Origin of the sequence: Streptomyces sp. NPDC047525, from assembly GCF_040643025.1 — a bacterium.
GTDB classification, from domain to species: Bacteria; Actinomycetota; Actinomycetes; order Streptomycetales; family Streptomycetaceae; genus Streptomyces; species Streptomyces durmitorensis.
This window is the reverse complement of the sequence record NZ_JBEYTL010000009.1, coordinates 1-56,362: the sequence shown is the minus strand read 5'-3', so window position 1 is coordinate 56,362 and position 56,362 is coordinate 1. Positions and strand designations below refer to the sequence as shown.

The window sequence follows — 56,362 nt, the reverse complement described above, 5'->3', positions numbered from 1 at the left end:
GCCCTGTCGCCGCCCTCCGTGACGCGTACGACCTGGCGCAGGGTCTGGCCGGAGAAGCCGTCCTCCGACCAGTTGGCCTTGAAGCCCGTACTGGCGCGCTGCGGCGACGCGGCCCAGGCGGCGGTCCAGGCGGGCCCGGACGGCCGTGAGCCCGCCCCCGAGCCGGAGGCGTGAGCCCCCGTGACGGCCAGACCGGCGGTGAGGGCGAGCGCGGCAGCGGCGGCGACGAGAGAGGTACGGGTGCGAGCACGCGAAAGCATGGGAATCTCCGAGGTGTTGAGGAGTTGAGGAGGATGGTGATGCCCGGCGAAGAACCGGACTCCTCTAAGATCCGCCCCCGCCACCCCCCGATCAACGACGATCCATGAAACGATCGGTGCGCTCAGACTTATCGATGCAGGTCAGGGACGGGGTGGCAGCGAAATGGAACGCCAGGAGCTGGAGACTTTCCTGACCCTCGCCGAAGAACTCCACTTCGGCCGCACCGCCGAACGCCTCCTCCTCTCCCAGGCCCGCGTCAGCCAGACCGTGAAGAAGCTGGAGCGCAAGATCGGCGCCCCCCTCTTCGAGCGGACCAGCCGACGCGTCGAAATGTCCCCGCTCGGGCGCCAGTTGTACGACGACCTCGCCCCCCTCCACGTCCGCATGGAAGCCGCCGTCGCCCGCGCCCAGGACGTGGCCCGCGGTGTCGAGGGCGAGCTGACCGTGGCCTTCCTCGGGTCGGGCGCGGGCACGCTGACCTCCGCGATTCTCGCGACGTTCCGCGAGCGCTGCCCGGGGTGCGACGTGCGGATGCGGGAGACCCAGTTCGGGGACCCGCTGGGCGCGCTCCGCAGCGGCGACGCCGACGCGCTGTTCACCTGCCTGCCCGTCGAGGAGCCGGACCTCACCGTCGGGCCCGTCGTCATCAACGAACCCCGCATGCTCGCCGTGCCGCTCGGCCACCGCCTTGCCGGGCGCGACAGCGTGTCCCTCGAAGAGCTCGCGGGCGAGACCTTCTTCGGTGTCGTCAATGGAGCGCCCGCCTACTGGTGGGACTTCCACGTCCCGCCCCGCACGCCCAGCGGCCTTCCCATCCGCCGTGGTCAGTCCGTCGCCGGGTTCCAGGAGCTGATGACGCTGGTCGCCACGGGGCAGGGTCTTTCGCCGGTCATCGCGTCCGTGGAGAAGTACTACGCACGGCCCGACATCACCTTCGTACCCCTGACGGACGTGCCGTCGGCCGATGTCGCGCTGATCTGGCGCACGGCCGCCGAGGGGACCCCGCGCCTGGAGGCCTTCGTCCGCGCGGTCCGCGACACGGTCGCGGCGAACGGCGGTCCCGCCCCGTTCTAGGCGCGCCCGCACCGCGTTCCAGGCGCGCCCGCAGCGTTCAAGGTGCCGCGCGGTACAGGATGCCGTGCGTGACCGCTGCTCTCACGTACTCCGCCGCCTTCATCACCTTCTTCTCCGTCGTCGGCCCGCCCAAGGTGCTGCTCGCCTTCGGCGGCCTCGCGCAGAACCATCCGGTCCGCGAGCTGCGGATGATCGCCCTCGTCTCGTCCGGGGCCGCCGTCGTGGTGGGCCTGCTCGCGGGGTTCACCGCGCCTTGGCTGCTTGAGCTCTTCCACATCTCCACGCCCGCGCTCCAGCTCGCGGGCGGCGTCATCTTCTTCATCTACGCCGTGGGGCTCGTCCTCGGCGTCCACCTCGGCTCGGACCGCGCGGACCTGGACGCGCCCGATCTCGTCAGCGGCGTACGCGAGTTGCTGATGCCCTACATCGTCAGTCCGCTCGCCATGACCGCAGTCCTGATCGAGGCGGCGGCCCGCGACACCTGGTCCTGGCGGTCCACGGTCGTCGGCGCGTACGTCGCCGTGATCGCCCTGGACCTGGTCTGCGTGGTCCTGCTCGCGCGCGTCCTGCGCGGCACACACCACGCGACGATCGAGCTCTTCGGCAGGCTGCTGGGCCTGCTGCTCGCCGCGGTCGGAGTGGACCTCGTCCTGGACGGACTCTCGGCGCTCGGCGTGCCGGGCCTGGAGCGCGAGTGAGCCTCGAACGCCGATGACGGTCAGGGCGTGACGATCGCGAACGACGGGTCCGGCTTCGTCACCACCGCGAAAAGACGCTTGAGCAGCTCCGGGTCGCCCTCCACCGCGATCCCGTCCAGGCCCTTCCCGGCCAGGACGCCCAGGAGCTGCGGCTTGGTGAGGGTCAGCGTGAGACCCGCGCCGGAGACGGCCTGGGACTCGCGGTGCGTGAGCGCGCCGTTGTGCAGGTTCAGGCGGTGGCGGCTCTGCTCGTCGGTGAGGACGAGGTCGATGACGAAGCTCTCGTCCCAGGCGCGGGGGCCGTCGACGTTGACCGCGATCGAGTCGATCAGCTGCTCGGTGGTGAGCGCCATCGCCATCTCGGGGTTGGACATGTCCAGTTGGACCTTGCCCGTGCCCTGGCGGAGTTCGAGGGCCGCGGTCAGATAGAAGTTGCGCCAGGTGCCGTTCTCGGCGCCGCGCCCGAGCCGGTCGTAGACCCCGGCCAGGGTCTCCTTCGCGTCCGCGTTGCCGGGGTCGGCGAACACGATGTGGTTGAGGAGCGTGGCAGCGAAGCGCAGGTCGCCGTCGGCCGCGTACGCCCGTGCCTTGGCCAGCGCCTCGTCCGCGCCGCCCGCCAACTCCACGTAACGCTGGGCGAGTTCGACCGGCGGGTGCTCCCACAGGTGTGCCGCGTTGCCGTCGAACCAGCCCAGGTAGCGCTGGTAGATCGCCTTGACGTTGTGGCTGACCGAGCCGTAGTAGCCGCGCGCGTGCCAGGCCTTCTCCAGGGCCGGGGGCAGCCGGAACTCCTCGGCGATCTCCGGGCCCGTCAGGCCCTGGTTGAGCATGCGCAGGGTCTGGTCGTGCAGGTAGGCGTACAGGTCGCGCTGCTCGGAGAGCATCTTCACGACGTCGTCGCGGCCCCAGGTCGGCCAGTGGTGCGAGGCGAACGCGACGTCGTACGTGTCGCCGAAGAAGTCGATGGCCTCGTCCAGGTAGCGCGACCAGATGCGGGCGTCGCGCACGACCGCGCCGCGCAGGGTCAGGATGTTGTGCATGTTGTGCGTGGCGTTCTCGGCCAGGCACAGCGCGCGGCGGTCGGGGAAGGAGAAGTTCATCTCGGCCGGTGCCTCGGTGCCCGGCGTGAGCTGGAAGATGATGCGTACGCCGTCGATGACCTCCTCCTGGCCGGTGCGCGTGATGTCCACCGTGGGCGGGATGAGCGTCAGGGTGCCGGTCGACGTCGTCATGCCCAGGCCCGCGCTGATCTGGCCGTCGGGGGCCTTCGGGAGGCTGTCGCCGTACATGAACACCGCTCGGCGCGACATGGCCGGGCCCGCGTAGACGTTCTCGCTGACCGCGTGCTCCAGGAAGCCCTCGGGCGCGACGATCGGGATGTCCTTGCCGCTGCCGTGCGGCAGGACGCCGCGCGCGCCGCCGAAGTGGTCGCCGTGCGAGTGCGTGTAGATGAGGCCGGTGACGCGGCGCTCCCCGCGGTGCTCGCGGTACAGGGCGAGGGCCGCCGCCGCGCACTCGGCGGAGATCAGCGGGTCGATGACGATGACGCCGCTCTCGCCCTCGACGAGCGTCATGTTGGACAGGTCGAGGCCGCGGACCTGGTAGATGCCCTCGGTGACCTCGTACAGGCCCTGGCGCGCGCAGAGCTGGGCCTGGCGCCACAGGCTCGGGTTGGCGGTGTCGGGGCACTCGCCCTTGAGGAAGCCGTAGGCGTCGTTGTCCCAGATGACCCTGCCGTCGTCCGTCCTCACGACGGCGGGTACGAGGGCGCCGATGAACCCGCGGTCCGCATTGGCGAAGTCGGTGGTGTCGTCAAAGGGCAGGTCGCTGGCGGGGGCGGCGCTCATGAGGCGGGTCCGTTCGAGGGAGCGGCAGGTGCAGCGGGGCCGGAGGGGTCAGCGGGGCCGGAGGGACCGGATGGACCGGAGGGACCGGCGGACGCGGATGTCTCGGACCTGTCCATCTTCTGCGGTTCCTCCTCGATCAGCATGTCGGGACGTCCCGTCACCAACAGCCAGGCGGGCAGCGCCGCCACGCACAGCAGGGGCAGCAGGTCGAGGTCCGGTACGACGGCGGCGGCCGTGAACAGGCTCAGCCAGCCCTGCCGGGTCGTGGCGAGCAGAACGCCGAGGATGCCGCAGGTGATCGCAAGGGCGGGCGGCACCGCGTCCACGAGCGCGTGCGCGAACATGCCGAGGGCCACGCCCACGAAGACGGCCGGGAAGATCCGCCCGCCTCGGAAGCCGCAGGTGGCGGCCACGCAGAGCGCGAGGAGTTTGACCACGGCGAGCAGCAGCAGATTGCCCGCGTCGTGGTCGGAGGCCTCGGCGGTCAGCTCCTTCATCTCCTCCAGGCCCTTGAAGAGCGTGAGATGGCCGCCGAGCGCGCCGAGGGCGCCGAGCACGAGACCGCCCACGGTCAGCATCAGGACGGGGTGCCCGAGCTGACGGAAGGCGCGGTGGAGATACGGGAAGGCGTACACGGCGGCGAGACCGACGACCGCCGCCGCCGAGCTGACGACCATCGCCGAGAGCACGTCGCCCCAGTGCGGCCCGTCGTACGCGGGGACGTCGATCTCGAACGTGGGGTGCGCGATGAGCACCGTGGTCAGCGACCCCGCGCCGGCCGAGACCAGCGGCGCGAACAGCCGGTCCCACAGCGGGCGCGGGTCGGGCGGACCCGCCACGGTCTCGGAGAGGATCAGGGCCGCCGCGACCGGCGTCCCGAAGAGCGCTCCGATGGTCCCCGCCGCCGCGAGGCCGACCCACTCCGCGGCGGGCGTGCGGGGCATCGCCTTCATGCCGAGCGCGTAGGCGATGGCGATGTTGATGGCGGTGATCGGGTTCTCCGGGCCGAGGCTGACGCCGCCCGCCAGCCCCACGATGACGGCGAGCGCGATGCCCGGCAGCACCCGCACCGGCAGCGGCGGATCGACGAGCCCCAGCGTCGCGGGGTCGGGCCCGGCGTGCCCCGGCATCTTCCAGACGATCAGCCCGACGACAAGACCCGCCGCGGTGAGCGCGGCGATGATCCACCCCGCCGACGTCCCGGAGACCCCGACGGCGTCCGGCAGCGTGTCCCACAGCAGATCCTGGAGCCGCTCGGCGACGAAGCTGAGCAACAGCAGGATGAGGCTCGACCCGACGCCGACGAGCAGCGCGGGAAGCACGAGCGGGAGCAGGGCGCGGGCCTGCGGGGGCACGGTCACGGGGTCTCCCGGTGCGGTGAGGTGGGGGCGGTGCGGGCCGCGGTGATCGCCTTGCCCGGCGGCGCGGACAGCGCTGGCCCGGCGGGGACGATCCCGCTGTCCCCGAGCCGCACCGGCGACGGCTGGTCCCCGACGGCCCACCGCCCGACGGCCCACCGCCCGTCGGCCCCAGGCTCAAGCCGGACGGGCTTCCCCTGCCGCGCGGCCCGCGCGCAGTGCAGCGGCAGCGAGAGCACCGCTCCGATCACCCCGGCCCGGGGCGCCCGACGGACGGCCAGGGGCGGCCGGGCTTCGCGCGCCCGGCCGCCCCTGCCCCGCGTCCGGTCAGGTTCCGGCGGGCGGGGTGCGGTCAGGGCTGCCGATGGGTCCGGGGCCGGACGCGGAGGGCGGATTGCCGCCACCGGAGCCTTCGGCGAACGGGCCGGGGCCGGACGAGGTGTTCCGGGGACCCCAGCCGCCCTCGTCGCCCGACGGCCCGCGATGGCTGCCGTGACCGGCGTGCCGGTCGGAGTGGTCCGTGCACAGCGCCCAGACGACGAAGATGCCGATCGCGATCGAGATCAGCGCCCAGATGGGCTGGTAGGGCAGCCACAGGAAGTGCACGACGATGGCGATCGAGGCGAGGGCGACACCGCACGCCTTGCCCCAGGTCGTGCCCTTGAGGATGCCGTAGCCGGTGACGAGGAGCAGGATGCCCAGGATCAGGTGGATCCAGCCCCACGTGGTGAGGTTGAACTTGTAGACGTAGTCCCCGATGCGCGCGTAGACGTCGTCCTTCGCGATGCCCGCGATGCCTTCGAGGATGCCGAGGATGCCGTAGACCAGCATCAGGACACCCGCGAACATCGTTCCGCCGGAAGCCCAGGGGCTCTCGCCCCGCGGGCTGCTCGTGTTGCTGGCCATGTTGGGGCCACCCCTCTTTCTGTCAAGGAACTCCGAGCCTGTGACGGGCCGCGGCGGTCGGCGAGCGGGCGGGGGCCATTCGGGTGGTGGGGGCTGCGGGTGCGGGTTACGTGATTCACGTCACCCGGGTGGAGTCGCTTGGTTACGCTGGGCTACGAAGTGCCCGTACGCCGTGCGGCGTTGGTAATGGGGGTGGCCCTCGCGTGCCGAACAACATCCGTGACCTCGACCCCAGCGCATCGCCCCTGGACTACTACGGCTCGGAGCTGCGGCGCCTGAGGGAATCGGCGGGGCTCAAGCAGGCGCAGCTGGGGAGCTGCATCTTCTGTACGGCGTCACTGATCGGCCAGATCGAGACGGCGAAGAAGGTGCCGACGAGGGACTTCTCCGAGCGGGTGGATGCGGCGCTCGGGACTGATGGGGTGTTTTCGCGGTTGGTGGGGCTGGTGTTGCGGAGCCAGTTGCCTACGTGGTTTCAGCAGTACGCGGAGCTTGAGGCGCGGGCCACGTGCATCTCCACCTACCAGACCCAGTTGGTGTACGGCCTGTTGCAGACGCAGGAGTATGCACGCGCCGTTCTCCACGCAGGGTGGGCGGACAAGGTAGACGAGGCTGTCGCCGCGAGGTTGGAGCGCCAGCGCATCCTGAGCCGTGAGCGCCCACCGTTGGTTTGGGTGGTGCTCGACGAGGCCGTGCTGTACCGGCCGTTCGGTGGTCGCGAGGTCATGCGAAGCCAACTCCAGCACCTGTTGGGGTATCAGGAGCACCGCGAGGTAAGGATCCAGGTCCTCCCCTTCGATGTCGGCCAACATCCCGCCACGGTTGGTTCGTTCACTGTTCTGCGGATTGATAGAGAGCCCGATATCACCTATGCCGAGAGCTACGGATCCGCCCATGTTCTGGCTAACCCAGAGACCACCAGGGACTGCGCCCACCGTTACGATCACTTGCAGGCCGCGGCCCTCTCCGTGGAGGCATCGGCGGCATTGATCGCCCGCGTACTGGAGGAGCGTTATGGGGACCAGTCAGAGCCCGAGGGGCACACGGTGGCGTAAGTCGTCCTACAGCGGCGGCACCGGCGGCGAATGCATCGAGTGCGCCCCCCTCGACGGCACAACGTGGCGCAAGTCGACGTACAGCGGCAACACCGGAGGCGAATGCATCGAGTTCGCCGCCCCCCGCCAAGGGACCATCGCGGTCCGCGACAGCAAGAACCCCGAAGGCCCCGCCTTCACCACCACGCCCCGCGCCTTCGCCACCTTCGTCCAGGCGGCAGCCACCGGCACCCTGAGGTAATTCGGCCAGCGGCGGAATGCCGCATTCGCGCTTAACCTCCCCTGGGGGGTGGGGAGATGGGCGAGGCACGGCTCTGGCGGGTGTTCCTCCTCGGGATGGCCGTGACGCTCGCCGTCGCCGCCGCGTACCCGTGGTGGTCGGGCCGTACGGGAGATGAGTTCGGCACGGTGGCGTGGTGGCTGCGCGCACTGCCGCTGCTCGCCGCGGCCTTGCTGGTCGCCGCGCAACTCGTGCCCGGCGTGGGGCGGCGACGAGGAACAGCCCTTGCCGCAGGCGCCGCAGGTTCCGCCGCCCTCGCGGGAGCCCTGCTCTTCCTCACCTGGAGCCGGGCGGACGAGATCGCCGCGGGTCGCCGCGAGGACAAGGAGATCGAGGCCGCCAACCAATGGTGGTGGGGCGCGACGGACCGCGAACTGCACGCCGTGCTCACGGCCTGGCCCGAGGCCGCACCCCTCGCGACCGCGCTCGCGGCGGCCGTGGTCGCCGTGGCCGCGCTGTTCCTGGCGTGGCGGGACCGGCCGTGGCTGGACCTGGACGCGTACGCGGAGGCGGCGGACGGCAGCGCCCTGCGGCGAAGGCTGCGCGGTGGCACGGCGTGCGTGCTGGCCGGGGTCCTGGCGGGCGGTCTGCTCTCCGTGGGGTCCGTGGAGGGCGCCGAGCGGATCCGGGACGCGCGGACGGAGGCCCTGGGGCCTTGGTGGGGCGACTACGCCGAGTCGGAGCCCGTGGCCGCTTCCCGGCTGCACAAGGGATCCCACGAGGTGAAGTCGTCGGGATACCGGCCGGGCGCGCCCGCACGGCCGGGCCGGATCGCCTGGCAACGCGGCTTCGACGGGCCCGCCGCGCTCAGCACGTGCGCGTACGAAGGGCGCGAGCGCGGCACGCTGGTGGTTCTTGAGGAGGGCGACCGCACCGCACGGATCACCGGACGTGACGCGCGCGACGGCAGCCGGCGCTGGAGCTTCGGCGTCCGTACCTCCGAGCGGACCGAACTGGTGCAGGTGGCGGTGAGCGAGGGCTGCTCGGTGCTCGTCCTGATCGGGTCGATGCTGGTCAGCCTCGACTCGTACACGGGACGCGAACGGGGTGCGACGGTCCTGCCGATGCCGGGACCGAAGGGATGGAGCTTCATCACGTCCTACCGGCAGCCCGACGCGCTGCCGAGGATGGTGACCCTGCCGGACGCGAGCGTGGTTCATCTGGCCAGTTCAGGTGGGGGAGTTGTCGCCGTGCGGCGGGACGGCGCGGAGCTCCTTGCCCGGAGCGGGAGTACGGGGGAGGGATGCGCGTACCTCGTCGATTACGCGTCGCGGGACGACTCCGGTTCGCTCCTGGTGGAGGGGTGCGGATGGCGGAACGTCCTCCTGACGCTCCCGGGTTCCGGGCCGGATCCGGCCTATCCCCCGGGTGAACCCGACTACCGCACACCGGACTTGCCCCTCCTCTTCGAGGTGGCGGACGTCGAGGTCACGCGGCCGGAGGGCTGCGAAGCGGGCCAGGTGGAGTGGATCCGGGCGCGGGGGTACGGCGCCGACGTGGCGGGAACCTGGCAGTGCGGCAAGGGGAAGTCCCTCAAGCGCACCTACGCCATGCGCCGGTTCGTCCCGTCCGACTCCGTCGCCCGCAGGGAATGGGAGCGTGTGCCCGCCGCGCGGGCGCCGCTCCATCCGGCCGTGGAGCTGCGCAACGGCGTGTTCGCGACGGCCGTCGGCGACGCCGTCCGCGTCGGCTGGGGGCTGCGGGAGAGGGACAGGGTCCACTCGGAGGTTCCCGAACGCGGTGTCCGCGTGGCGGCCCTCGATGGCTCGGGCGGCCCCTGGAAGCAGGACGCGAACCGCAATGCTGTGCTGGCCCTCGGCGCCTCCGGGCTGCTCACCGCCCTGGAGTTCCGGCAGGAGCGGACCGAGCCACCGGCGGAGCCCGACGTCCGCATCGACCTGAGGACCAAGGGTTCCACGACCGTCGCCCGCACCCCCTGCACCGGAACGCGCGACCTGCTGGCCGACCCGGTCTCGGCGACGGCCCTGGTCCTGTGCAGGGACGACGACGGCCGGACACGGGTGTCGGCGGTGGTGGACGGACCGGGCTTCGACGCCCGGCGCTAGGCGCTAGGCGGCCTTGGCCACGGCCCGCGTGATCTCCGCGGCGATGCGCCGGATACCGGGTGAACGGGTCGGGCAGGGGCGGGACTTGGGCGTGGTGGGCGCGAGGCAGAAGTGCAGGTAGTCGTCGCCGCGGTGCAGGGCGGTGCGGCTGCGGCCGGGCTCGGTGCAGTACGCGGGGTTCTCCGTCTCGTACGCCGTGCACGGCAGCTTCTCCACCCACTTGTGCCGGTCCGACGCCGGGCTGACCGCGCGGCCCGCGTCGGCGACGATCCCGCCGGAGGCTCGCGCCTGCGCCTCGTAGATGGCGTCGACGCGGCGCACGCGGTCGGGAGTGATCGGGTCGGGCCCCTGGAGCACCCACACGATGCGCGGCTTGTCGGCCCCGCCCCCGGCGGCCTCGTGGATCTGCGAGGCGAGCGCCTTGGCGTCGGCCGCGTACCGGTCGAAGTACTTCTGCCGCGCCTTGTCGTACGTGATGCCGTCCATGCACGGCGTGTAGCCCCACGCGTTGCCCCAGAACTGGAGCACCACATAGTCGGGCCGCTCGGCCCGCACCAGCGCGGCGGCCTTGTGCTTGTCGGGGACGAGGGAGTCCTTGCCGGTGTCGTCGAGGTAGTCGCAGAGGGTGGTGCCGGAGTAGGGGGCGCTGCGGTAGCGGGCGCCGAGCTCGGAGCGCAGGAGATCGCCGAGGACGTTCTGGTTCTCCATGGCGAGGGAGTCGCCGAGGTAGAGGACCTTGGGGGATGTGCTGGTGCGGTCGCGGGGCTTGTCGGCTGCGCGTTGGCGGGTGGTCGAGGAGGGTGGCGGGGCGGAGGGCTCGGCCTCCTCCTTCGGCGGCTCGGCGGCGCGTGTGACGTCGGGGGTCTGCGGGGCGTCGTCCGACGCACCCCCGGACCCGGGGTCGCCGCACGCCCCGAGGAGCAGTACAGCGGCCAACAGGCCACCCACCCACGGCTTGCGCATACGCCAACTCCCCTTCAGGCGACCGAAATAGTCCCCAAGGCAAGCACAGTCGCACCCGCGTGAGAAGAGACGGGGTGACGCTTCCGGCCGCGCATTACCCCGGACGTAATCGACCCCCGCCCGGCCGCCCGGCAAGCTCAAGTCATCGCACAGAGCACCTGGATGACCATCCGGACGACCGAGCCGCAGGAGGCCGAACGCCATGACCGCACACGACACTTCACACGACGCTTCCGCGTACGAGACCGCTGTCGCTCGCTACTTCGAGGCGTGGAACGCCGAGGGCGCCGATGACGTGACCAAGGCCGTGGCCGCGGCCTGGAGCGAGGACGGCAGCTACACGGACCCGCTGGCCGACGTCTCCGGGCACGCGTCCATCGCCGCCGTGATCGGCGGGGCCCACGAGCAGTTCCCGGGCTTCGAGTTCCGGCGGACCGGTGCGGTCGACGGCCACCACGACATCGCGCGCTTCGGGTGGGAGCTGGTGTCGGTCGCGGACGGCTCCGCGCCGGTCGCCGGTTTCGACGTCATCGCGCTCGCGGAGGACGGCCGTATCCGCACGGTGCACGGGTTCCTGGACCGGGTGCCGCAGGCCTGAGGTCGGCCCGGAGTCCCGCCGTATTCCCGGATCCGCGATTGAAGTTCGCCCTACGAACTAATATGGTTCGTAGGGCGAACTACATTCTTCTTCTTGTTCTTCGGATTGCTGGGAGTGAGAGTCATGACGCGTACCCGTGCTGTCGTCGCGGTCATCGGTGGAGGCTATGCGGGCTCCGCGGTGGCGAAAGCCCTGGACGAAGAGACGGATGTGGTGCTCATCGAGCCCAAGGACGCGTTCGTGCACGCGGCGGGAGCCCTGCGGGCCCTGGTGCGGCCGGACTGGGCGCACAACATGTTCTTCCCGTACGACAAGCTGCTGCGGCACGGCAGGGTGGTGCGCGAGCGGGCGGCATCGGTGGACGCCGGGGGCGTCACGCTGGCCTCGGGCGCGCGGATCGACGCCGACTACGTGGTCCTGGCGTCAGGCTCCGACTATCCCTTCCCCGCGAAGACGGACACGGACGTCACCAGCGAGGCCCTGGAGAAACTCCGTACGACGCACGGCGAACTCGACCGTGCGGAGCGGGTGTTGCTGGTGGGCGCAGGTCCGGTGGGCCTGGAACTTGCCGGTGAGATCAAGGCGGTCTGGCCGCAGAAGCACGTGACGGTGGTCGACCCGGCCCAGCGCCTGATGCCGGGCTTCCTGCCCGAGGTGCGCGATGAACTGCACCGCCAGCTGGACGAGTTGGGCGTGGACGTACGGCTGGGCACGGCACTGGCGGAGGAGCCGCCGACGGAGCCGGGCGAGACGAAGACGTTCACGGTGGGAACCACGAGGGAGGGCGGAGGGGAGGTGACGGCCGACATCTGGTTCCGCTGCTACGGGGTGCGCGTCAGCGGCGACTACCTCGGTGATGACCTGGCCGCGGCCCGCACCCCGCAGGGCATCCGCGTGACCGAGCACCTCAACGTCCAGGGCCACAGCCACATTTACGCGCTCGGCGACCTCGCGGACCTGGCCGAGGCCAAGATGGCGGGGAACGCGATGAAGCACGCGGAGGTGGTCGCGGAGAACATCACCGCCCAGGCGCGAGGCGAGCACCCGGCCGCGGTCTACCGTCCGTCGCCCGTGCCTTCGGTCCTGCTCCCGCTGGGCCCGAAGGGCGGCACAGGCCAGCTGGCGACGCCCGAGGGGGCGACGGTGCTGCCGGCGGAGACGGTCAGCGAGTACAAGGGGACGGACTTGCTGACGGGCCGCTTCGCGGAGCTGTTCGGCACGGCGTGAGCCGTATGACTGAGGGGGGAGCGGGCCTAGTCCCCAAAGACGACAGGCACTTTGTTGTCCCGCACCACGCGGCTGAGCAGCTCCGCGAGCTGCGCGCGATCGGTGTCGCCGAAGCCGGTCGGCAGCTCGTCGACCCGGCGGCAGGTGGCCGCGTAGAACTCGTTCACGAGGGCGTCGCCCTTGGCGGTGAGCGCGACCTGCACGGCCCGTCCGTCGCGCGGGTCGGGCTCGCGCCGCACGAGGCCGTGCTGGGCGCTGCGGTCCACCAGACCGGTGAGGCTGGACTTCGCGAGCCCGAGCACCGCGCCCAGCTCGCTCATGCCGTACGCCTGCCCCATCAGGACGCAGAGCAACTGCCCTTGCTGGGCGGTCAGTCCGAACTCCCTGGCCGACTCGGCGTACACGGCGTTCACCAGGAACGCGGAACGCACGAGCGCGACGGCGACGCCCATCCGCTCTTCCTCGCCGGCATCGGAATTCTGCATTCGTCCAGAATACGGCAGCGAGGAGGAGCGGAATGAGCAAGGCAGGACATTCGTGCCACGAACTACTGACTGGCGCCTCAGGAACTACTCGCTAGCGGGCCACGTACTGCGTGAGGATCGCCTGGACCTCGTAGATGTCGACACCCTTGGTGAAGGTCTTCGCGATCGGCTCGGGGGTGCCGGAGATCCAGATCTTGAGCTCGGCGTCGAGGTCGAAGTGCCCGGCGGTCTCCACCGAGAAGTGGGTGATGCTGCGGTACGGAACGGAGTGGTACTCGACCTTCTTGCCGGTTATCCCCTGCTTGTCGACGAGGACGAGGCGGCGGTCGGTGAAGAGCATGGTGTCGCGGATCAGCAGGAACGCTGCCTGCACCTGCTCACCGTGGCCGAGCAGGCGGGCGTAGTCCTGCTGCGCGGTCATCGGATCGATCGTGTGCGCGTTTCCGAACAGTGCCATGAGAGGCCCCCCATTTTTTTCGAACTGAATAGAACTCACAGGAACTTACGACTGTAACGCCAGGCCAGTCCGGATGACGGTTCGGATGAGAGAGGGCGTCAGGGGGCGTCAGAGGGCGGCCATGGTGTCCACGTCCGCCAGCGCCGTGGCCTGGCGGTGCCCCGCGCGGGCGGCGTCCGCACGGCGGGCATTGGCGGTCATGTCGCGGCCCATGGCGCGACGGGCGGCGGGATCCGGGGTCAGGAGCGTGACGTCGGCTCCCTCCGCGGCGAGTTCGGCCGCCTGCCGCTGCGCACTGGGGTGGGGTCCGACGGCGGACGGAATCGGGGAGACGGCGAGGACGCGCTGATATCCGCGGGCCAGCTGGAGGTTGGTGGTGGAGCGGCTGCCGCCGTCCATCCAGCGGCGGCCTGCGAGCGTGACCGGCGGCCAGACCAGGGGCACCGCGCAGCTGGCGGCCACGGCTTCGAGGAGGGCGAGATCCGATCCCGCGGCGTCGAAGGCCTCCACGCTTCCGGTCGAGGCGTCGACCGCGGTGATCAGCAGCGCCGTCCGCCGGGGCCAGTCCACCGCCCCGCGGAGCAGACCCCGCACGGTGTCGACGACCTCGGCCTCGGGCCCGGTGTGCGCGGCGAGGGCGGCGCGGCCCAGGCGCCGCACGGAGCGCTCGGGGTCCCGGGAGCCGAGCGCGGCCCACAGGAAGCGGAGCGTCTGGGGCAGGGAAACCTTCAGGTCGATCCGGTCCTCGCCGGCGAGCTGGCGCTCGTACAGCTCGCGCGCCGGTTCGCCGCTCGCGAGGCGGGAGCCGAATATCGCGCCCGCGGAGGTGCCGATGACGGTGTCGGCCCGGCCGGGCTCGATGCCGGCGTCCGCGAGCCCGGCCAGCACGCCGGTCATCCATGCCCCGCCGACGGGCCCGCCGCCACCGAGCACCAGTGCTGTCCCGCGCATGCGCCACGCCCTCTCCGGCTAAGTGGGGAATGCTCCCCACTTCGAATGACGACGATAGCATCCCACCGGGGAGTGCTCCCCGCTTGGCCACTAAGCCACTAAGCCACTAAGCCACTAGGCCGCTCGGCTGCTCGGCAGGAAGGCTGACGATGACCGGCGATTCACACCGTGCGACGCCCCCGCGGAGGCGCGACGCGCGACGCAACTGGGATCTCCTGGTGGAGGCGGCCCGCGAGGTGTTCGCGGAGCAGGGCCTTGAGGCGCCGCTGGACGTGATCGCGCGCAGGGCGGGAGTGGGGAACGCGACGCTCTACCGGAACTTCCCCACCCGCGCGGCCCTCATCGACGCTGTCTTCCACGACCTGCTGACGGGCACGATGGCAGTCGGCGAGCAGGCGCGCTCCGCGCCGGACGCATGGGCGGCGCTGAACGACTACCTGCGGGCGGTCTTCGTCACCCTGGCCGCCGACCGCGGCACGAACGACCTCATGACCACCCACCTGGAGGGCATCGAAGCGCTCCAGGCCGTCCACGCCCATAACCGCGAGACGATGGAGATCCTGCTGAGCAGGGGCCGCGAGCAGGGAACGGTGCGAGCCGACGCCACCACGGAAGACGTCCTGTTCGCCCTCGCGGCCCTGGGCCGAGCCATCCCGGCCCTGACAACGGCGACCACCCCCGACGCCTGGCGCCGCCCCCTGACCCTGTTCCTCGACGGCCTACACACCTCACCATCCACACCATCCACACAACCACTGCCGGGCACGCCCCTGACCGCCACCGAACTGGGCGAAGTACTACAGGAATTGGGCCCACACCGCGCCCCGCGCAACACCGGCTGAGCCAGCGCGACCCGCCGGACGGCGTGGCGAGGCAACGGGCGGAGCGGTTGTGCAGCGTCGGCTCGGCCGACTTCGAGCGAGCACCAGGAGCCAGAACCAATGCCCGACCCCGCACCCCGCAAGCCCTGTGCGACGCCTGGCGGCAGGCCGGTGACGAGGGGCGCGAGCCCTCTGGCCGACGATCACCAAGGAGGCGCCAAGCGCAAGGGCATGAGCGAGGCCGAGATCATTCGCCAAGGCATCCGCCTCGCGGCCATGGCGAACCGGGACTGGGACGAGCCGCTGTTCTCGCGCACCTTTGAGGGAACTGGGCGTACGCCGTCCAAGGCCGAGGTCCGCGAAACGGTCGCCGATGCGGTGCGCTGCGAGACCGATTCCGGGTCCGGACCCTGTCGCGAAGCGTGAACTGGACCGGGAAGCCGACACCCGCTCTGACGCTTTCGCCCCCCGGAGGGCTACTGCTTGCCGGTGCCGACAGGGTCCACCATGACCTCGCCGTCGGCGCCGACCGGGAGGCGGAGGTCGGTCGACAGGGCCTTGGAGTGGGTCTCGTTGGGCGGGGTGACCTCGATGGCGCTGACGTACACGCCGCTGCCGCCGCTGTTGTTCGGCGGGGTGTGGAGCGTGAAGCGGGTCGTCTCGCCGGACTTGAGGGCGACGGCCGGGGCGGCGAGCTTGCTGCGCTCGGCGCTGAGGGGCCCGGAGGCGTCCTGAGACCTGAGGTCGACCCCGGGGAAGCCCTTGAGGGAGCAGGCGTCGCCGCCCTTGTTCTTGAGGCTGACTATGAGGTCGCCCTCGGCCATGCCGTGCGCCGTGCTGAAGTCGAGGTTCGCCGTCTTGCAGGGTCCGGTGGTGATCTGCCCGCCACCGCTGCCCTCACCGGCCTCGGCGGCGGTCGAGTCGTCGCCGCCGTCGGCGGCCCCGGCCGTGGAGGAAGAGGAAGAAGAGGAGGAGCCGGAGTCCTTTCCGCTGCCGGTCCCGCTCGCGTTGGAGTCCTCGTCCCCCTGGCAGGCGGTGAGCGAGAGACCTGCGGCGAGGACCAGGGCGGCGAGGGTGATCTTCTTGGCGCGCATTGTTTCTTCCTTGCGGTCGGTGCCGGATCTGCTGGGCACTGCGTGCGTTATTGATCATCAGGACACACCCGCCCCGTGAGCCGTTCCGCCCGACCGCTGCCTAATGCATGCCTGTTACATGGAAGTGGGGGAGAGGGGGGGTGCTATCGCCGGGCGGGCACCGCTGGAGCCCAGCGGGACGCGCTCGATCACCGGTCTCCGCAGCTCTCGCCGCGCCCTTCCCGACAGCCGACCGCTGGGACAGTTCCGTAACCGGGCGGCCCTTGAAGTCAGCCATCCGGCATGGACCTGGCCTGCGGCGCGCGCTCGGCGGGCACACAGTGGAAAGGCCCAGTTCGCTGAGCTGGTTCGGGAGCGTCGGCGATCGCCACTGTCCCGCCGGGCACCATCGCGATGCCCCTCCAGCGGCCCCTTGGCCCCCCGTCCGCGCCAGGTTGGTTGTCAGTGCCAGATTTTAGAGTGGCGGGTATGGCAACGTTTCGGTCTGGCGGCACGCTCCAACACATGGTCAAGTCGGCACAGGAACTCACCGAGCACGCAAGCGTTCGAGGGCGTATCGACGCGGTGCTGCGCATCATGGGCGGCCCTGGCGGGACCTACGGTAAGGGTAAACGCTTGGTAGACGCCTTGGAGGATGTCGCCCAAGACGCCATCCTTTATGGGGACTTCGAACTCGCTCAGCGCTTCCAGCGCTTCGCCGCGTACGCCAGAGGCGACCTGTTCCTGGAGATCGTCGAGAACTACTACGACGAGCGCGCCCGGCAGCGCAGCGAGGAAGGCATGCGGAGGATGATCGCCATGGGTGCCGACCGAGCAGTCGCCGCCCTGGATGTCTTGTGCCGTGACAAGCCCGATGCGACCGCCACCGACGCCCGTGACCTCTTTCGCGGCATTGCCCAGTCCGCCGACTATCTGAGTCTCGGGACTGGTGAGGGCGGGATTCAACTCTCGGTCCGGGAGGCGAGGCGACTCCAACAGTACGGACACATGGAGCTGGCCCTCCGAAACTTGCCCCGTCCTGCCTCCGCCGAGGCCGCGGGGATGATGAGCGATGTCCTCTCCAGCATCGACGCGGGGCTGCTGGCACAGCTGCTCGAACTACGTGCCAGACGAGCAGGGCTGGCTGCTCTACGTGCCGCTGTGGACGACCCGAACAGCTCCGAAAGCGCCCTGCATGCCTGCCTGAAGAGCCAGGAGTGGATATTTGGCGGGGCGTACGTGGCCGAGTTGGCCCGCAGGCAATACACCCCGGACACCATCCTCGACATCCCTCTGCTGCGTGGCGACGGCTCTCTGCATGTGGTGGAACTCAAACGCGCCAACATCAAGAGCCTGGTCATCCGACAGAGCGGCCACCTCATGCTGGGCGCCCAGGCTCATCACGCAGTCTCCCAAGCGCAGAACTACCTCCGGACCATGGACGAGAATCGTCCGAACATCCTGGCCGAGCACGGCGTCGACACCCGCCGGGCCTCGGCGACAGTCGTGATGGGGCACCCGCGTTACGTGACCGGCAATGTCACCCCCCAGGAGATCGCGGAGACGCTGAGGACCTACAACACGCACGCGGCACGCATAGAAGTGATCACATACGAAACCCTGCTCGAGTCGGCTTCCCGGATGTTGGCTCTGTCGTCGGCAAGGCAGGACTCCGACTCGGACGAGGAGCCCGCCGTATGAATGACGCCTCACCCGCGATCGAACCGCTCCTTGCCCGCCTGTGCGGCGGCGAGATCACGGACAAGGACTACGTGGGCTATTTCATGAACGAGTTCGGAGAGGAACTCGTCTTCGCTCAATGCAGGGGCGAGAAGACAGCCCGGCTCTGGCACAGCGATGCGGACTGGGAGATGTTCCGTGTGGGCGATCACTCGATTCGGCTCGACGGCCCGATAGACGGGATGATCAGCGTCGAGGGCCTGATCATCCACCGCGCGGAGGCGACCTGGCTGTCCTCCTGTCTGGCTGCCTCCCGTCACATGCGCCAGGGACGAGCCTGACGGCGGTGCGCCGTGAGGCCTTCAGTCTTCGTGCGGAGTCTCCAGCTCCTGGATTCGTTCACCGATGTCGTCGGCCCACGATTGCGCCCACCGACGCAGCTCAGTGATCGCTGGCTCGTCGAGCCCGTAGGCGCCGAACTCCGTGTCGTCGATCCAGTCGGCCCCGCTCAATCGGGCTTGAAGCTCGCACAGGTCGAAGGAGTCACGGGCGTGGCGACGTCCGAGCTCTTCCAGCTCAAGGCGGCTCCAGCGGTCCGCCGCGGCTTGTACATCGACCAGATCCCTGGCGAGTCCCCGGTCGGCCAGCGCGCGAACCTTCGTGCCGACGACATCTTCGAGAGACAGCACCAACCCGTGCTCGGTGTGCACAGGGGGCCGCCAAAGTGTCTCCTTGAGGACGTCGACCTCGCACTCCTCACGGCTGGCAGGATCGGTGACGATGAGCCGCGCCGACAGCGGATCGGTCTCCAGAGCTCGTACGTGCCACCCACGCTTCTCCAGGCCGGTGCGTACGGCAGCGGCAATATCCTCCATGCGTTCCGGGTTCTCGGTTGCGACATCGAGATCCTGGCTGAGCCGGTTGACCAGTCCATGCGCTTGGACCGCATAGCCACCGGTAAGCGCCAGAGGGTAGACACCGCCCACGTCGAGGACATCAGCAAGCAAGCGACGGTGCAGATCCGTGAGGTTCACGCAGCGGCCTGGGCTTCGTGAGCCAGCTCGTCGAAGGAGCTCTCCCACACCTCCCGGACATCACGACTGACCAGTGTGCGCAGTGTGGGCCACAGGCTGACCAGCAGGTCGCGATGGAGAAAGTGGACCAGATCGTCGCGCAGACCCTCGGCCAGGACGATCCTGTAGTAGCTCATCCGCAGCCGCGGCTGGTCGAGATCGAACGTGGTCAGCCCCGACCAAGCCAGATGCAGCGGCAGGGTCACTGTGCCGTGTTGAGGGCCGACGAGTTCGGAGAGTGCGGCAGGCGCACGCCGAGCGAACTTGGCACGGCGAAGATCAGAGAGACCGGGCTGTGTTGCCATACGTCGATTATCCAGGAAGAGCCTGAGGTGGGCTCCGTGATTCGCCGATGCGCCCGCGGTGCCGCCGTCCCTTCCCTCAGCGCCGCCACACTGGCACTTCTGCCCGTACCGCTGCCGCCCCTTGCCCACCAGCGGCGAATCAGCGCCGCGCGTCTGCTGACCGGCGTCCTGGTCCCGGAGGGAAACCGCACAGCAAAAAGGCCCAGGTCGCTGACCTGGGCCTCAAGTGTGGAGCGGGTGACGAGAATCGAACTCGCACTCTCAGCTTGGGAAGCTGATGTTCTACCACTAAACTACACCCGCGAAAAACACCGTCTGTGGCGGTGTCGTAACGTCGCACACTCTACCTCATCCCAGGCCCCGGGCGCTTTTGCCCCCGGGGTCTGTGTGCTGTCCGGGGCATGGATGCGTCTGCGGGACGCGGGAGTTGGGGCGTACGGTGAGAGACCGGAGTGCCGCCTGGAGGGGCGCCCCATTCGTCCCGTAATGTGGCCGTTCGGCGCCCGCTCGCGTATGAGGTGAGCAGGGGGCGCCAAGGGCTCAACTACGGCTTTGGGGAAGGGACTCGAGGACTTGATGGAGCGCACCGTCGTCCGATGTGCCGAAGGGCACGTGTTCAGCACTGCTTCGTTCCCGATGCAGAAGGCCGACCGGCTCGGACCCGGCCGTCTCATCCGCTGTCCGCGGTGCGCCCGATTGCGGCATGCCGTGCCGGTCGTGTCGCAGAAGCGGTAGCGGAGGAGCAGGAAGCAGGAAGCAGGAAGTAAGAAGCTCAGCGCGTGGGGCCGTCCGATTGGGGCGGGCCCGCGCGCTCTGCGTATCCTCGGTGCGTGCTTCTCTCAGACAAGGACATCCGGGCCGAGATCGACGCCGGACGAGTACGGATCGATCCGTACGACGAATCCATGGTGCAGCCCTCCAGCATCGATGTGCGGCTCGATCGCCTCTTCCGGGTGTTCGAGAATCACCGCTATCCGCACATCGACCCCTCCGTGGAGCAGGCCGACCTGACGCGGCTCGTGGAGCCCGAGGGCGACGAGCCGTTCATCCTGCACCCGGGCGAGTTCGTGCTCGCCTCGACCTACGAGGTCATCAGCCTGCCCGACGACCTCGCGAGCCGGCTCGAAGGCAAGTCGAGCCTCGGGCGGCTCGGGCTCGTGACGCACTCCACCGCCGGGTTCATCGACCCGGGCTTCAGCGGGCACGTGACCCTGGAGCTGTCGAACCTCGCGACCCTGCCGATCAAGCTCTGGCCGGGGATGAAGATCGGGCAGCTCTGCATGTTCCGGCTGACCTCGCCCGCCGAGTCGCCCTACGGGTCGGAGCGGTACGGGTCGCGTTATCAAGGGCAGCGCGGGCCGACCGCCTCCCGTTCCTTCCTCAATTTCCATCGGACCCAGGTGTGACATCCAGCATGAGTGACGTGCGCGAGAACCTTACGTACGAGAAGTTCGGCGGCGCTGTACGCGAGCTCGCGCAGACGATCGCCGACGACGGGTACCAGCCCGACGTCATCATCTCCATCGCCCGCGGTGGCGTCTTCGTCGCGGGCGGGCTCGCGTACGCGCTCGACTGCAAGAACATCCACCTGGTGAACGTGGAGTTCTACACGGGGGTCGGCACGACCCTGGAGATGCCGGTCATGCTGGCGCCCGTGCCCAATGTCATCGACTTCACCGACAAGAAGGTGCTCATCGCCGATGACGTCGCCGACACCGGCAAGACGCTGAAGCTCGTGCACGACTTCTGCCTCGATCATGTCGCCGAGGTGCGGTCCGCCGTGATCTACGAGAAGTCGCAGTCGCTCGTGAAGTGCGAGTACGTCTGGAAGCGCACCGACGACTGGATCAACTTCCCGTGGAGCGTCGAAGCACCCGTCGTGCGGCGCGCCGGGCAGGTTCTCGACGCCTGAGGCGCGAACCAGAACCAGAAGAAGAAGGGCCCCGGCGGAGTGATCCGCCGGGGCCCTTCCTCCGTCTCAAGTACTAGAACCCACCCACGTACTAGAACGTACCCAGCTTGATGATCGCGAGCAGCGCGAGCAGCTGGATCGACGCCGCGCCCAGCGCCTTCGGCCACGGCAGGTCGTGCGACTTGCTCACCATCGCGGTGAGCAGCGCGCCCGCCGCGACCCAGGTCACCCAGCCGAGCAGCTGGACGAAGGGCTGGCCGCCGCCGAGGAACATCGCCACGATCACGCGGGGCGCGTCCGTGATCGACATGATCAGCATGGAGAGGCCGACCGTCGGCTGCCAGGCGCCGTCGCCGCCGAGCTGGCGGGCGAGGGTGTGCGTGACCACGCCCAGGATGAAGGCACTGATCGTGATCGCGACGGCGGTCGTCAGGACGTACGGCACGGCCGTGGAGAGCGTGGCGCTGATGGCGTCCTCGCGGGCGCCGTCGAAGCCGAAGATCGCGAGCAGGCCGTAGAGGAACGTCACGATGACGGCCGGGGCCCACATCGCGTAGTCCCGCATCTGGAGGAAGGTCGGCCCCGGGCGCAGCACGATGCCGCGCAGCAGGTCCTTCCAGTGCAGGCGGGGTCCCACCGGCGCGGGTGCCTGGCCGGCGCGGTAGGTGTCGCCCTGGTTGTACGGGTCCTCACCCACGGAGAAGGCCTGGGTGTGACCGGGGTTGTTGGCGGCGTACGGATCGAAGCCGCCCTGGCCCCCCTGGCCGCCTCCGTGCCCCGGGTCTCCGCCCGGCCCGCCGAAGTACTCCGGCTCGCCGTGGTTGCCGTGATGGCCGCCCGCCTGCGGCCACTGTTGCCCGCCGTAACCGCCCTGGCCTTGGCCCTGGCCGCCCGCGCCTTGGCCGTACGGAGGCTGCTGCCCGCCGTGCTGCCGAGGGGGCGGCTGAGGGTAGCCGTACGGAGGCTGCTGGCCCTGGGGGGCCTGCTGCCCGTACGGCTCCTGCCGCGGTCGTTGTTGGGGTCGCGCTTGCGGGGTGCGGTTGTCCCGGCCGCGTCCGATCCTGAATCCAGCCACGAATCGAACGTACCTGGTCTGGAGGGCCCGGGTCGTCCCTCCCCGGGAGGAGAGCGGCTTTGCCGCTGACCTGTGACAACCCTTAGGGGGACCCTGAGGGGTTTTCCCCAGGGTCCAGGGTGACCTGCTCCAGGCCTGCGGCGTGCCGCGGGTGACCGCCTACTTCCCCAGCACCGCTCCGTACGCCAGCGGGTCGGAAGAGGCGGGAAGGCCAAGGGAGTTCGGCGTGACGACCGAGCCGCCGGCCCTGGCGCCGGGCAGGTCCCAGACGCCGCCCGCGGAGGAGTTCTCGCCGGGGGCGGCGACGGACAGGTCCGGTACGCCGTCTCCGTTGTGGTCGCCGAAGGCGAGGGCCCCGCCGAAGCGGTCGCCCGCCTGGGCGACGCCCAGGATGTCGGGGGAGTTCTGCTGGTACGCGACCGTGCCCGGGTTCGCCGCGCCCGCCGGGTCGAGCAGGCCCATCTCGCCGCCCTTCAGGACGGTGACGCTGCCCGCCTTCGCCGCGCTGCCGATGGCCTCGCCGGGGGCGCCCGCGATCAGGTCGTCGTGGCCGTCGGCGTCGACGTCCGCCACGGCGAGCGCGTCGCCGAAGCCGTCACCGGTCTCGGCGACCCCGGGCATGCCCGCGGTGTCCTGGTTGAAGGTCTGCTGCTCCCAGCCGAAGCTGCCGTTGGCGTCGCCGAAGCGGATGTGGATGCCGCCGCCCTTGGTGAGCTGCTCAGGACCGCACGGGTCGTCGATGTTCTCGTCGGCGATCTCGCGGCAGTTGCCGACGGCGAGGTCGTCGAAGCCGTCGCCGTTGAAGTCGCCGGAGGCGAGGGCGTTCGCGGCGCCGTTGGAGTTGTTCCAGAAGTTGCCCATGGAGCCCTCGTCCTTGTTCCAGCCGTAGAGGCGGAGGTGGGACTGGGTGTAGGGCTGGTTCTGCGTGTAGTAGCCGAGGGCGAGGTCGGGGAGCTTGTCGTTGTTGAAGTCGCCGGTCGTCAGGACCGGGGCGCGGCCGCCCATGCGGTCGGCCATGAGGGGCTGGGTGTCGGCCGTGAGCGGGTTGAAGTTGCCGACGACCTGGTCCTTGCCGCCGATGGCGAGGTCGACGTCCGTGTCACCGGTGAAGTCGGCGGCGACCAGGGCGTTTCCGAACACGTCGCCGGTCTTCGCGCCGCGGGCTGCGGTGTTGGCCTGGGCGAAGCCGTCGCCGGTGCCGTACAGAACGGTGACGGAACCGGCGTCGGTCTTGGCGTCGCCCGCGGCGGAGCCGCTATCGGACAAATCCTCGCCGGGAGCGCCGATGACGAGGTCCGCGTACTTGTCGTCGTCCACATGCGCGGCGACGACGGACCCGCCGAACCGGTCACCGGCCTCCGGGGTGCCGGGCACCTCGACGGTGGCCTGAGTGATGCGCCGCACGCCGTGCGGACCCGGCCCGTACTTCCCGCCGAACACGACGCTCACGTAACCGGCCTTGGCCTTGCCGCCGACGGTGCCGCTGGGCACGCCGACGAAGAGGTCGTCGTATCCGTCGCCGTTGAAGTCGCTGGTGAGGGGAGCGGCGGCGGGCGCGGGCGCGGCGCTCGCCCCCGCCGCGAAGGGGAGGGTGAGGCCGGTGGCTGCCAGGGCCGTGGTCGCTGCCAGGGCGAGTGTGCGTGCGCGCAGGGGCACGTGGGGCTCCAACTCAGGAGTAGGCAAAGGGAGTTGTCGGGCGGGCGGTTGGGCGGCCGGGTGGCTGGGGTCGCTCTGCTTCACAGGTTCACCTGTGTGACACCCGGAGCAGGGCAAGGGTTGCCCTGCGGGCTTCGCGCCCCGGTCAGCCCGCGAGGTCCCAGCCGAAGGCCGAGTACTTCGTGGACAGGCCCAGCTTGCTCGGGCCGAAGCTGGTGGACGACGTCGTGGAGTAGAGCGAGTCCGCGGCTCCGGGGAGGTGCCAGAGGGCGCCCGCGTCGTCGTTCTCCTGGGAGGCCGTCGCCGTGAGGTCCAGGCGGCCGTCGGCGCCGATGTCCGAGGCGAGCAGGGTCGCGCCGAAGCCGTCGATGGACTCCGAGGCGCCGGGGACACCGGGGCTGTCCTGGGTGAGCGTGATCGCGCCGGTCGTCCGCAGGCCCGAGGCGGAGCCGCGCAGCACGGTGACCGAGCCCGCGCCCATGATGACGTCGGGCTCGGAGCCGAGGCTCTCGCCGGGGGCGCCGGTCGCAAGCTCAGCGTGGCCGTCGCCGTCGAGGTCGCCCACGGCCACCGAAGCGCCGAAGTTGTCCCCGTACTCGGAGGTGCCCGGCACGCCCGAGCTGCTCTGCGTCAGGGTCGTACGGCGGGTGGCGCTCGGTCCTGACGAGGTGCCGTAGACGACGCTGACCTCTCCGCCCTTGGAGCCGGACGGCTCGTCGCCGGGCTCGTCGGGGTTGCCGATGGCGATGTCGCCGTATCCGTCGCCGTCCAGGTCGCCGATGGCGGCGGTCGTGCCCGCGCGCAGGGTCGCGCCCTTGCTCAGGCCGGATGCCGTGCCCTTGTAGTGGACGGCCGCCCCGAGGTGGTCGCTGTTGGTCTTCCTGCCGGTGACCACCAGGTCGGCCTTGGCGTCGCCGTTCACCCGGCCCGCGGTCAGGGTCGGGCTTTCGAGCGGGGCGGCGTACGACGTGACCGAACCGGTCGAGCCGGACTTGGTGAACGGGCCCCGGATCAGGCGGATCTTGAAGGGGTTGGAGCCGGTGTCGCCCTGCGCGGACACCGCGAGGTCGGGCTTCCCGTCCCCCGTGAAGTCACCCGCTGCCAGGCCGAGCCCGAAGTAACTTCCGTGCAGCGGCTGGGGGTTGTCCACCGTCGTGCCGCCGGACAGGCCGGACGACGAGCCCCAGACGATCACCACCGTGCCCGAGTCGGGGTGGCTGCCCACCTTCTCGCGCGACGAGGTGACGACGAGATCGCTGTACCCGTCGCGGTTCAGGTCCGCCGCCGCGATCTGGTGGCCGAACTCGTCGTCCTTCTCGGCCTCGCCCGGTACCCCGGGCGAGTTCTGGCTGACGACCGTGCGGCGGGCCGGGTCCGGGCTGCCGGACGCCGATCCGTACGCGACGGCGACATGGCCCGCCCAGGACTTGCCGCCGACCGTGGCGGCCGGGGCGGCGATCGCCACGTCACGGCGCCCGTCGCCGTTGAAGTCGCCCGCGAGGCCGGACGGAGCGGCCGTTGCGGTGCCGGGCAGGGCGGTGAGCAGGCCCGCCGCGAGCGTGGCGGCGGGCAGGAGGACACGGGTGGGGTTGCGCATCAAGGCTCCGGAGGCATGGGCCGGGCCCGCACGGAGGGGTGCGGGCCCGGTGTTCGGGAGGGGCGGGGGAGAGCGAAAGCGGACGGTCAGTCCGCGAAGTTGGCGCCGAAGCGCGGCGTGCCCGTGGCCGAGATGCCGACCGTGGACGTGTAGACGCCGGAGGTGCCCGCGAGGGTGCCGTCGGGGAGGGCGTCCAGGATGTAGAGCGCGCCGTTGGAGCCGTTCTCGCCGTACGCGCCGACGGAGACATCGCCCCGGCCGTCGGCGTTCAGGTCGTCGATGTGGACGTCCGAGCCGAAGAAGTCGTTCTTCTCGTTGGAGTTGGGGACGCCCGGGGTGTCCTGGCTGTAGAGCGTGGAACCCTGCGTGGAGAGGCCCGAGCCGTCCGCCGCGCCGTAGATGACGGTGACCGCGCCCGCGTCGGAGACACCCTCCAGGTCCTCGCCGGGGGAGCTCGCGACCAGGTCGAGGTGGCCGTCGCCGTTGATGTCGCCGAGGTCGAGCTCCGCGCCGAACGAGTCGCCCGTCTCGCTGCCGCCCGGGACGCCCGGCGACTCCTGGGTGATGGCCTCGCTGCCGCCGTACGGGCCGTTGGCGTTGCCCTTCACGACGTACACCGTGCCGCCCTTGTTGGCGCCGTCGATGCCCTCGTCCCAGGTGAGGCCGATGATGACGTCGCCGTAGCCGTCGCCGTCCGTGTCGCCCACGTCGGTGATGTAGCCCGCGGGCAGCCGCTGCACGCCGCTGGTGGTGACGCCGTTCGCGCTGCCCGGCAGCCAGAGGTTGGCGTTGTAGTCGTCGGCGGTGGAGAAGCCGTTGACGAGCAGGTCGTCCTTGCCGTCGCCGTTGACGTCCCCGGAGTGCAGGGTGAAGGGGCCCGCGCCTTCGCCGCTGTGGATGGGCGGGAGCACGGTGTAGTGGCCGCCGGTGGCGCCGGTGCGCTTGATGCCGCCGTCGAAGACGTCGATGGTGGCCGCGCCCGACGAGGCGCCGACGGCGAGGTCGTCCTTGCCGTCGCCGTCGAAGTCACCCGCCTCCATCGGCCCGCCGAACAGGTCGTGCTTGGTGGGGCGCGGGTCCTTGATCGTGGAGCCGCCGGACAGGCCGCTCGGGGAGCCCCACAGGACCTGGACCGTGCCGCCGTCGACGTCCGAGTCGACGTCCTCGCCGATGGCTCCGACGGCGAGGTCGTCGTAGCCGTCCCCGTCGAAGTCGCCGTACGCGGTGTCGGCGCCGAAGACGTCGCCCTTCTCGGCGGTACCGGGCACGCCCGCGCTGTTCTGGCTGTACGTGACGTGCCGCTGCTCGGCGCCGCCGTACGTCACGACGACCTGGCCCGCGCTGTCCTTGCCGCCCACGGTGGCTCCGGCGGCGGAGGTGGCGAGGTCGGCCGCGCCGTCGCCGTTGAAGTCGGCGTCGTCCGGCTGCGCGGCCGCGGGGGCCGCGACCGCGGAGGTCGCCGAGAGGGTGAGGAGTCCGCCTGTGAGGGCCGCAGCGGCGGCGGTTGCCACGGCCAGGCGGCCGGGTCTGTGCGAGGTGGTGCGCTTGTGCTTGGGCATGGGAGCTCCTGGGGTGTCGTCTGCTCAGGGGGTGGTTCAGGAGGTGGTTCAGGGGGGTGGTCGAACCCCGGACGGGCGGAGAACCTCCGCCCGTCCGGGAAAACTTGGGCTCGCTACCGGTGCAGCGGTGCAGCGGTTCAGCGGTGCAGCGATTCCGCACCGCCCTGACAGGAACAAGGGGTGTGCGGGGAACGAGAGGATCAGCGCAGCGTCGTGCCGAAGCCCGCGCCGCCGAATCCGAAGTCCGTCCCGTTGAAGGAGGCGGCGTACGACGACGTCAGACCCGTCGACGTGCCGCGCAGGGACCACACGGCGCCGGCGTCCACCGTCGTGCCGATGTCCTCGCCGACCGCGCTCGTGGCCAGGTCCGCCTTGCCGTTCTTGTTGATGTCCTTGAGGCGGACGGACGTACCGAAGCTGTCGCCCGCCTCGGAGACACCGGGCACGCCCGCGGTCTCCTGGTGCCAGGCCTTGCCGGAGGTGAACTGGCCCGCGGCGGACTTGAGGAGCGTCACGCTGCCGGAGCCGTCCACGGTGCCGACCTCCTCGCCGGGCGCGCCCACCGCGAGGTCGGCGAGGCCGTCGCCGGTGACGTCGCCCACGGCCACGGACGTGCCGAAGCCGTCGTCCGCCTCGTCGGCGCCCGGAACACCCGTGCTGCTCTGGTCGTACGTCACCGGGGCGCCGAACTTGTCGTCGCCGCCGAAGCGCACGGTGACCGAACCACCCTGGCCGTCCCGGGAGTTGCCGGTGACCAGGTCGGCGTAGCCGTCGCCGTTGACGTCACCGGCGGCGGCCGCGTCACGCGTGGCCGTCGGGTCGGCGCCCTCGCCGAGGACCTCCGCCTGGTAGCCGTAGTCGCCGACGCCGCCGCTCATGTGGGCGGTGTAGGCGCCGCCGTCCGCGCGCTCGCCGTACAGGACGTAGCCGAAGCCGTCCTTGTACTTGAAGTTGCCGGTGACCATGCCGTCCAGGCGGACGCCCTCGGGCAGGAAGTCGACCTCGAGGCCGACCGGGTGGGTGTCGTTCTCGCCGCTGCCGCTGTAGTACCACCAGTTGTCGCCGCTGATCACGGCCAGCTGGGGCGAGCCGTCGGTGTCCAGGTCGTTCCAGGTGGTGGCCTCGCCGAAGCGGCCCGCGGTGTCCTCGGGGGCGTTCACGACGTGTCCGGCGGAGGTGAAGGCGTTCTTGCCGCCCTTGATGACGGTGACGGAGCCGGAGGGCTTGCCCGTCACCTGCTCGCCGGGGGCGCCGATGATCAGGTCCGCGTAGCCGTCACCGTTCGTGTCACCGCTGGTGACGTTCTCGCCGAACTCGTCCTCATTCTCGGTGACTCCGGGAACCCCGGCCGTGTCCTGGGTGACGGTGACCGAGCGGCCCTCGGACACACCCGATGCCGAGCCGAACGTCACGGTCACGGAGTTGGCGCCGGGCGTGCCGATCGCGAGGTCGCGGTAGCCGTCGCCGTTGTAGTCGTCCTTGAGCGTCGACGCGGCGCTCGCCGTGCCCGCGAGGGGCAGCGTCAGGCCCGCGGCGGCGAGGGCCGCGACACTCGCGGCGATGGCCAGATTACGTACGCGCACGTGGAGCTCCCGGGAGTGGGGAAATGGTTCCGGGGGTGTGACTGGCGAGGCGTACGAATGGTTGTGCGACGAGGGCGGAGAGGTGGCCGAAAAGTGAACGGGCCGCGCCACCTCCCAGGCACCCCTAAGTGACCCCAAAGGGTGCTATTCGCGCCAGAGTTGGACACCGACGTCGTCGGCCGTGAAGTGCTGGACGCCCTCGGTCTCCAGGCCCTTCCCGGTGCCCCCGATGACCAGGAAGTGGCCGGGGGCCTTCTTCCATTTCTGGGAGAAGACGACCACGTCCTGGCGGCGGTCGCCGTCGACGTCAAGCAGGTCGAGATGTTCCAGCTGGTTCGGCGCGATGCCCTCGGGCAGGCCCTCGTCCCCGCCGGTCACGGTCTGGGTCCGCTCCGTGGTCGGCCCGTGGGGGCCGCCGCGCAGCAGGAGGATCCTGTCGGGGTCGATGATGTGGAAGCCGGGCCGCCCCGCCACCAGGTCCGCGCGGCGGTCCCCGTCGACGTCACCGGCCATCGGGCCGCTGCCCCAGGTGGAGCCGCGCCCCTCCATGACCCGGGAGGCGCGGCCGCTGCCGAGCCCGGCCTTCGAACCGTGGATGACGGTGAGCTTGCTGATGCCGTGGGCGGCCTCGCCGGTGGCGACGAAGTCGTCGATGCCGTCGCCGTCCACGTCGCCCGCGCCGCCGCCGCGCGGCCCGTCGTAGGTCCCCATCTCCCCTTCGAGCTCGCCCTGCGGACCGCTGTCACGGGCGAGGCCCTTGGCCCCGCCCCGGAAGTAGACGGCCTGCGCGGGGGCCGGGGGCGGGTCGTCGTTCTGCTCGTAGTCGTCCCCGTGGTACTCGTTCGTCATCACCACGTCGGTGCGGGAGTCCCCGTCGAAGTCACCGGTGACGACGTCCAGGGGGAAGGCGTTGGGTGTGTCCACGGGCTCGGAGCGGGCCGGTGCCTTCTTCTTCCGGTCGAAGGGGCCGAACAGGGTCCGGCTGCCGTCGAAGAGGTCCGTGGCGCCGTCGCCGTCGAAGTCACCGGCGGCCTCCGGCGTGAAGCCGTCCACGTCGAGGCGCGTGGCACCGGAGAGCCCTCGCGCGCCACCGAACATCGCGAAGGCCTCGGTGTCGCTGGAGCCGGACTCGCGCCGCGACGAGACGAGGTCCGTGAAGCCGTCGTCGTCGAGGTCGGTCCGCAGCAGGCGGCCGAACACCGCCTGCTCGGGGCCCGCCGGGAGGTTCACGGACCACTCCGGCCGCAGGCCGTCCGGGGAGCCGAACACCACGGTCAGAGTGGAGGTGGTCCGCTCGCGGTTCCGGTCCGTCAGGCGGCCGGACTGAAGGACGGTCGCGTAGTCGTCGTACCCGTCGCCGTTGAAGTCCTTGGGCGAAGGCTCCTTGGACGCCTTGCCGGCGGCCGGCCGCCCGGACCGCTTCGTTCCGTTCCCGTCATCCGACGCACCGCATCCGGCCAGCAGAGCCGCCGTACAGCAGAGGGCCACAAGACCCGCCCGCCGCGCCGCTCTCACGCACCGTCCCCGAGCGCCAGGAACTCCTGCGTGGAGAAGGTGAGCCGGGGCTTACGCGCGACCAGGTCGCCCTTCACCCCCGGATACACACCCACCGTGTCCTCGCCGTCTCCCCGGTAGGTACGCAGGATCAGATCGGCCCGCTCGTCCCCGTCGAAGTCCGCGACGGCCAGGACCTGCGTGGTGCCCTTGGCCGAGGGGATCACCGTCGCGGTGGCGTTCTTGTCGATCCCCGCCGTACGTCCCCGGAAGACCCGCACCTCACCGGCGCCGCCGCCGCTTCCGCTGCCGCCCCCGCTCAGGACGAGTTCGCTCAGGCCGTCCCCGTCGAGGTCGCCCGCGTCCACGGCCACGTTCTTCGCCTCCAGCGTGCCGCGCAGGGTGCCGGGCACGTCGTAGCGCAGGGCGACGCCCGCCGGGCCCGCGATCGCCGCGTCCGTCGCCTTGGCCTTGCCGAAGCGGCCGAACGCGACGTCGGTGCCCGCGGGGAAGAGCACGCCGGTCTCGGCGGGGCCCTTGGGGCCGCCCAGGACGAGGGCGCCGGCCGCGGCGCCGGACGCGTTCGCGGCCTTGCGGACCAGGACGTCGTCGTAGCCGTCGCGGTCGACGTCCGTGGCCCTGCCGGTGACGAGGTCGTTGCCGGGCGCGGCCAGGGGCTTGCCCGCGGCGCGCGGGGCCCCGGTCCGCTTGAACGGGCCGCGCAGGTAGGTGAGCCGGGCGCCGCTCGCGTGCAGGACGAGGTCGGCGGCGCCGTCCCCGTCGAAGTCGCCGCACACCGGCTGGTCGGACCAGTCGTTGCCGAAACGTGCCTGCGCGGGCACCTTCACCTTCACGGCCTTGCCGGTCAGGCCCTTGGGCGAGCCGAAGAGGATCTGCAGCGGCACGGGCGGCTGGCCGATGCCGTCGTACGGCGGGTCGGTGGAGACCAGCAGATCGGTGAACCCGTCCTTGTCGAGGTCGCAGGACGCCTCCGACTCGAAGGACGCGGGCAACTCGCCCTTGGTGCGGGCCCCGTTGGTCCGCGCGCTCAGCAACTGCCGTGCCCCGGGCCGCAGTCCGGTCCTGGAGCCGTAGACGACACCGATGCCCGCGTCGTCGCCGTGGCCGCTGTGCACCAGGTCGTCGAGTACGAGATCGGGGGCGCCGTCACCGTTGAAGTCGTCGTCGACCTTGCTGCCCTTGCCCTGCGGTACGGGCAGCTGCGCCGCGCCCTTGCCCGCCATGCTGACGGGCCGGTGCCGTGTCTCAGGCTTGCCCGCGTCGTCGGTGCCGCCGCAGCCCGCGAGCAGCAGCGCGCAGCTGACGACGGCTGCCGTACCCACGACACCCCCGCGTCTGACGCCAGGTATGCCACGTATCCCGGCACTGCGCATGCCCATCACCCACCCCGACCGCCCCAGCTGACAACAACCAGCACATGATGCCCCCCTCCCGCTCCACACGAAAGGCCGGTCCCGCCCCGGAGGGCGGAACCGGCCTGAAGGCGGTGCGGGAGCGCGGCTACTTGACCGGCTCGGGCTCCGGCTCGTCCGCGGTCTCGGACTCACCGGCGGGGTCCACCGGGGTCTTCACGGAGTCGAGCAGCAACTGCGCGACGTCCACGACCTGGAGGGCTTCCTTCGCCGCTCCGTCGTTCTTCTTGCCGTTGACGGAGTCGGTGAGCATCACCAGGCAGAACGGGCAGGCGGTCGACACGATGTCGGGGTTGAGGCTGAGCGCCTCGTCGACCCGCTCCGTGTTGATGCGCTTGCCGATCCGCTCCTCCATCCACATCCGCGCACCACCGGCGCCGCAGCAGAAGCCGCGCTCCTTGTGGCGGTGCATCTCCTGCTGGCGCAGGCCGGGGACGGCGGACATGATCTCGCGCGGCGGCGTGTAGATCTTGTTGTGCCGGCCCAGGTAGCACGGGTCGTGGTAGGTGATGAGGCCCTCGACGGGCGTCACCGGGATCAGCTTGCCCTCGTCGATGAGGTGCTGGAGCAGCTGCGTGTGGTGGATGACCTCGTAGTCGCCGCCGAGCTGCGGGTACTCGTTGCCGAGCGTGTTGAGGCAGTGCGGGCAGGTCGCGACGATCTTCTTCGCGGTCTTCGGCTTCTTGGTCGACTCGTCCTCGTCGTCCTCGCCGAACGCCATGTTCAGCATCGCGACGTTCTCCTGGCCGAGCTGCTGGAACAGCGGCTCGTTGCCCAGGCGGCGCGCGGAGTCACCGGTGCACTTCTCGTCGCCGCCCATGATCGCGAACTTGACGCCCGCCATGTTGAGCAGTTCAGCGAAGGCCTTGGTGGTCTTCTTCGCCCGGTCTTCGAGGGAGCCCGCGCAGCCGACCCAGTAGAGGTACTCGACCTCGGTGAGGTCCTCGATGTCCTTGCCGACGACCGGCACCTCGAAGTCGAGCTCCTTGAGCCACTCCAGGCGCTGCTTCTTCGCCAGGCCCCAGGGGTTGCCCTTCTTCTCCAGGTTCTTGAGCATCGTCCCGGCCTCGGACGGGAACGCGCTCTCGATCATCACCTGGTAGCGGCGCATGTCGACGATGTGGTCGATGTGCTCGATGTCCACCGGGCACTGCTCGACGCAGGCGCCGCAGCTGGTGCAGGACCACAGGACGTCGGGGTCGATGACGCCGTTCTCCTCGGCGGTGCCGATGAGGGGGCGCTCGGCCTCGGCGAGAGCGGCGGCCGGAACGTCCTTGAGCTGCTCCTCGGTCGCCTTCTCGTTGCCCTCCATGTCCTTGCCGCCACCGGCGAGCAGGTACGGGGCCTTGGCGTGCGCGTGGTCGCGCAGCGACATGATCAGGAGCTTCGGCGAGAGCGGCTTGCCGGTGTTCCAGGCGGGGCACTGCGACTGGCAGCGGCCGCACTCGGTGCACGTACTGAAGTCGAGGAGCCCCTTCCAGGAGAACTGCTCGACCTGGCTGACGCCGAAGACGGCGTCCTCCGCCGGGTCCTCCCAGTCGATCGGCTTGCCGCCGGACGTCATGGGCTGGAGCTCGCCGAGCGTCGTGGAGCCGTCCGCGTCGCGCTTGAACCAGATGTTCGGGAACGCGAGGAAGCGGTGCCAGGCGACGCCCATGTTCGTGTTGAGCGCGACGGTGATCATCCAGATGAAGGACGTCGCGATCTTGACCATGGCGAAGAAGTACGTGAGGTTCTGCAGCGTCGAGAGGTCCATGCCGCCGAACCACGAGACGAACGGGTACGAGATGAAGAACGACGCCTCGTAGCTGTCCACGTGGTGCTGGGCACCCTCAAGGGCGTGCAGCGTGAAGATGCAGACGCCGACGATGAGGATGACGGCCTCGACGAAGTACGCCTGGCCCTTCTTGGAGCCCGCGAAGCGGGACTTGCGGCCGGGCTTGTCCGGGTTGCTCAGCTGCCGGATGACGATCAGCGTCAGGATGCCGACCACCGTCATGGTGCCGATGAACTCGACGAACATGTTGTACGGCGCCCACTCGCCGATGATCGGCAGCATCCAGTCGGCCTCGAAGAGCTGGCCGATGGCGTTGACGATGGTCAGGAGCAGCGAGAAGAAGCCCACCGCCACGAACCAGTGCGCGACGCCGACGACGCCCCAGCGGTTCATGCGGGTGTGGCCGAGGAACTCCTTGGCCACGGTGACGGTGCGCTGTACGGGCTGATCGGTGCGGGTGCCTGCCGGGACGGACTGGCCGAGCCGCATGAACTGGTAGATCTGCACGATGGCACGGCCGAACAGCGCGACGCCGACCGCGATTAGGACCAGCGACACGATGATCGCGGCGAGTTGCATTTGGGGGCTCCTCGGGCCTGCGAGGCGAACTATTACTAAGCGGTAACTTATGCAGTCCGTCTGAGACTACCCACTTACTCAGCCGCACTGTAGCCAGCGTGGCGGTGATCTGCGTCGCTCAGGCAACCCTGCGTTGCGGCTTCGCTGGGGCCGCCACTGTCTGCGGGCCGGTTGTGGCTGGTCGCGCAGTTCCCCGCGCCCCTTACGGGGCCCCCGGTTGCGCGTAAGGCTGGGATAAGAGTTGAGTCCCTCGCACTCAGGTCTGTTGACTCCAGCGAGGCGTTCATGCATGGTTGAGCCAGATCCACTCAAGAAGTACATCTGGAGGAATCGAAATGGCACGTGCGGTCGGCATCGACCTGGGCACGACTAACTCTGTCGTCAGCGTTCTTGAAGGCGGCGAGCCCACCGTCATCACCAACGCCGAGGGCGCCAGGACCACGCCGTCCGTCGTCGCCTTCGCGAAGAACGGCGAGGTGCTGGTCGGCGAGGTGGCCAAGCGCCAGGCGGTCACCAACGTCGACAGGACCATCCGTTCGGTCAAGCGCCACATGGGCACTGACTGGAAGGTGGACATCGACGACAAGGGGTTCAACCCCCAGCAGATCTCGGCGTTCATCCTGCAGAAGCTGAAGCGCGACGCGGAGTCGTACCTCGGCGAGAAGGTGGCCGACGCGGTCATCACCGTCCCGGCGTACTTCAACGACTCGGAGCGCCAGGCGACGAAGGAGGCCGGCGAGATCGCGGGCCTGAACGTCCTGCGCATCGTGAACGAGCCGACGGCCGCCGCGCTCGCGTACGGCCTCGACAAGGACGACCAGACGATCCTCGTCTTCGACCTCGGTGGCGGCACCTTCGACGTGTCCCTCCTGGAGATCGGCGACGGCGTCGTCGAGGTGAAGGCCACGAACGGCGACAACCACCTCGGTGGTGACGACTGGGACCAGCGCGTCGTCGACTACCTGGTCAAGCAGTTCAACAACGGCCACGGCGTGGACCTCTCCAAGGACAAGATGGCGCTCCAGCGCCTGCGCGAGGCGGCCGAGAAGGCCAAGATCGAGCTGTCCTCCTCCACGGAGACCTCGATCAACCTTCCGTACATCACGGCGTCCGCCGAGGGCCCGCTGCACCTGGACGAGAAGCTCACGCGCGCCCAGTTCCAGCAGCTCACGTCCGACCTTCTTGAGCGGTGCAAGAACCCGTTCAACAACGTCATCAAGGACGCGGGCATCCAGCTCAGCGAGATCGACCACGTCGTTCTCGTCGGTGGCTCGACCCGTATGCCCGCCGTCGCGGAGCTCGTCAAGGAGCTGACCGGTGGCCAGGACGCCAACAAGGGCGTGAACCCGGACGAGGTCGTCGCCATCGGCGCCGCCCTCCAGGCCGGTGTCCTCAAGGGCGAGGTCAAGGACGTCCTGCTCCTCGACGTCACCCCGCTGTCCCTCGGCATCGAGACCAAGGGAGGGATCATGACCAAGCTCATCGAGCGCAACACCACGATCCCGACCAAGCGCTCCGAGATCTTCACGACGGCCGAGGACAACCAGCCGTCCGTCCAGATCCAGGTCTACCAGGGCGAGCGCGAGATCGCGGCGTACAACAAGAAGCTCGGAATGTTCGAGCTCACGGGCCTGCCGCCGGCCCCGCGCGGTGTCCCGCAGATCGAGGTCGCCTTCGACATCGACGCCAACGGCATCATGCACGTGACGGCCAAGGACCTCGGCACCGGCAAGGAGCAGAAGATGACCGTCACCGGCGGCTCCTCGCTGCCGAAGGACGAGGTCGACCGCATGCGCCAGGAGGCCGAGCAGTACGCGGACGAGGACCACAAGCGCCGCGAGGCCGCCGAGTCCCGCAACCAGGGCGAGCAGCTCGTCTACCAGACGGAGAAGTTCCTCGCGGACAACGCGGACAAGGTCCCCGGTGACGTGAAGACCGAGGTCGAGTCCGCCGTCGAAGAGCTGAAGGAAAAGCTCAAGGGCGAGGACACGGCGGAGATCCGCACGGCCACCGAGAAGGTCGCGGCCGTCTCCCAGAAGCTGGGCCAGGCCATGTACGCGGACGCGCAGGCGGCCGGCGGCGAGGGCGCGGCCCCCGGTGCCGAGGGCGCCGAGGCCCCGAACATGTCCAAGGAAGACGACGTCGTCGACGCCGAGATCGTCGACGACGAGAAGCCCGGTGACTCGAAGGGCGGCGCCGCATGACCGAGGAGACTCCGGGCTTCGGTGACGACACCGAGAAGTCCGACGTCCCCTCCGGCGCCACCCCTGATGACGCGGCGCCGCAGGCCGCCGAGCCCTCCACTGAGGAGGGCCCGGCGGCCCCGGCCGGGGACGCAGCAAGCAATGCATCGGCGCAGTCGGCCCAGGACGTGGGCCTGATCGCGCAGCTGGACCAGGTGCGTACGGCGCTCGGCGAGCGCACGGCGGACCTCCAGCGGCTCCAGGCGGAGTATCAGAACTACCGCCGCCGTGTGGAGCGGGACAAGGTCACCGTCAAGGAGATCGCCGCGGCGAACCTCCTGGGCGAACTCCTCCCGAGCCTCGACGACATCGGCCGCGCGCGTGAGCACGGCGAGCTGGTGGGCGGGTTCAAGTCGGTCGCGGAGGCCCTTGAGACGGTCGTCGCCAAGATGGGCCTCCAGCAGTTCGGCAAGGAGGGCGAGCCCTTCGACCCGACGATCCACGAGGCCCTGATGCACTCGTACGCGCCGGACGTCACGGAGACGACCTGCGTCGCGATCCTGCAGCCGGGGTACCGCATCGGCGAGCGCACCATCCGCCCCGCGCGGGTGGCCGTGGCCGAGCCGCAGCCCGGTGCGCAGACGGTCAAGGGCGAGGAATCCGCCGAGGCCCCCGCGGACGGGGCTCAGGACAAGGAGACCGGTGGCCCGGACGAGGGCTGACGTAACGGAGCTGTTGTGAAGCGAGAGGAGGGACGTCGGGGATGAGCACCAAGGACTTCATCGAGAAGGACTACTACAAGGTCCTCGGCGTCCCCAAGGACGCCACCGAGGCCGAGATCAAGAAGGCGTACCGGAAACTCGCCCGCGAGAACCACCCGGACGCCAACAAGGGCAACGCGAAGGCGGAGGAGCGCTTCAAGGAGATCTCCGAGGCGAACGACGTCCTCGGGGACCCCAAGAAGCGCAAGGAGTACGACGAAGCGCGTGCTCTCTTCGGCAACGGCGGCTTCCGGGCAGGTCCCGGAGGCGGCGGTGCCCCAGGCTCCTTCAACTTCGACCTGGGGGACCTCTTCGGAGGCGGCGCCCAGGGCGGTGGAGCGGGCGGCGCCGGCGGTGCCGGCGGCTTCGGCGGCGGTCTGGGTGACGTCTTCGGGGGCCTGTTCAACCGAGGCGGCACGGGAGCGGGCGGCGCGGGCACGCGTACGCAGCCCCGGCGCGGCCAGGACATCGAGTCCGAGGTCACGCTGAGCTTCACGGAGGCGGTGGACGGGGCCACGGTCCCGCTCCGGATGTCCTCCCAGGCTCCCTGCAAGGCCTGTTCCGGCACCGGCGACAAGAACGGCACGCCGCGCGTGTGCCCGACCTGCGTCGGCACGGGCCAGGTCACGCGGGGAGGCGGCGGCGGTTTCTCCCTCACGGACCCCTGCGTGGACTGCAAGGGCCGCGGGCTCATCGCCCAGGACCCCTGCGAGGTCTGCAAGGGCTCGGGCAGGGCGAAGTCGTCCCGCACGATGCAGGTGCGGATCCCCGCGGGCGTCTCGGACGGCCAGCGCATCCGCCTGCGCGGCAAGGGCGGTCCCGGTGAACGGGGCGGCCCCGCGGGCGACTTGTACGTGGTCGTGCACGTCGACACCCACCCGGTCTTCGGCCGCAAGGGCGACAACCTGACGGTGACGGTGCCGGTGACGTTCACCGAGGCGGCACTGGGCGGCGAGGTGAAGGTCCCCACACTGGGCGGCCCGCCGGTCACCCTGAAGCTGCCGCCGGGCACGCCCAACGGCCGTACGATGCGGGCGCGGGGCAAGGGCGCGGTGCGCAAGGACGGTTCGCGGGGCGACCTCCTCGTGACGGTGGAGGTGGCGGTCCCGACCGACCTCACCGACACGGCGAAGGAAGCCCTGGAGGCTTACCGCAAGGCGACTGCGGACGACGATCCGCGGGCAGAACTGTTCCAGGCCGCGAAGGGAGCATGAGATGGACGGCCGTCGTCGAAATCCGTACCAACTGACCGACGAGACGCCGGTCTACGTCATCTCGGTGGCCGCCCAGCTGAGCGGACTCCACCCGCAGACCCTGCGCCAGTACGACCGCCTGGGCCTGGTCTCCCCGGACCGTACGCCGGGCCGGGGCCGCCGGTATTCGGCCCGCGACATCGACCTGCTCCGCACGGTGCAGCAGCTGTCGCAGGAAGAGGGCATCAACCTCGCGGGCATCAAGCGCATCATCAAGCTCGAGAACCAAGTGGCGGCGCTCCAGTCGAGGGTGGCGGAGCTGTCGTCGGCGGTGGAGGGCGCGGCCGCGGCGATGCAGCAGCGCGAGGCGGCGGTGCACGCGTCGTACCGCCGCGACCTGGTGCCTTACCAGGACGTGCAGCAGGCGAGCGCGCTGGTGGTGTGGCGCCCCAAGAGGGCGACGGAGTAGTTCGTACGCAGCGTGTGCCGGGGCCGGGAGGTGGGAACCTCCCGGCCCCTTCGCGCGTTGCGGTGGTCGACCAGAAGTGATTGTCGCGGGGGAAGTGGAATTCCATGGCCATGGTGGGACTGTTCTGGATCGCCGAGGGCGACGTGTACGTGGGCGCGAAGCCGTCGGGCCTCGCGGCGGGGGTGCGGCTGACGCCGGAGGGCGTGGTGGCCCTGGGCGACAAGCAGCCGGGCATGTGGCCCTGGGAGGACGTCCACGCGCTGGCGGCGCAGGACGTGCCCGTGAAGTCCCTCAAGCGGAACGTGGGCGTGCTGGTGGACATGGCCCTGACGGTGGGCCTCGGAGGGGGCGACGAGGCGCCGACGATGACGCTGCGGGTCTCGGACGCCGACGGCGACACGGACCTGATGGTGTACACGGCGGCGGCGACAGGGTACTCACAGAGGGAGTACGACCTCTCCCGCGAGCTCTTGTCCCGCCTGACCCAGGGCGCGGGCACGCTGCTGACCACCCTGGCGGCGATGGCGGAGTGGGGCAGGAGCCATGAAGGCGGGACGCCGAGGGCGGCGGAGCGCGAGGAACTACTACGAACGTGGACGGAGTCCTGATGCCCAGCTCTCCCGTGAGCGCACCGACCCAGACGGACCTGACGCACTTGCGCCGCTGCGTGGAGCTGGCGAGGGAAGCCCTGGACGCGGGCGACGAACCCTTCGGCTCGCTCCTGGTGTCGGCGGACGGCAAGGTCCTCCAGGAGGACCGCAACCGGGTGGCGGGCGGAGACCAGACCCGCCACCCCGAGTTCGAACTGGCCCGCTGGTCGGCGGAGCACCTGCCGCCCGGGGAACGGGCGGGCGCCACGGTCTACACCTCGGGCGAACACTGCCCCATGTGCTCGGCGGCGCACGCCTGGGTGGGCCTGGGCCGCATCGCGTACGCGGCGTCGTCGGCGCAACTGGCGTCATGGCTGAAGGAGCTGAACGCCCCACCGTCACCGGTCATCTCTCTCCCGATCGGGGAGATCGCACCGGGCGTGGCGGTGACGGGGCCTGCTCCTGAACTGGCGGAGGAAGTAAGGGAGTTGCACACCCGGTTCGCACGGAGTCGACGCACGTCGTCCTGACTGCTGGGCGGTTCGGAGCAGCTCGTCACTCCAGGATCCCCGACTGGCTTATGAGATAGCCGAGTTGGGCGCGGCTCCGGCTGCCCAGGGTCGTGGCGAGTTTGGCTATGTGGACGCGGGCCGTGCGGATGTTCATGCCGAGACGTTCCGCGATTTCGGCGTCGGTCAGGCCCTCGACGAGGAGCTTGGTGATGGCGCGCTGGCGAGGCGTGATGCCGTTCTCGGCGGGCTGGGGCGCGGCCTGGGGCCACATGGGTGTGGCGAGGCGCCACAGCCGCCAGAACGTGGTGGCGAAGTACTCGACGAGGCCCGGGTGGCGCAGTTCGAGGGCCACGCTGCGGTCCTTGCTGGCCGGGATGAAGGCCACGGTCCGGTCGAAGACGAAGAGGCGCTCGGTGACTTCGTCGAGGGTGCGGGCCTCGGCGTCGCCGTCGAGCTGCTCGAAGTAGCCGAGCACGGGCAGGGAATGGCGTGTGGTGTGCTGGTAGAGCGTGCGCATACGGCAGCCGCGGCTGAGGATCGCCTGGTCCCGGGGGAGCGCTTCGGCCAAGGTCTCCGGAGGGCGGGTGCCGCCGGGCTGGATGGCGAGGAACTCCTCGGTGACGTCGCGCATGGCGCGGTCGATGGCTGCGTTGATGCGCTCCAGACCGTCGAGGACGGTGATGGCGGGCACCCCTTCCGCGGAGTCGACTCCCGCGTGCAGGGCGATGAACGGCTCGAACGCCGAGGTGAGCCGCGACTCCAGGTGCCGCTGGTCCGCGACGCGGTCCTCGAAGGTGCGGAGCAGGCGGGGCAGGGCGACGGCGGGGGCGGTGGGGTGCAGCCACCGCATGTCGTCCAGGCCGGGGTGCAGGAGGCCGAAGTCGACGAGGCACGGCGTCCGCGCGGCGTCCTCGCTGCGGATGCGGCCCTCGCGCAGGGCGCGGGAGTAGACGGCAAGGCCCGGCTCACAGGGCTGCTCGGCGGGGTGCGGTACGTGCTCGATGGCTGTGTCTGCCGTGTCCACTTCTCCGGCCTCCGCTCTCATGTCCCGGAGTTCAGAATCCCCGACCGGCCTATGAGATAGCCGAGCTGGGTCCGGCTCTGGCTGCCGAGGACGGTGGCGAGCTTGGCGATGTGGACGCGGGCCGTGCGGACGTTCATGCCGAGGCGAGCGGCGATCTCGGTGTCGGTGAGGCCCTCGGTGAGGAGGGTGGCTATGGCGCGCTGGCGGGCCGTGATGCCGTCTCTCGCGGGCTGCGGTGCCGTGTGCGGGAACATGGGCGTCGCCAGGTGCCACAGGCGGTGGAAGGCCGTGACGAGGAACTCGATGACGGCGGGATGCCGGAGCTCCAGGGCGGCGGAGCGTTCCGCGTCGGCGGGAATGAACGCGACGGTGCGGTCGAACACGAGCAGCCGCTCCGTCACCTCGTCCAGCGTGCGGACCTCGACGTCGCCGTCGAGCTGCTCGAAGTGGGCGAGGGTGGCCAGGGAATGGCGCGTCGTGTGCTGGTAGAGGGTCCGCATCCGGGCCCCCCGGGAGAGCATCGACTGCTCGGGCGGGACGGCGGTCACCAACAGGTCGGGCGGCCGGGCGCCGCCGGGCTGGATCGTGAGTACTTCCTCTGAGGTCGCCGCCACGGCCCGGTCGATGGCTTCGTTGATCCGGGGGAGCCCTCGCAGCACGGTGACGGCTGCGCCTCGGGTGGTGGCGGGGACGGGGACGGTGCCTGTCCTGAGGTTCATGAGCGGTGCGAACGCCGCGGCGAGGCGCATCTGCTGGTCGCGCTGGTCCGCGATGTCTTGGGCGACGGCCCCGAGGAGCTGGGGCAGGGCGACGGCGGGCGGCCTCGGTCTCAGCCGCCGCGCGTCCGCCTCGTCCGGGTACAGGAGCCCGAAGTCGACCAGGCAGGGTGCCGATGCGGCGTCCTGGCGTGGGACGTGGTTCTCCCGCAGCGCCCGGATGTACAGCTCTGTCCCCGCCTCGCACAACTCGTCAGGGCCGTGGGAGTGGGGTTCGGTGGTCACCTCGGGCGGTCCTGCTCGAGGATGTCCGAATGGGCGATGAGGTAGCCGAGTTGGGCCCGGCTGCCGCTGCCCAGGGCGGCGGCGATCTTGGCTATGTGGGCGCGGCAGGTGCGGACGTTCATGCCGAGGCGACGGGCGATGGCCTCGTCGACGTGGCCCTCCACGAGGAGTTTGGCTATGGAGCGCTGGACACCGGTGATGCCGTCGGTCGAGGGAGGGTAGGGAACCTCGTCGAGAAGCGGAGTCGCCCAGCGCCACTGCTGCTCGAAGACCTTGGCGAGGTACTCGACCAGGCCGGGATGGCGGAGCTCCAGGGCGACGTCGCGATCGGCGCGCGCGGGGATGAGCGCGACGGCACGATCGAAGATCATCATCCGGTCGATCACTTCTTCCAGGGTCCGTATCTCCACGTTCTCCTGGGACATGCGCGCCGCGTAGGCCAGGGTTCCCTGGCTGTGTCTCATGGTGTGCTGATAGATGGTGCGCATGGAGATGCCGCGGTCGAGGACGGTCTGCCCGCGCTGCAGCGCGACGTTGAGGGTCTTCTCGCTGCGGCCTCCCCCCGGCTGGACGGTGAGCACCTCGAAACGGCACTCCGCCGTGGCGCGCTCGATGGCCGCGTTGATGCGGGCCTCGCCCTCCAGAACGGTGATCGCGTGGGTCACCGGTTCCTCATGTGCCGTGATGGCCATGAATGGCTCAAAGATATCGGCAAGTTGAACGGCGAGCCGCCGCCGATCCTTGATTTCCTGCTCGATGGGATGGAGGCGCTGTGCGAGTGCGGCGGACGGGGAAACCGGCCGCAGCCAGTCCGCGTCGTCCGGATCCGGATGCAGCAGAGCGGATTCCAGTAGGCAAGGAGCGTTCTCGGCCTCGGCGCGTGCCAAGCGGCCGTTGCCGAGAGCGGTGGCGTACAGCCTCGACCCCTCGTCGCAAAGGGGGACGGCGGGGTGAGGATGTGTCGGTTTCGCACTTGTTGTAAGCAAATCTCCACCCCCCAGGGTCCTGAACGTGCAGGAACATGATGCATCGACCCTGTGGCTTTGACGTGCTCGATTGAGACATCGTCTTGTTGAGCCGGGGGAGAGGAACCTACCAAGTGAGGACGAAGCCGACCATGTTTAAGCGCATGCTTCGCTCGGTGCTTGTCACCACCTTCTCCGCAGGGCTGGTCATGGGAGCGACGAGTGCTCTCGATCTCGGGTGGCACAGCGAGCCAGCGAGTACGAGTTCCGTTTCAGCTCCGTCCACGGACCTTGGCTGGCACATCGGTCCGGCGGGAGCGAAGGCATGAGCACTCCTCCCGACGACCGCACCTTCCGCCGAGAAATGGCCACCGCCTACCGATCCGGTTGGCACTTCATCGATCTCGCCACCGCGATACCCCACGCAGGCGACTCGTTGATGGTCACGCTCCTCGGTGAGCCGGTAGTCGTCACCCGTGACGACGAGGAGGAGATCCGGGCCTACCGGTGCCTCCGCAAGCCGCGCGGCGCCCCGCAGCCAGTGCGGTGTGCCATTCGGTACGGGATGGTCTTCGTCAATCTCGACCGGCGTGACCACCAGCTGGTCGGTGAACCCGGCCGGCCCGGAGAGCAGCAGGACCAGCAGAGTTCGAGCACTACAAGAGCCATCACAGCCACCCCCCGCAGCGCCTGACGCGATCCCCCGTCGTTGTACATCGCGCAGGTGCTTCCCCCAGCAGCGGCGCCACCGTGGACCTGAACACGGTGGCGCCGCTGTGGTGTGCGCGGACCCGGTCCGCCGCCGGTGTCAGCTAGCCGCCTTGTTCCCCATCGCCCGCGTCAGCGTGATCTCGATCAGCACGCGGTTCGGATTCACCCGCGGAGCCCTCTCGTACCGCTCCTCGTAGCGCCGCTCGCCCTCCGCGATCTCCGCCTCCTCCGTACGCACCCGCGCGTACCCCTCCAGCGTCGCCCAGCGCCGCCCGTCGACCTGGCAGACCGCCACCCGCGCCCCCGGCCCCTCCGCGCCGGGAGCCGTCGCCGCGAGGACGTGGGAGACCTTCGCGCTCGACCTGCTCGCAAGGACGCGGGCCACCCCCGCCTCCGGGTCGTACGTCACGCCGACCGGCACGACGTGCGGGGTGCCGTCCGGGCGCAGTGTCGTCAGCGTGCACAGATGCCGTTCGCGCCAGAAGCTGAGGTAGGCGGGGGTCGGGTTGTGCGGGTCCATGGCCATGCAGCGAACCTAACCGCCGCCCGACCGCAGCCCGCGTGCACCCCGCCCTCGCCCTTCCCACGCACCCTGCCCTCGCTTCCTTGAGTGGAATAGACTCAACTTTATGTACGCTGTTTAAGTCAGGTGGGGCGGATGGGCGCCCGCCAGGCCGTACGCCACACGAGCCGTACGCCATACGGATCGCAAGGAGGAGACGACTACGTGGACGCCGAGCTGACCAACAGGAGCCGGGACGCGATCAACGCGGCCAGCAACCTGGCCGTGAAGGACGGGCACCCCGACCTGACCCCCGCGCATCTGCTGCTCGCGCTGCTCGAGGGGCAGGACAACGAGAACATCACCGACCTGCTCGCCGCGGTCGAGGCCGACCAGGCCGCCGTCCGCGCCGACGCCGAGCGGGCGCTGAGCACCCTGCCCAGCGTCACGGGCTCCACCGTCGCGCCGCCGCAGCCCAACCGCGACCTGCTCGCGGTCATCGCCGACGCCTCGCAGCGGGCGAAGGAGCTGGGCGATGATTACCTCTCCACCGAGCATCTGCTGATCGGCATCGCCGCCAAGGGCGGTCCCGCGGGTGAGGTCCTGAGCCAGCACGGGGCCAGTGCGAAGAAGCTGCTCGACGCGTTCGAGAAGGCAAGGGGAGGACGCCGGGTGACCACTCAGGACCCGGAGGGGCAGTACAAGGCCCTGGAGAAGTTCGGCACCGATTTCACCGCCGCGGCCAGGGAGGGCAAGCTCGATCCCGTCATCGGGCGGGATCAGGAGATCCGGCGCGTGGTGCAGGTCCTGTCCCGGCGCACGAAGAACAACCCCGTCCTCATCGGCGAGCCCGGCGTCGGCAAGACCGCCGTCGTCGAAGGGCTCGCGCAGCGCATCGTGAAGGGGGACGTCCCCGAGTCCCTCAAGAACAAGCGGCTCGTCTCGCTCGACCTGGGGGCCATGGTCGCGGGCGCCAAGTACCGCGGTGAGTTCGAGGAGCGCCTCAAGACCGTCCTCTCCGAGATCAAGGAGAGCGACGGGCAGATCATCACCTTCATCGACGAGCTGCACACCGTCGTGGGCGCCGGAGCGGGCGGCGACTCCGCCATGGACGCCGGCAACATGCTCAAGCCCATGCTCGCCCGCGGCGAGCTGCGCATGGTCGGTGCGACCACCCTCGACGAGTACCGCGAGCGGATCGAGAAGGACCCGGCGCTCGAACGGCGCTTCCAGCAGGTGTTGGTCGACGAGCCGAGCGTCGAGGACTCCATCGCCATCCTCCGCGGGCTCAAGGGGCGGTACGAGGCCCACCACAAGGTCCAGATCGCCGACAGCGCGCTCGTCGCGGCCGCCGCGCTCTCCGACCGGTACATCACCTCGCGTTTCCTTCCCGACAAGGCCATCGACCTCGTCGACGAGGCCGCGTCCCGGCTGCGCATGGAGATCGACTCGTCGCCCCTGGAGATCGACGAACTCCAGCGCGCCGTCGACCGCCTGAAGATGGAGGAGCTCGCCCTCAGCAAGGAGACCGACCCCGCGAGCAAGGAGCGCCTCGAAAGGCTGCGGCGCGACCTCGCCGACAAGGAGGAGGAGCTGCGCGGGCTCAACGCGCGCTGGGAGAAGGAGAAGCAGTCCCTCAACCGCGTCGGTGAGCTGAAGGAGAAGCTCGACGAGCTGCGCGGCACGGCCGAACGCGCCCAGCGCGACGGCGACTTCGACACCGCGAGCAAGCTGCTCTACGGAGAGATCCCCGCCCTCGAACACGACCTGGAGGTCGCTTCCGAGGCCGAGGAAGAGGTCTCCAAGGACACCATGGTCAAGGAGGAGGTCGGTCCCGACGACATCGCCGATGTGGTCGGAGCCTGGACCGGCATCCCCGCGGGACGCCTCATGGAGGGCGAGACGCAGAAGCTCCTGCGCATGGAGGAGGAGCTCGGCAAGCGGCTCATCGGCCAGACCGAGGCCGTGCAGGCGGTGTCGGACGCCGTGCGCCGCACGCGGGCCGGTATCGCCGACCCCGACCGCCCCACCGGCTCGTTCCTCTTCCTGGGCCCGACCGGCGTCGGCAAGACCGAGCTGGCGAAGGCCCTCGCGGACTTCCTCTTCGACGACGAGCGCGCCATGGTCCGCATCGACATGAGCGAGTACGGCGAGAAGCACAGCGTGGCCAGGCTGGTCGGCGCCCCGCCCGGGTACGTCGGCTATGAGGAGGGCGGCCAGCTCACCGAGGCCGTGCGCAGGCGCCCGTACAGCGTCGTCCTGCTCGACGAGGTCGAGAAGGCGCACCCGGAAGTCTTCGACGTGCTGCTCCAGGTCCTCGACGACGGGCGGCTCACCGACGGGCAGGGGCGGACGGTGGACTTCCGCAACACCATCCTCGTCCTGACGTCGAACCTCGGCAGCCAGTACCTCGTCGAGCCGACGACCTCCCCGGAGGAGAAGAAGCAGCAGGTCCTGGACGTCGTACGGGCCTCTTTCAAGCCGGAGTTCCTCAACCGGCTCGACGACCTCGTGGTCTTCTCCGCGCTCAGCAAGGACGAGCTCGCGCACATCGCCGAGCTGCAGATCGACCGCCTCGCGAAGAGGCTCGCCGAGCGGCGGCTCACGCTGGAGGTCTCCCCGGAGGCGCTCGCGTGGCTGGCGGAAGAGGGCAACGACCCGGCGTACGGAGCGCGGCCCCTGCGGCGCCTCATCCAGACGTCCATCGGCGACCGGCTCGCCAAGGAGATCCTCTCGGGCGAGGTGAAGGACGGCGACACGGTGCGTGTGGACACCTTCGGGGACGGTCTGATCGTCGGTCCAGCGACGGGCGCGACGGGCGTGACGGGCGTGACGGGAGAGGACGCCGGAAATACAGCCGGAGGCACGGGCGGAAATTCAGCGGGAAAGACCCTGTGAAGGGCTTCAGGACGGCATAACCCGGTCACATCGGGGGCGGGGGTTGCGGGCCCCCGCCCGACATGGGGCAGGATGGCGGAATCCGTACGAAGGGACTAAGCACGTGAGCATCGACCCGTCCTCGATTCCGAATTTCGGGGGACAGCCCGAACCGCAGCAGGGCGATGGACCGGCGGGCCCCGTTGTCCCCGACCAGGACCTGGTCAAGCAGCTCCTGGACCAGATGGAGCTCAAGCACGTCGTCGACGAAGAGGGTGACCTCGCGGCGCCGTGGGAGGAGTTCCGCACGTACTTCATGTTCCGTGGCGAAGGGGACCAGCAGGTCTTCTCGGTGCGGACGTTCTACGACCGCGCGCACGGCATCGAAGAGAAGTCCCAGCTCCTCGAGGCGATCGACGACTGGAACCGCCGCACCCTGTGGCCGAAGGTCTACACGCACACCCACGACGACGGCACCGTCCGCCTCATCGGCGAGGCACAGATGCTGATCGGCACCGGAGTCTCGCTCGAGCACTTCGTGTCGTCGACGGTCAGCTGGGTGCGCGCCGCGATCGAGTTCGACAAGTGGCTCGTCGAGCAGCTCGGCCTCGAGGCCGAGGTCGACGCCACCGAGGGTGAAGAGAAGCCCGAGGACGAGGCCTAGGCCACGTCCGGACGAGAGCCCGGCCGGAAGCGCGCCACTTGGTGGCGGGCGTCCCGGCCGGGCTTTCGCGTTACGGAGACGTGCGACCTGCGCGGGTCACAGCGACTTGAGCCGCGAGACCGCTTCCGCCAGGACCTCGTCCTTCTTGCAGAACGCGAAGCGCACGAACGGCGCTCCGGCCTCGCGGTGGTCGTAGAAGACCGCGTTCGGGATGGCGACCACGCCGACGCGCTCGGGCAGGGCCCGGCAGAAGGCGAAGCCGTCGCTCTCGCCGAGGGGGCGGATGTCGGTGGTGATGAAGTACGTGCCCGCCGGGCGGTAGACGTCGAAGCCCGCAGCCGTGAGCCCCTCGCTCAGGAGGTCCCGCTTGGCGCGCATGCCCTCGCGGAAGGACGCGAAGTACGAGTCAGGCAGGGCGAGCGCCTCCGCGATCGCGTACTGGAAGGGCCCTGAAGACACATAGGTGAGGAACTGCTTCGCAGACCGGACCGCCGTCACGAGCTCGGGCGTGGACGTGATCCAGCCGACCTTCCAGCCGGTGTACGAGAACGTCTTGCCCGCGGAGCCGATCGTCACCGTGCGCTCGCGCATGCCGGGGAACGAGGCGAGGGGGATGTGCGTGGTGCCGTCGCCGTCGTCGAAGACGAGGTGCTCGTAGACCTCGTCCGTGACCACGAGGAGGTCGCGCTCGACCGCGAGCTTCGCGATCTCGGTGAGCTCCGCGCGGGTCAGGACCGTGCCGGTCGGGTTGTGCGGGGTGTTCAGGAGCAGCAGCCGGGTGTGGGGCGTGATCGCGTCGCGCAGCTCGTCCAGGTCGAGCCGGAAGCGTCCCTCGGCGGCGTCCGGGCGCAGCGTCACGGGCACGCGCTTGCCGCCGGCCAGGGCGATCGACGCCGCGTACGAGTCGTAGTACGGCTCCAGGGCGATCACCTCGTCGCCGGGCTCGACCAGGGCGAGCAGGGACGCCGCGATCGCCTCGGTGGCGCCCGCCGTGACCAGGACCTCGCGGTCGGGGTCGTACGCGAGGCCGTACTGCCGCTGCTGGTGCTCGGCGACGGCGGTGCGGAGCTCGGGGATGCCGGGGCCCGGCGGGTACTGATTGCCGCGCCCGTCACGCAGGGCACGCACCGCGGCCTCGCGGATCTCCTCGGGACCGTCGGTGTCCGGGAAACCCTGGCCGAGGTTGATGGCCCCCGTTTTCACGGCAAGCGCAGACATCTCGGCGAAAATCGTCGTACCGAACTCGGCGAGGCGGCGGTTGAGCAGCGGGCGCCCGTTCCCGGAAGTGGAGGTCATGGCCGCCATCCTGCGCCGAATCTCTGGAGTTCCTCAACTCACGTATGGGCGTGACGGCCTGAAGCGATGCCCGAGGCGCAGCTTCTGACCTGCGGCGGAGCCGTGGTTGTCGGCCGTTGTCGGTCATTGCCGATGCTCCTTGGGCTCACTGTCCGGTCCCACGCGAGCGGGCGCGCTGCCGTAGCTCGGCCCGCTCGGCAGGGCTCAGCGGATGCCGCGCCAGAGCGATGGAGAGCGCCAGCAATCGGCGGCGGAGTGCAGTGCGCCCCGGCTGCTGGGCAAGCTGCACGTAGGTCGCAGTCCACTCCCGCTGCATGCGTACCAGGTCATCGGGAATCGAAGGTTCCATACATTCGACTAGATCACATGTTCGATTTTTTGGACAAGGTGAGGCGCCCCGACATGTCGTGCTCGTCTTCGTCCACGTCATCACGTTCGAGGTGTCTGGAACCTTGGCATCGCCCGCAGAGCGTTGGAAACTCGAAGGGTGCTGCCGGGGGCGTCGGTACAGAGTCTCTCCAGGCAGGCATCTACTCACGGGGGTGGCGGCGATGTTGGCGGAGTCGTTGATCGCGCTGGCGACAGCGGGCGGCGTAGCGGTGGCGCAAGCCGCGGGCACGGACGCGTGGAGCGGACTGCGCAGCAAGATCGCAGCATGGTTCGGGCGCGGGGATCAGACGCGTGAACGGGCAGAGCTGGAACGGCTGGATCGCAGCGCGGCCGAACTCGCGGTAGCCGGCGACGATGCCGAACGGGCACGCCTTCGGCATGAGGCGGTATGGCAGACCCGTATCGAGAGCTTCCTGGAGGAGCTTTCGGACGAGGAGCGCGAGGAAGCAGCGACCGCGCTGCAGCTTCTGCTGAAGGAGGCCGAGACGGCTGGCGCCGGCGGGGTATCGGCCGAGACCGGCGGTGCCGCCGCGGGGCGGGACATGAACATCAAGGCTGACCGTGGTTCGTTCGCGGCGGGGGCGGCTCACATCGAGGGAGACATGCGGCTGGGAAACCCTCCGCAGCCGGGTCCGGACCAGCCCTGACCGCACCCGGGAGCACGGGGGGCCCGCCCTCCGGCGTGTCGGCTCTCCACGGAGTCGCAGCCCACTCTCTGCATGCGCGGAACATCTACGTCGGTGGAGCAGGGGATCGAAGGCCGGAGCGGGTCACCGTGGTACCGCCACTGGGGCTGCGTGACCCCTATCGCCCTCTGCGAGGCCGCGACGTACTGCTGCGGAACTTGGAGTCGGCGCTCAGCCCAGGCATCGACAGCCCAGGCATCGAGCGGCAGATACAGGTTCTGTGCGGCATGGGTGGGTGTGGAAAGACGTCCCTGGCCTTGGAAGTTGCCCACCGCTGCGCGAGCGTGGGGCATCGGGTGTGGTGGGTCGATGCCCGCCAGGACACCACGTTGGAGGCCGGGTTCCGTGCCGTGGCCCGCCATGCCGGGGCCACGGATGAGCAGTTGAACGCCGGAGATGCGGTGGATGTGCTGTGGGCGCACCTGTCCCAGCTGACCGCACCCTGGCTGCTCGTGGTGGACAACGCCGATGACCCCGCACTGCTGGACGGCCCGGGCAGCCTGCGGGCCGGTACCGGCTGGCTTCGCCCCCATGCCAATCCGGTGGGGAGCGTTCTGATCACCTCCCGCGTCAGCAGCGCCGAAACCTGGGGCAGCATGTGTGCCCCGCACTCCGTGCGTCCCCTGTCCGGCGAGGACGAGATCGCCGACGCGGTGCAGATCCTGCGGGACCACGCACCGCCCGCCGCAGGCACGGAGGACGATGCCCGCCAACTGGCCACCCGCCTCGGCGGCCTTCCGCTGGCCCTGCGCCTGGCCGGCACGTATCTGGCCGAGGCCAACCAGGTGCCGGCCGCCTATCGTGAGCGCGGCACTCCCACCGACTTCTCGTCCTACTGCCGGGCCCTGGACGAAGATCTCCGCCACGTCGACCGCGCCAATGTGATCGGCCAGGCGTGGGCCATGTCCATGGAGCTGCTGGAGAAGCGAGGCGACGTACTTGCCCGGCCATTGCTGGAACTGATCAGCGCATTCGCCGACGCTCCACTGCCCTACACCTTGCTCCTCACCCCGACCGCCCTGGACGGCGCTGGAGTACTCACCGAGCTTGATGGCCCCGGCATCTGGAAATTGCTGACGGCTCTTTCGAGCGTCGGCCTCCTCGATCTTGCCGAGTCCAACGCGGAGGCGATCCCTCCAACGGTGCGGGTGCATCCCCTCGTTCGCGCTGCCACCTCTAGCCAGACGTCCCTCACGACAGCCATTGGTGCACTGCACAGCGCCACATGGTCCGACGAGACGGGCATCCCGGAGGACCCCGCCTATCGGGGCCACTGGCAGCTGCTCCAGCCACACGCTCAGTACCTGTTTCACAGCGCCCGCGCTGCCGCACTGCCCATCCCCGTCATGTTGGAGGCCGCCGACGCGGGAGGATTCGCAGCCCGTTATCTCCGGGTCCGGGGTCAGTATCACCAGGCGCGCACGGAGTGCGAGGCTGTCCTCGCCCTGTCCCGCGAGCATCGAGGCGAGACGCACCCTGACACTCTGACCGCCCGGCACAACCTTGCTGGGGTTTTGCGAGATCAGGGCGAGTTGGAGACAGCCCGCACCGAGTACGAGGCCGTCCTCGCCCTGCATCGCGAGCATCTAGGCGAAACCCACCGCGAAACTCTGTCCACCCGACACGAACTTGCTGGGGTTCTGCGAGATCAAGGCGAGTTGGAGGCCGCCCGCACCGACTACGAGGCCGTCCTCGCCCTGCGTCGCGTCAACGATGGCGAGACCCACCCTGACACTCTGACCGCCCGGCACAACCTTGCTGGGGTCTTGCGAGCACAGGGCGAGTTGGAGGCAGGCCGTACCGAGTTCGAGGCCGTCCTCGCCCTATCCCATGAGCATCTAGGCGAGACCCACCCTGACACTCTGACCACCCGGCACAACCTTGCTGGGGCTCTGCGAGAGCAGGGCGACTTGGAGGCCGCCCGCACCGAGTTCGAGGCCATCCTCGCCCTGCGTCGCGTCAACGAGGGCGAGACCCACCCCGACACCCTGGCCACCCGGCACGACCTTGCTGGGGTTTTGCGAGAGCAGGGCGAGTTGGAGGCCGCCCGCACCGAGTTCGAGGCTGTCCTCGCCCTGCGCCGCGCCAACCAGGGCGAGATCCACCCGAACACTCTGACCGCTCGGCACGAAATTGCTGGGATTCTGCGAGATCAAGGCGAGTTGGAGGCCGCCCGCACCGAGTTCGAGGCCATCCTCGCCCTGCGCCGCGCCAACCAGGGCGAGACCCACCCCGACACTCTGACCGCTCGCGCCTGGCTGGAGTGGCTCGATGGCCAAAGATGACACTCGGCCCGATGCTTCTGGTTCCTGTACCAGCCCGGCGCACGAAAGCAGATCTTCGCGGCGATCCGATGGCCGCGTAGCGCTGCCCTCAAGCGTCCCGCCCCACGCCTAGCGTCAACGGATGCCGAGCGACGCGGGGTGCACCGAGGGGCGGTGAGTCGTTGACCAGTAGGCATACAGCTCGCCTCGGGCGAGCGGGCCCGCTGCGGTCCCAAGCCATGGTCCGGGTCACTCCAGGGCCCGCGAGCGCGCGGGATGCGCGCTCCGAGGTACTTCTACGCTTCCGCGCTTTTGGACGCGGGCGAGAACATCAAGGCCGTCAGCCAGTACATGGGCCGCCGATCCGGGGCTGGCATTGCGCGTGTACGCCCGCCTAATGCCCGATAGCCGAGAGCGCGCCCGTGGCGCCATCGGCCAGGGGTTGGGAGCCTCCTCCGCAGGAAATCATGGCCACGGACGGACCAGTCAGGTGCGAACAGCCTATGAACTGCCCCTCTGAGCAGGACAGGGGCATTTGCCCCGCGAGAACCCTCTGAACTTGCTCAACTCTGCTTTGGGTCAGCGTGCGCGGGGGCATTCCCCTTTCACGCAAGTACAACGTGAAAAGAGAACGCGGACCCACGGGGGGCCTGCTTCGGGGGAACGGAAAGGGGCGTGAAGGTCATGATCCTGGTCTTCGTGTTTGTCGCGGTTGTTCTGGTCGTCGTCGCACTCGCGGTTGCCGGCGGCAAGGGAAGCGGTAAGCGGTCGCACTCCGGAACGGCCGGTGGGTCCGCGGCCGGTGGCGGCTGGTGGGTCGGTGGCGGCGACAGTGGCGGCCACCACGGCGGCAGCTCCTGTGGCGGCGGTTCGTCCTGCGGCGGCAGCTCTTCGTGCGGCGGCGGTGGCGGTGGCGGTTGTGGTGGTGGCGGAGGCAGCTGACACGGGGCAGCTGGTCCGTCCATCTGTTGAAGTGCCCGGTGGGAGGCAACTCCTGCCGGGCACTTTGTCGTTGAGCCATTGAACAGTTGAACTGTGCAGCCCCCGAGGGGATGGAAACCCTCCGAAGTTGGGTAAAAACGCTGTGGCAGTGCAGCAGTCCATGATTCCCTCTTAACCGTCAGCACCGCCCTCGTACGGACGACTTGGACAAACAGGTCGTCTCTTCGCTGGGCACGAGCCGGCATTCCGGCCGCCCGGTGTCCGACCGGGTGCGCCGGCACCACCTCCATTGCGTGTTAGCGGAGCCGACCCATGCTCACGACCCTGAAGACTGTCTATACCGACACGTGCGCCGCGGACCTCGCCTGGACCCTCGGGCGCGAGCCGCTGCCCGCGCTCGCCACACTCGAACTCGAACTCGCCGATGCCAAAATGGAGTTGAGGCTCCTGGGGGCATCGCACCAGGTGCTCCTCGAAGAGGAGCAGGGCACCTGTTCCGAGACCGTCGCCTGCATCCCCGGCAGCAGTACGCCCCTCCCGCTCGGCGTCTCCAAGCGCCTGGGCGAGTGGGAGTACGAATTCGCGGCGCGCGTCGAGACCCTCTCGCGCGGCCAGTTCGCGGGCCGCGCACAGGAACTGCTCGCCCTGGTGGCCGAGCATCCGCACGGCCTCGCCGGGGTCTTCCCCGGCAGCCCGCACGCGTTCACGGCGATGCTGGCGCAGCGGCACGAGGGCTCGGTGCAGTGGCGCACCTGGCACGCCTATCCGCAGGACGGGCAACTCGTCGCGACCCGCACTCGCGTGGGAGTTCGGATGCCGGCGATTCTCTGACCGGGCGGTTCGCGGCTCCCGGCCGGGCGGCTCGCGGCGCTCTGACCAAGGGCCGAGCAGGGCGTCACCAAGTGCCCCTTGCCGCGCCCCATTTACACCTCTGACGTCGAGATGCACCCTTGTGGGTGACCGGACGTGAGAGTCCGGTGACGTAGCGTTCCCAACGTGATCGAGCCGTCAACGCATTTACCCGTGACGCCCAGGACGGGGCGGTTCCTCGTCCTGGCGGGCGTCTTCATCTGCGCGGCCTGCGGTCTGGTGTACGAACTCGAACTGGTCGCCCTCGCCTCGTACCTGATCGGTGACTCGGTCACGCAGGCGTCGGTGGTCCTCTCGGTGATGGTCTTCGCCATGGGCATCGGCTCCCTGCTCGCCAAGCGCCTGCGCTGCCGGGCCGCCGCCGGATTCGGCCTGGTCGAGTCGGCGCTCGCGCTCGTCGGCGGACTGAGCGCCATGGCCTTGTACGCGGCGTTCGCCTGGACCGGCGACCGGGGCGAGGTCTGGGCGGGCGGCTCGCGGTATCTGCTCGTCGCGTTCTCGCTCGCCATCGGCCTGCTCATCGGCGCCGAAGTGCCGCTCCTGATGGTGCTCATCCAGCGGATCAGACGGCAGGACCCCAGCGGCGCGGTCTCGGACCTGTTCGCCGCCGACTACGTGGGCGCGCTGGTGGGCGGCCTCGCTTTCCCCTTCCTCCTGCTCCCCCTGCTCGGCCAGCTGACCGGGGCGCTGATCACCGGCGCGATCAACGCGCTCGCGGGCGGCGCCCTCGTCTTCGGCCTCTTCCGGCACGACCTGAGCGTGCGCGGCCGCTGGGCACTGCTCGTCGCGAACGTCACCGTCCTCGGGGTGCTCGCCGCCGCAGCCGTGCTCGTCGGCGACTTCGAGGCGGCGGCGCGGCGTGCGGTCTACGGCAAGGACGTACGGGTCGCCGTGCAGACCGACGTCCAGGAAGTGGTCCTCACCGGCGGCAGGCTCGACTCGCTCGACCTCTACCTCGACGGGCGGCTGCGCGTCAGCGGCCGTGACGAGCACCGCTACCACCGTGCGCTCGTCGGCCCCGCGATGAACGGCCGCCGCGCGCGCGTGCTGATCCTGGGCGGCGGTGACGGCCTCGCGGCGCGCGAGGTGCTGCGGCACTCGGGGGTGCGGCGGGTGGACATCGTCGAACTCGACCGGGGCGTGGTGGAGTTGGCGCGCAGTGACCCGGCGCTGAGCGAGCTGAACGAGCAGGTGTACCGCGACCCCCGGGTGCGCGTGGTGCACGCCGACGCGTTCCGCTGGCTGCGCTCGCCCCCTCGTACGTACGACGTGGTGATCTCCGATCTGCCTGACCCCGGCATCACCGCGAGCACCAAGCTCTACTCCCAGGAGTTCTACGGCCTCGTGTGCCGGGCCCTGGCCGCGGGCGGCCGCCTCTCCGTGCACGCGGGGCCCGTCGCCGCGCGGCCCCGCGTCTTCTGGACGGTGGAGGCGACGCTGCGGGCGGCGGGTCTGCGGACCGAGCCGTACCGCGTGGACGGCCGCCTCTCCGGGTTCGCGGCGGGCCCCGACCGGACGGCGGACGGCGCGTCGGCGCCGCGCGACTGGGGCTTCGTCCTCGCGGCCGGATCCCGCCCCGTCCTCGACCCGCCCCGGACGGCCGGGCTGCTGCGGGTGGACGTCGCGTCCGCCGAACGGACGAGGATGCGGGGGTTGACCCCCTCCACACTGGTGCACCCGCGGTACGCGAACTGACGAACTGACGTACATGGTCTCGGCCACGTGGGTAGGCTCGGTTGCCATGGAGCATGAGGTGTTCGTTCCGGTTCCCGCCGACCGTCTTCAGCAGGTGCTGAGCGACCCCGAGCAGGTCGCTGGGGCGGTGCCCGGACTTCAGCGCGACGCGGACGAGTCCGCGTCACCGCTCTCCGGCCGTCTCAAGGTGCGGGTCGGCGGCCACACGATCACGTACCGCGGCGCGGCGCGGGTCGCGTCGCGGGGCGACGGTTCCTTCGCGATCGAGGGCGAGGGCGTGGAGGTGCGGGGCGGTGGCTCCGTGAAGCTCTCGCTGGTGGTGCGGCTCGATCCCGCCGAGGGCGGCGAGGGGACCCAGGTGGTCTTCTCCGGTACGGGCGCGGGCGAGGGGCGCGTCTCCGAAAGTTCTCCACAGGCTGTGGAGGGCGCGGTGCGGAGGCTGCTCGAGCGGTTCGCGGAGGGGTTGGGGCGGGGGGCCGAGGAGCCTGAGCCTGAGCCCGTTGTGGTGGAGCCTGTCGATCCGCCCTCTGCCTCGGCCTCCGCCTCCGTCTTCGAGACGGACGTTCCGCCTTCGTCGTTCGACGCAGCCGAGGAAGAGATCTTGGTGCCGCCCGCGGAGGCCGCGCATGCCCGGCGGACGATGATCGGCCGGAGCGCGGAGGAGGTCGACCACGCGCCGCCCCGGGGGCGGTACGCGCCCGCGCCGGCGGCCGAGTCGATGTCCACCAGCGCGACGCTGCGGTGGGCCGCGCCTGCCGCCGCGGTGGTGCTGGCCTCGGCGATTGTTGTGGGCCGGGCGCTTCGGCGCCGGCGATGATGTGTCCCCTAACCCGCCCCTTCCCGAAAACCCGCTGCGCGGGGGCCTCCTCAAACGCCGGAGGGGCTGAAAATTCAGCCCCTCCGGCGTTTGAGGAGCGGGGTCTG

At 70.1% G+C, this 56,362-nt stretch carries 51 protein-coding genes, 1 tRNA gene and 3 pseudogenes (1 of these 55 cut by a window edge); 29 read left to right on the top strand and 26 right to left on the bottom strand.

Annotated features, from left to right (window positions below; all coding sequences use genetic code 11):
• Positions 1-260, bottom strand: the 5' portion of a protein-coding gene (locus ABZ833_RS26355) for an SGNH/GDSL hydrolase family protein (protein WP_361051001.1). It extends 1,024 nt beyond the left edge of the window; the window shows 260 of its 1,284 coding nt (coding positions 1-260); its start codon is at positions 258-260; its stop codon lies beyond the left edge, outside the window.
• A 163-nt stretch (positions 261-423) separates the two neighbouring features.
• On the opposite strand from ABZ833_RS26355, the gene ABZ833_RS26350 reads away from it, so the two are divergent.
• On the top strand, positions 424-1,335 hold the full coding sequence (locus tag ABZ833_RS26350) for a LysR family transcriptional regulator (RefSeq protein WP_361050998.1): 912 nt from the start codon (positions 424-426) through the stop codon (positions 1,333-1,335).
• 68 nt (positions 1,336-1,403) lie between these two features.
• Positions 1,404-2,033, top strand: coding sequence for a MarC family protein (locus tag ABZ833_RS26345; protein WP_361050995.1), 630 nt, complete (start codon positions 1,404-1,406; stop codon positions 2,031-2,033).
• Positions 2,034-2,053: 20 nt separating this feature from the next.
• Here ABZ833_RS26345 and ABZ833_RS26340 read toward each other — a convergent pair whose 3' ends face one another.
• From ABZ833_RS26340 to ABZ833_RS26325, 4 genes and pseudogenes are all read right to left on the bottom strand, one after another.
• Positions 2,054-3,880: an alkyl sulfatase dimerization domain-containing protein gene (locus tag ABZ833_RS26340; protein WP_361050992.1), complete on the bottom strand. Its 1,827-nt coding sequence runs from the start codon at positions 3,878-3,880 to the stop codon at positions 2,054-2,056.
• Positions 3,877-5,241, bottom strand: coding sequence for an ion channel protein (locus ABZ833_RS26335; protein WP_361050989.1), 1,365 nt, complete (start codon positions 5,239-5,241; stop codon positions 3,877-3,879). The genes ABZ833_RS26340 and ABZ833_RS26335 overlap by 4 nt, the downstream gene beginning before the upstream one ends.
• Positions 5,238-5,477 carry a hypothetical protein gene (locus ABZ833_RS26330; RefSeq protein ID WP_361050986.1) on the bottom strand — a complete coding sequence of 80 codons (240 nt, stop codon included), beginning with the start codon at positions 5,475-5,477 and terminating at the stop codon, positions 5,238-5,240. The genes ABZ833_RS26335 and ABZ833_RS26330 overlap by 4 nt, the downstream gene beginning before the upstream one ends.
• A gap of 271 nt (positions 5,478-5,748) precedes the next feature.
• Positions 5,749-6,144 (bottom strand): annotated as a pseudogene (locus ABZ833_RS26325) (hypothetical protein); the annotation flags it as partial.
• Positions 6,145-6,347: 203 nt separating this feature from the next.
• Between ABZ833_RS26325 and ABZ833_RS26320 the strand changes: the two are divergent.
• Genes ABZ833_RS26320 through ABZ833_RS26310 form a run of 3 tightly spaced genes read left to right on the top strand, consistent with a single transcriptional unit; the run spans position 6,348 to position 9,545 of the window.
• Positions 6,348-7,199, top strand: coding sequence for a helix-turn-helix transcriptional regulator (locus tag ABZ833_RS26320; protein ID WP_361050983.1), 852 nt, complete (start codon positions 6,348-6,350; stop codon positions 7,197-7,199).
• Positions 7,159-7,440 carry a DUF397 domain-containing protein gene (locus ABZ833_RS26315; RefSeq protein ID WP_361050981.1) on the top strand — a complete coding sequence of 94 codons (282 nt, stop codon included), beginning with the start codon at positions 7,159-7,161 and terminating at the stop codon, positions 7,438-7,440. Before ABZ833_RS26320 ends, ABZ833_RS26315 begins: the two co-directional genes overlap by 41 nt.
• A gap of 56 nt (positions 7,441-7,496) precedes the next feature.
• Entirely contained in the window at positions 7,497-9,545 is a 2,049-nt protein-coding gene (locus ABZ833_RS26310) for a hypothetical protein (RefSeq protein WP_361050978.1), read from the top strand.
• Positions 9,546-9,548: 3 nt separating this feature from the next.
• Here the strand turns inward: ABZ833_RS26310 and ABZ833_RS26305 are convergent, their stop codons facing one another.
• Positions 9,549-10,508: an SGNH/GDSL hydrolase family protein gene (locus ABZ833_RS26305; protein WP_361050975.1), complete on the bottom strand. Its 960-nt coding sequence runs from the start codon at positions 10,506-10,508 to the stop codon at positions 9,549-9,551.
• A gap of 202 nt (positions 10,509-10,710) precedes the next feature.
• On the opposite strand from ABZ833_RS26305, the gene ABZ833_RS26300 reads away from it, so the two are divergent.
• Both ABZ833_RS26300 and ABZ833_RS26295 read left to right on the top strand, forming a co-directional pair.
• Positions 10,711-11,106, top strand: a complete 396-nt coding sequence (locus tag ABZ833_RS26300) for a nuclear transport factor 2 family protein (protein WP_361050972.1) — start codon at positions 10,711-10,713, stop codon at positions 11,104-11,106.
• A gap of 123 nt (positions 11,107-11,229) precedes the next feature.
• Positions 11,230-12,333: an FAD-dependent oxidoreductase gene (locus ABZ833_RS26295; RefSeq protein ID WP_361050969.1), complete on the top strand. Its 1,104-nt coding sequence runs from the start codon at positions 11,230-11,232 to the stop codon at positions 12,331-12,333.
• A 26-nt stretch (positions 12,334-12,359) separates the two neighbouring features.
• On the opposite strand, the gene ABZ833_RS26290 is transcribed toward ABZ833_RS26295, so the two are convergent.
• The 3 genes from ABZ833_RS26290 to ABZ833_RS26280 form a co-directional block, all read right to left on the bottom strand.
• Positions 12,360-12,785, bottom strand: a complete 426-nt coding sequence (locus tag ABZ833_RS26290; RefSeq protein ID WP_361051794.1) for a MarR family transcriptional regulator — start codon at positions 12,783-12,785, stop codon at positions 12,360-12,362.
• 124 nt (positions 12,786-12,909) lie between these two features.
• Complete coding sequence (locus ABZ833_RS26285; protein ID WP_361050966.1) at positions 12,910-13,275, bottom strand: PH domain-containing protein; 366 nt, start codon at positions 13,273-13,275, stop codon at positions 12,910-12,912.
• 108 nt (positions 13,276-13,383) lie between these two features.
• Positions 13,384-14,226, bottom strand: coding sequence for a patatin-like phospholipase family protein (locus ABZ833_RS26280; protein WP_361050963.1), 843 nt, complete (start codon positions 14,224-14,226; stop codon positions 13,384-13,386).
• 149 nt (positions 14,227-14,375) lie between these two features.
• On the opposite strand from ABZ833_RS26280, the gene ABZ833_RS26275 reads away from it, so the two are divergent.
• Positions 14,376-15,068 (top strand): helix-turn-helix domain-containing protein, encoded by a 693-nt coding sequence (locus ABZ833_RS26275; protein ID WP_361050960.1) that lies wholly within the window; start codon positions 14,376-14,378, stop codon positions 15,066-15,068.
• Positions 15,069-15,167: 99 nt separating this feature from the next.
• Positions 15,168-15,473 (top strand): hypothetical protein, encoded by a 306-nt coding sequence (locus ABZ833_RS26270; RefSeq protein ID WP_361050957.1) that lies wholly within the window; start codon positions 15,168-15,170, stop codon positions 15,471-15,473.
• 50 nt (positions 15,474-15,523) lie between these two features.
• On the opposite strand, the gene ABZ833_RS26265 is transcribed toward ABZ833_RS26270, so the two are convergent.
• The gene (locus tag ABZ833_RS26265) at positions 15,524-16,141 is read right to left on the bottom strand and encodes a DUF4232 domain-containing protein (RefSeq protein WP_361050954.1); all 618 of its coding nucleotides are present in this window, start codon (positions 16,139-16,141) and stop codon (positions 15,524-15,526) included.
• Positions 16,142-16,645: 504 nt separating this feature from the next.
• Here ABZ833_RS26265 and ABZ833_RS26260 point away from each other — a divergent pair.
• A complete protein-coding gene (locus ABZ833_RS26260) occupies positions 16,646-17,821 on the top strand; it encodes a Shedu anti-phage system protein SduA domain-containing protein (RefSeq protein WP_361050951.1) in 1,176 nt (391 codons plus the stop codon).
• Positions 17,818-18,141, top strand: coding sequence for a hypothetical protein (locus tag ABZ833_RS26255; protein WP_361050949.1), 324 nt, complete (start codon positions 17,818-17,820; stop codon positions 18,139-18,141). Before ABZ833_RS26260 ends, ABZ833_RS26255 begins: the two co-directional genes overlap by 4 nt.
• A gap of 21 nt (positions 18,142-18,162) precedes the next feature.
• On the opposite strand, the gene ABZ833_RS26250 is transcribed toward ABZ833_RS26255, so the two are convergent.
• The 3 genes from ABZ833_RS26250 to ABZ833_RS26240 all read right to left on the bottom strand — a co-directional run bounded on the left by ABZ833_RS26250 (position 18,163) and on the right by ABZ833_RS26240 (position 19,481).
• Complete coding sequence (locus ABZ833_RS26250; protein WP_361050946.1) at positions 18,163-18,834, bottom strand: nucleotidyl transferase AbiEii/AbiGii toxin family protein; 672 nt, start codon at positions 18,832-18,834, stop codon at positions 18,163-18,165.
• The gene (locus tag ABZ833_RS26245; protein WP_361050943.1) at positions 18,831-19,178 is read right to left on the bottom strand and encodes a transcriptional regulator; all 348 of its coding nucleotides are present in this window, start codon (positions 19,176-19,178) and stop codon (positions 18,831-18,833) included. Before ABZ833_RS26245 ends, ABZ833_RS26250 begins: the two co-directional genes overlap by 4 nt.
• 229 nt (positions 19,179-19,407) lie before the next feature.
• Positions 19,408-19,481, bottom strand: a tRNA-Gly gene (locus tag ABZ833_RS26240).
• Positions 19,482-20,008: 527 nt separating this feature from the next.
• Between ABZ833_RS26240 and dcd the strand changes: the two genes are divergently transcribed.
• Together dcd and ABZ833_RS26230 are read left to right on the top strand one after the other, a co-directional pair.
• Entirely contained in the window at positions 20,009-20,584 is a 576-nt protein-coding gene (gene dcd, locus ABZ833_RS26235; RefSeq protein ID WP_249588779.1) for a dCTP deaminase, read from the top strand.
• Between the two features lie 8 nt (positions 20,585-20,592).
• The gene (locus tag ABZ833_RS26230; RefSeq protein ID WP_249588778.1) at positions 20,593-21,090 is read left to right on the top strand and encodes a phosphoribosyltransferase; all 498 of its coding nucleotides are present in this window, start codon (positions 20,593-20,595) and stop codon (positions 21,088-21,090) included.
• Positions 21,091-21,181: 91 nt separating this feature from the next.
• Here ABZ833_RS26230 and ABZ833_RS26225 read toward each other — a convergent pair whose 3' ends face one another.
• The 8 genes from ABZ833_RS26225 to ABZ833_RS26190 all read right to left on the bottom strand — a co-directional run bounded on the left by ABZ833_RS26225 (position 21,182) and on the right by ABZ833_RS26190 (position 33,843).
• Positions 21,182-22,165, bottom strand: coding sequence for a Yip1 family protein (locus ABZ833_RS26225; protein WP_361050938.1), 984 nt, complete (start codon positions 22,163-22,165; stop codon positions 21,182-21,184).
• A 159-nt stretch (positions 22,166-22,324) separates the two neighbouring features.
• Complete coding sequence (locus ABZ833_RS26220; RefSeq protein ID WP_361050935.1) at positions 22,325-23,821, bottom strand: FG-GAP and VCBS repeat-containing protein; 1,497 nt, start codon at positions 23,819-23,821, stop codon at positions 22,325-22,327.
• Between the two features lie 145 nt (positions 23,822-23,966).
• The gene (locus ABZ833_RS26215; RefSeq protein WP_361050932.1) at positions 23,967-25,418 is read right to left on the bottom strand and encodes an FG-GAP and VCBS repeat-containing protein; all 1,452 of its coding nucleotides are present in this window, start codon (positions 25,416-25,418) and stop codon (positions 23,967-23,969) included.
• A gap of 86 nt (positions 25,419-25,504) precedes the next feature.
• Positions 25,505-26,977 carry an FG-GAP repeat protein gene (locus ABZ833_RS26210; RefSeq protein WP_361050929.1) on the bottom strand — a complete coding sequence of 491 codons (1,473 nt, stop codon included), beginning with the start codon at positions 26,975-26,977 and terminating at the stop codon, positions 25,505-25,507.
• A gap of 200 nt (positions 26,978-27,177) precedes the next feature.
• Positions 27,178-28,560, bottom strand: a complete 1,383-nt coding sequence (locus ABZ833_RS26205; protein WP_361050926.1) for an FG-GAP repeat protein — start codon at positions 28,558-28,560, stop codon at positions 27,178-27,180.
• 144 nt (positions 28,561-28,704) lie between these two features.
• Positions 28,705-30,075: a VCBS repeat-containing protein gene (locus tag ABZ833_RS26200; RefSeq protein ID WP_361050923.1), complete on the bottom strand. Its 1,371-nt coding sequence runs from the start codon at positions 30,073-30,075 to the stop codon at positions 28,705-28,707.
• Positions 30,072-31,397 (bottom strand): VCBS repeat-containing protein, encoded by a 1,326-nt coding sequence (locus ABZ833_RS26195; protein WP_361050920.1) that lies wholly within the window; start codon positions 31,395-31,397, stop codon positions 30,072-30,074. The genes ABZ833_RS26200 and ABZ833_RS26195 overlap by 4 nt, the downstream gene beginning before the upstream one ends.
• 178 nt (positions 31,398-31,575) lie before the next feature.
• Positions 31,576-33,843, bottom strand: coding sequence for a (Fe-S)-binding protein (locus ABZ833_RS26190; protein ID WP_361050917.1), 2,268 nt, complete (start codon positions 33,841-33,843; stop codon positions 31,576-31,578).
• A gap of 335 nt (positions 33,844-34,178) precedes the next feature.
• Between ABZ833_RS26190 and dnaK the strand changes: the two genes are divergently transcribed.
• The 6 genes from dnaK (at position 34,179) to ABZ833_RS26160 (ending at position 39,569) form a co-directional block, all read left to right on the top strand.
• Complete coding sequence (gene dnaK, locus ABZ833_RS26185) at positions 34,179-36,047, top strand: molecular chaperone DnaK (protein WP_361050914.1); 1,869 nt, start codon at positions 34,179-34,181, stop codon at positions 36,045-36,047.
• Positions 36,044-36,748 carry a nucleotide exchange factor GrpE gene (grpE, locus tag ABZ833_RS26180; RefSeq protein WP_361050911.1) on the top strand — a complete coding sequence of 235 codons (705 nt, stop codon included), beginning with the start codon at positions 36,044-36,046 and terminating at the stop codon, positions 36,746-36,748. Before dnaK ends, grpE begins: the two co-directional genes overlap by 4 nt.
• A 41-nt stretch (positions 36,749-36,789) precedes the next feature.
• Positions 36,790-38,001: a molecular chaperone DnaJ gene (gene dnaJ, locus ABZ833_RS26175; protein WP_361050908.1), complete on the top strand. Its 1,212-nt coding sequence runs from the start codon at positions 36,790-36,792 to the stop codon at positions 37,999-38,001.
• A 1-nt stretch (position 38,002) separates the two neighbouring features.
• Entirely contained in the window at positions 38,003-38,449 is a 447-nt protein-coding gene (locus ABZ833_RS26170; protein WP_361050905.1) for a helix-turn-helix domain-containing protein, read from the top strand.
• A 104-nt stretch (positions 38,450-38,553) separates the two neighbouring features.
• Positions 38,554-39,057, top strand: coding sequence for a hypothetical protein (locus ABZ833_RS26165; RefSeq protein ID WP_361050902.1), 504 nt, complete (start codon positions 38,554-38,556; stop codon positions 39,055-39,057).
• On the top strand, positions 39,057-39,569 hold the full coding sequence (locus ABZ833_RS26160; protein ID WP_361050899.1) for a nucleoside deaminase: 513 nt from the start codon (positions 39,057-39,059) through the stop codon (positions 39,567-39,569). The genes ABZ833_RS26165 and ABZ833_RS26160 overlap by 1 nt, the downstream gene beginning before the upstream one ends.
• Before the next feature lie 25 nt (positions 39,570-39,594).
• Here ABZ833_RS26160 and ABZ833_RS26155 read toward each other — a convergent pair whose 3' ends face one another.
• From ABZ833_RS26155 to ABZ833_RS26145, 3 genes are read right to left on the bottom strand one after another with little or no spacing between them, the layout of a single operon-like run.
• Complete coding sequence (locus ABZ833_RS26155) at positions 39,595-40,575, bottom strand: LuxR C-terminal-related transcriptional regulator (protein ID WP_361050896.1); 981 nt, start codon at positions 40,573-40,575, stop codon at positions 39,595-39,597.
• 17 nt (positions 40,576-40,592) lie between these two features.
• Positions 40,593-41,576, bottom strand: a complete 984-nt coding sequence (locus tag ABZ833_RS26150) for a LuxR C-terminal-related transcriptional regulator (RefSeq protein ID WP_361050893.1) — start codon at positions 41,574-41,576, stop codon at positions 40,593-40,595.
• Positions 41,573-42,562: a helix-turn-helix transcriptional regulator gene (locus ABZ833_RS26145; protein WP_361050890.1), complete on the bottom strand. Its 990-nt coding sequence runs from the start codon at positions 42,560-42,562 to the stop codon at positions 41,573-41,575. Before ABZ833_RS26145 ends, ABZ833_RS26150 begins: the two co-directional genes overlap by 4 nt.
• A 304-nt stretch (positions 42,563-42,866) precedes the next feature.
• On the opposite strand from ABZ833_RS26145, the gene ABZ833_RS26140 reads away from it, so the two are divergent.
• Positions 42,867-43,235, top strand: a complete 369-nt coding sequence (locus tag ABZ833_RS26140) for a hypothetical protein (RefSeq protein ID WP_249588757.1) — start codon at positions 42,867-42,869, stop codon at positions 43,233-43,235.
• A gap of 114 nt (positions 43,236-43,349) precedes the next feature.
• Here ABZ833_RS26140 and ABZ833_RS26135 read toward each other — a convergent pair whose 3' ends face one another.
• Complete coding sequence (locus ABZ833_RS26135; RefSeq protein WP_361050887.1) at positions 43,350-43,778, bottom strand: pyridoxamine 5'-phosphate oxidase family protein; 429 nt, start codon at positions 43,776-43,778, stop codon at positions 43,350-43,352.
• A gap of 201 nt (positions 43,779-43,979) precedes the next feature.
• Between ABZ833_RS26135 and clpB the strand changes: the two are divergent.
• Together clpB and ABZ833_RS26125 are read left to right on the top strand one after the other, a co-directional pair.
• Positions 43,980-46,565, top strand: a pseudogene (gene clpB, locus ABZ833_RS26130) (ATP-dependent chaperone ClpB); the annotation flags it as partial.
• A gap of 190 nt (positions 46,566-46,755) precedes the next feature.
• The gene (locus ABZ833_RS26125) at positions 46,756-47,295 is read left to right on the top strand and encodes a YbjN domain-containing protein (protein ID WP_249588755.1); all 540 of its coding nucleotides are present in this window, start codon (positions 46,756-46,758) and stop codon (positions 47,293-47,295) included.
• Positions 47,296-47,391: 96 nt separating this feature from the next.
• Here ABZ833_RS26125 and ABZ833_RS26120 read toward each other — a convergent pair whose 3' ends face one another.
• Positions 47,392-48,600 carry a pyridoxal phosphate-dependent aminotransferase gene (locus tag ABZ833_RS26120; RefSeq protein ID WP_361050884.1) on the bottom strand — a complete coding sequence of 403 codons (1,209 nt, stop codon included), beginning with the start codon at positions 48,598-48,600 and terminating at the stop codon, positions 47,392-47,394.
• Positions 48,601-49,142: 542 nt separating this feature from the next.
• Here ABZ833_RS26120 and ABZ833_RS26115 point away from each other — a divergent pair.
• The 7 genes and pseudogenes from ABZ833_RS26115 (at position 49,143) to ABZ833_RS26085 (ending at position 56,255) form a co-directional block, all read left to right on the top strand.
• Positions 49,143-49,628 (top strand): hypothetical protein, encoded by a 486-nt coding sequence (locus ABZ833_RS26115; protein WP_361051791.1) that lies wholly within the window; start codon positions 49,143-49,145, stop codon positions 49,626-49,628.
• A 35-nt stretch (positions 49,629-49,663) separates the two neighbouring features.
• A complete protein-coding gene (gene fxsT, locus ABZ833_RS26110; protein WP_361050881.1) occupies positions 49,664-51,952 on the top strand; it encodes an FxSxx-COOH system tetratricopeptide repeat protein in 2,289 nt (762 codons plus the stop codon).
• Positions 51,953-52,204: 252 nt separating this feature from the next.
• Positions 52,205-52,451 (top strand): annotated as a pseudogene (locus tag ABZ833_RS26105) (hypothetical protein); the annotation flags it as partial.
• A 155-nt stretch (positions 52,452-52,606) separates the two neighbouring features.
• A complete protein-coding gene (locus ABZ833_RS26100; RefSeq protein WP_361050877.1) occupies positions 52,607-52,873 on the top strand; it encodes a hypothetical protein in 267 nt (88 codons plus the stop codon).
• A gap of 312 nt (positions 52,874-53,185) precedes the next feature.
• The gene (locus ABZ833_RS26095; RefSeq protein WP_361050874.1) at positions 53,186-53,704 is read left to right on the top strand and encodes a DUF2617 family protein; all 519 of its coding nucleotides are present in this window, start codon (positions 53,186-53,188) and stop codon (positions 53,702-53,704) included.
• Between the two features lie 165 nt (positions 53,705-53,869).
• Positions 53,870-55,438: a polyamine aminopropyltransferase gene (locus tag ABZ833_RS26090; RefSeq protein WP_361050871.1), complete on the top strand. Its 1,569-nt coding sequence runs from the start codon at positions 53,870-53,872 to the stop codon at positions 55,436-55,438.
• A gap of 46 nt (positions 55,439-55,484) precedes the next feature.
• A complete protein-coding gene (locus ABZ833_RS26085) occupies positions 55,485-56,255 on the top strand; it encodes an SRPBCC family protein (protein ID WP_361050868.1) in 771 nt (256 codons plus the stop codon).
• Positions 56,256-56,362 lie beyond the last annotated feature (107 nt).

Bases quoted from the DNA above. Each gene is read 5' to 3' on its own strand.
- ABZ833_RS26300 (WP_361050972.1), top strand. From the start codon at position 10,711: ATGACCGCACACGACACTTCACACGACGCTTCCGCGTACGAGACCGCT.
- ABZ833_RS26350 (WP_361050998.1), top strand. From the start codon at position 424: ATGGAACGCCAGGAGCTGGAGACTTTCCTGACCCTCGCCGAAGAACTC.
- ABZ833_RS26275 (WP_361050960.1), top strand. From the start codon at position 14,376: ATGACCGGCGATTCACACCGTGCGACGCCCCCGCGGAGGCGCGACGCG.
- ABZ833_RS26160 (WP_361050899.1), top strand. From the start codon at position 39,057: ATGCCCAGCTCTCCCGTGAGCGCACCGACCCAGACGGACCTGACGCAC.
- ABZ833_RS26280 (WP_361050963.1), bottom strand. From the start codon at position 14,226: ATGCGCGGGACAGCACTGGTGCTCGGTGGCGGCGGGCCCGTCGGCGGG.
- ABZ833_RS26310 (WP_361050978.1), top strand. From the start codon at position 7,497: ATGGGCGAGGCACGGCTCTGGCGGGTGTTCCTCCTCGGGATGGCCGTG.
- ABZ833_RS26245 (WP_361050943.1), bottom strand. From the start codon at position 19,178: ATGGCAACACAGCCCGGTCTCTCTGATCTTCGCCGTGCCAAGTTCGCT.
- ABZ833_RS26140 (WP_249588757.1), top strand. From the start codon at position 42,867: ATGAGCACTCCTCCCGACGACCGCACCTTCCGCCGAGAAATGGCCACC.
- ABZ833_RS26295 (WP_361050969.1), top strand. From the start codon at position 11,230: ATGACGCGTACCCGTGCTGTCGTCGCGGTCATCGGTGGAGGCTATGCG.
- ABZ833_RS26190 (WP_361050917.1), bottom strand. From the start codon at position 33,843: ATGCAACTCGCCGCGATCATCGTGTCGCTGGTCCTAATCGCGGTCGGC.
- ABZ833_RS26215 (WP_361050932.1), bottom strand. From the start codon at position 25,418: ATGCGCAACCCCACCCGTGTCCTCCTGCCCGCCGCCACGCTCGCGGCG.
- ABZ833_RS26340 (WP_361050992.1), bottom strand. From the start codon at position 3,880: ATGAGCGCCGCCCCCGCCAGCGACCTGCCCTTTGACGACACCACCGAC.
- ABZ833_RS26305 (WP_361050975.1), bottom strand. From the start codon at position 10,508: ATGCGCAAGCCGTGGGTGGGTGGCCTGTTGGCCGCTGTACTGCTCCTC.
- grpE (WP_361050911.1), top strand. From the start codon at position 36,044: ATGACCGAGGAGACTCCGGGCTTCGGTGACGACACCGAGAAGTCCGAC.
- ABZ833_RS26085 (WP_361050868.1), top strand. From the start codon at position 55,485: ATGGAGCATGAGGTGTTCGTTCCGGTTCCCGCCGACCGTCTTCAGCAG.
- ABZ833_RS26260 (WP_361050951.1), top strand. From the start codon at position 16,646: ATGGTCAAGTCGGCACAGGAACTCACCGAGCACGCAAGCGTTCGAGGG.
- dnaK (WP_361050914.1), top strand. From the start codon at position 34,179: ATGGCACGTGCGGTCGGCATCGACCTGGGCACGACTAACTCTGTCGTC.
- ABZ833_RS26170 (WP_361050905.1), top strand. From the start codon at position 38,003: ATGGACGGCCGTCGTCGAAATCCGTACCAACTGACCGACGAGACGCCG.
- ABZ833_RS26270 (WP_361050957.1), top strand. From the start codon at position 15,168: ATGCCCGACCCCGCACCCCGCAAGCCCTGTGCGACGCCTGGCGGCAGG.
- ABZ833_RS26165 (WP_361050902.1), top strand. From the start codon at position 38,554: ATGGCCATGGTGGGACTGTTCTGGATCGCCGAGGGCGACGTGTACGTG.
- ABZ833_RS26285 (WP_361050966.1), bottom strand. From the start codon at position 13,275: ATGGCACTGTTCGGAAACGCGCACACGATCGATCCGATGACCGCGCAG.
- ABZ833_RS26315 (WP_361050981.1), top strand. From the start codon at position 7,159: ATGGGGACCAGTCAGAGCCCGAGGGGCACACGGTGGCGTAAGTCGTCC.
- ABZ833_RS26230 (WP_249588778.1), top strand. From the start codon at position 20,593: ATGAGTGACGTGCGCGAGAACCTTACGTACGAGAAGTTCGGCGGCGCT.
- ABZ833_RS26115 (WP_361051791.1), top strand. From the start codon at position 49,143: ATGTTGGCGGAGTCGTTGATCGCGCTGGCGACAGCGGGCGGCGTAGCG.
- ABZ833_RS26265 (WP_361050954.1), bottom strand. From the start codon at position 16,141: ATGCGCGCCAAGAAGATCACCCTCGCCGCCCTGGTCCTCGCCGCAGGT.
- dnaJ (WP_361050908.1), top strand. From the start codon at position 36,790: ATGAGCACCAAGGACTTCATCGAGAAGGACTACTACAAGGTCCTCGGC.
- ABZ833_RS26095 (WP_361050874.1), top strand. From the start codon at position 53,186: ATGCTCACGACCCTGAAGACTGTCTATACCGACACGTGCGCCGCGGAC.
- ABZ833_RS26135 (WP_361050887.1), bottom strand. From the start codon at position 43,778: ATGGCCATGGACCCGCACAACCCGACCCCCGCCTACCTCAGCTTCTGG.
- ABZ833_RS26255 (WP_361050949.1), top strand. From the start codon at position 17,818: ATGAATGACGCCTCACCCGCGATCGAACCGCTCCTTGCCCGCCTGTGC.
- ABZ833_RS26290 (WP_361051794.1), bottom strand. From the start codon at position 12,785: ATGGGCGTCGCCGTCGCGCTCGTGCGTTCCGCGTTCCTGGTGAACGCC.
- ABZ833_RS26210 (WP_361050929.1), bottom strand. From the start codon at position 26,977: ATGCCCAAGCACAAGCGCACCACCTCGCACAGACCCGGCCGCCTGGCC.
- ABZ833_RS26120 (WP_361050884.1), bottom strand. From the start codon at position 48,600: ATGGCGGCCATGACCTCCACTTCCGGGAACGGGCGCCCGCTGCTCAAC.